Below are 43,537 nucleotides of genomic sequence, written 5' to 3'. Positions count from 1 at the left end.
AACGGCGGCGCCGCAGCCGACGGCTGAGCCGGCCCCAACCACGCCGCCGGCAGCGCAAAAGGGCGGGAAGCTGACGATCCTGTACTGGCAAGCGGTGACGACGCTCAACCCGCACTTAGCGACTGGCACCAAGGACTTCGACGGCGCAACCGTCATTCTGGAGCCGCTGGCTCGCTACAACGAGAAGGACGAGCTAGTGCCCTTCCTCGCCGCCGAAATTCCGACCATTGCGAATGGCGGCGTTGCGGCTGATGGCACGAGCGTGACGTGGAAGCTCAAGCCGGGAGTGAAGTGGTCGGATGGCACTGACTTCACGGCTGAGGACGTGATCTTCACGTGGCAGTATTGCGCCGATCCGGCGACAGCCTGCACGACGAAGGCAGTATTCGATCCAATCGACCGGATCGAGAAGATTGACGATACCACGATCAAGATCATCTGGAAGCAGCCGACGGCCTACCCCTATCTGCCATTCGTTGGCCCGAATGGCATGATCTTGCAGCAGAAGCAGTTTGGTAACTGCATTGGCGCGGCGGCTAGCACCAGCGCCGAATGTCAAGCGGCTAATCTGGCTCCGATCGGCACCAATGCATGGAAGCTGCGCGAGTTCCGGCCCGGCGATACGGTGATCTACGAGCGCAATCCGTTCTATCGCGATGCCGACAAAGTCTTCTTTGACGAGGTCGAGATCAAGGGCGGCGGTGATGCGACTTCGGCGGCGCGCGCCGTCTGCGAGACGGGTGAAGTTGACTTCGCGTGGAACTTGCAGATTCCGAAGGCCGTGCTCGAACCGATTTTGGCGAACGGCAAGTGCGACCCGATTGCCGGCGGTTCGTTCGGTGTCGAGCGGATTGTGGTCAACTTCGCCAACCCCGATCCGGCGTTGGGTGACAAGCGCAGCGAGCCGGATCAGCCGCATCCGTTCTTGACCGATCCGGCAGTGCGGCGCGCGATCTCGCTGGCAATCGATCGCAAGGCGATTGACGATCAGCTCTATGGTCCGACCGGTGAGCCGACATGCAACGTGCTGGTGGTGCCGTCAACAGTCAATTCACCCAATACCAAGTGTGATCGCGATGTGGCTGAAGCCAACCGCATTCTCGACGAGGCCGGCTGGGTGCGCAAAGGGCAGGTGCGCGAGAAGGATGGCGTCAAGCTGATTGTCAGCTTCCAAACCAGCATTAACACCCTGCGCCAGAGCGCGCAGGCGATTATTAAGTCGAACCTCGCCGAAATCGGGGTGCAGGTTAACCTGAAAGCGATTGATGCGTCGGTGTTCTTTGGCGGCGATCCGGGCAACCCAGATACGCTGAACAAGTTCTACGCCGACTTGCAGATGTACACTAACGGACCGAATTCAGCCGATCCGCAGCAATATTTGCAGGGTTGGATTTGCTCAGAGGTGAAATCGTCGGCGAATCAGTGGCGTGGCGGTAATGATGCTCGCTACTGTAATCCTGAGTATGATGCGCTCTTCGAGCAGCTTAAGGTCGAGCTGAATCCGGAGCGCCGCGCTGAGCTGGCGATTAAGATGAATGATCTACTAGTGAACGATGTGGTCGTGATTCCGCTCATCAATCGCCAGACGCCGAATGCCAAACTGAAGAACCTTGAAGGCCCGACCTTCAATACGTTCGACAGCAACCTCTGGAATATCGCAAGCTGGCGGCGCGCGCCCTAATACCTGACAGGGTATTGGCTGCCGGTTGATGGCAGGGACGCACGTCTGTGCGTCTCTGCCATGTGCGATCTAGGCCGGGTATTTGTTATTCGTCATCTGGGACAACACACCATGTTGCAATATATTATTCGGCGAATTCTGATCGCTATTCCTACGCTGTTGGTTATCAGTATTGTGATTTTTGCTATTCTAGCTTTGGCCCCCGGTGACCCTTTGGCCCAGCTCGCGCTCAACCCGGCCATTCCTGAGTCAACCCGTGAATTGATCCGGATCCAGTTTGGACTTGATCAGCCATGGCCGGTGCGTTATGTGCGCTGGCTTACGTCGCTGATGCGTGGCGATTGGGGATTTTCATTCAGTACGCGCGGGCCGGTGCTTGATCTGATTTGGCAGCGGTTGCCGCAAACGTTGACTGTCGTCGGTACCGCCTATCTGATCGCAGTGTTGCTGGCAATCCCGATTGGGATTATCTCTGCCGTCAAGCAGTATTCAATCTTTGATAACGTAGCGACCTTTTTTGCGTTTGTCGGTTTTTCGGTGCCCTCGTTTTTCACCGGTCTCGTCTTGATGCTGGTGTTTGCGATTAATCTGAAGTGGTTTCCGATCGTTTACAATACCACGTTGCAGATCGTAGACTGGGATACCTTTACCCAGCAAGTCCGGCAGATGACGCTGCCGGTTATGGTGCTGGTCGTGCAACAGACAGCGGCGCTGACCCGGTTTATGCGCTCGTCGGTGCTCGATAACCTGAACCTTGATTATGTGCGCACGGCGCGGGCCAAGGGTCTGAACGAACGGATGGTGGTGTTGCGCCATGTGCTGGTCAATAGTCTGATTCCGGTGGTGACGCTGATTGCGCTCGGTATTCCGACCATCTTCGCTGGCGCAATTATTACCGAGAACCTGTTTCGGGTGAATGGGTTGGGGGCGCTGTTGATTACCTCGATCAATAATTCTGATACGCCGGTAGTGATGGCTTTGACGTTCATCTTTGCGATTCTGACGGTGGTGTTTAATCTGATTGCCGATATTCTGTACGGCGTGCTCGATCCGCGGGTGCGCTATTCGTAACGCGCAACACTGCTATCGTCTAGGATCATCATCGGAAAGGGTGAGCGTTCGATGTCTGAAATAGAACTCAATGGCGCTGTCGGTCTCTCTGCTAGTGCTCGCGCCCAGCAGATGACCAGCCGGATGCCGGCCAAGCCGCGCACATTGCTTAGCGATGCGTGGCGGCGCTTCCGCAAGCACCGGCTGGCGATGATAGGGGTGGTCGTGTTGCTGACACTGGCGTTGATGTCGTTTATCGGCCCGTATTTCTATATTCCGCGCTTGGCCGCTGAACTGGCAGCAGTCGGGTCGCCGTTTTTGCAAGAGCAGGTTGATCTGCAAACCGCGATTGACCATCTCGACTTTATGAATATTCTGTCTGGCCCAACTCCTATTCATCCGTTTGGCACTGATGACCTTGGCCGTGATCTGTTGGCGCGTGCGCTCTATGGCGGTAGAGTGTCGTTGTTGGTTGGACTGACCGCAATGGCGATTGCGATTTCGTTGGGCACGATTATCGGCGCGACAGCAGGGTTTTTTGGCGGGGTTGTTGATCAGATTTTGATGCGGATTACCGATCTTTTCCTCTCGCTGCCGGTGGTTCCGCTCACCTTGCTGGTGGTCTATCTGTTCCGTGATCCGGTCATTCGGGCAATGGGGTCGCCTGAAGCCGGCATCTTTACGATTGTGGTGACGGTGATCGGCTGTCTGGCATGGATGAGCACGGCTCGGATTGTGCGCGCGTCGTTCCTCTCGCTGAAAGAGAAGGAATTTGTCGAGGCGGCGACGGCGCTGGGGGTGAGCCGTCCAGCCATTATGTTTCGCCATATTCTGCCGAATGCGATTGGCCCGATCATCGTCGCCGCTACGCTCGAAGTCGGCAGCGCGATTATTACTGAGTCGACCCTCTCCTTCCTCGGTGTTGGCTTTCCCCCTGACACACCAACGTGGGGCCGGCTGGTGACCGATGGCAGCCAGTATCTGCAAGCGGCGCCGTGGTTGGCGTTGTTCCCCGGCGGGTTGATCTTTTTGACGGTGCTGAGCATCAATTTTGTCGGTGACGGGTTGCGCGATGCCCTCGATCCGCGGTCGCGGTTGTGAGGTATAATGATGCCGGTACACAGGCGTTTTTGTCATCGGAACTTGAATATGACTCATCACCTGACGCCATGGCAACAGTTGGCGGTTGAGGCGATCCAAGAGGACGAACGGCTGACCGCTGGGTTAGATGATGCACAGGCCGGGGAATTGTTGCGCTGGGCCACGGCGCAGGCCGCTGAGCTTACCCGTGATGCGGCTGATGAAGCGGCTGCCGAAGCGGTGGCGCAGGCGATTCGCAGCGCCGTGCGAGCGGCAGCGCGGGCCGATGGCGCGGTGGCAACGGCTGAGCAGGCGTTGGCGAAGGAGTTGCCCACAGCGGCTCCCCCCTCGTTGACCGCTTCACTCACGCTTGGCGTTACTGAACCACCGGCGGCCTCACTCATCACCGGCGTGGAAAGCGCACCTGATACCTCATCAGATCTCTCTTACGATGCGTCAGAGGCTTCGCCATCCCCCTTCCGTCCACCTCGGTTGCCGCGCCGGTGGCCGGAATCGTTGCCGCTCAGCCTGTTGGCGCACCTTGGCCGGCGGTAGGATGGCGCAGCGCGTTCCTCCTGTCATTGCGAGCCGCGCTCTGCGCGGCGAAGCAATCCCCCGCGAGGAGGGGAGGGATGCGCTCAGGGGATGGCTTCCGCTGAAGGGGGAGATTGCTTCGGGGGCTGCACCCCCTCGCCATGACATAATGATGCAACATTATTGCTCACCTTCTTTGAGCCTTTGCCCGATCGTGAGGATCCTATGGCGCGAAAACCAGCTTCATCGCGCTCGCCGCAGCGCCTCAATCGCACTCAAATTATCTTACTCTTTCTAACCCTTGCGCTTGGCTTCCTAATTACTGCTGGGATTATCGATCTACGCCGGTTTGAGCTTGATCCATCGCTCCTTGGCATCGAAACGCCGCCGACTCCCACCGTCAGCGGGCAAATGGGGGGCATGACGGTCTACTTCACCACTCCCTCCTTGGTGTACCCCGATGTTCCGCGCAACCGGGTGACGCCGCCGCACCTGCGCGATATACTCAACGATATTGCCCAAGCCCGCCAAAGTATCGATATGGCGACCTTTGAGTACACCTTGCAGCCATTGGCGGAAGCATTGGTGGCAGCGCATCAGCGTGGCGTTAAGGTGCGGTTGGCGCTTGATCGCGAGAGTTTGGAAGACCCGGTTGACGCCAAATTTGCTGGAATTGTGGAAGACGCAGGTATTCCGGTGAGTTGGGAAGACTCACCGGCCTTTCTGCACAGCAAATTTATCATCATCGATAACAAGATTGTGTGGACTGGCTCGTGGAATGCGACCATCAACGATACCTATCGCAATAACAACAACCTGCTGCGCATCACTATACCCGAAATTGTCGAGAATTATCGGGTGGAGTTTGCAGAGATGGCTGCGGGCCGGTTTGGCAACAGCAAGCAGGCCAAAACGCCATTTTCCCGCATTGCCACTGCGCAAGCGACAATCGAGAACTACTTTACCCCGCGTGAACGGCCAGCCGCGCGGATAGTCGAGTTGATCAGCGGCGCGCGCCAGTCGGTGCTATTTATGGCCTTCGCCTTCACCAGCGACGAGATTGCCGGTGCGATGATTGCCCGTCAACAGGCGGGGGTGCCGGTGCGCGGCGTGTTTGAGCGGCGCAATGTTGGCGGTACGGGTTCAGACTTCGGGAGGTTGCGTGATGGCGGGGTCGAGGTGCTTGAAGACGGCAATTGCTACACGATGCACCACAAGGTGATCATTATTGATGGGCGGATTGTGATTACTGGCTCGTATAACTTCACGGCCCGCGCTGAACGCACCAACGATGAGAATCTGCTGATCATCGATGATCCGAAGCTAGCGGCTGAATATTTGGCCGAGTTTGAGCGGGTATTTGAACAGGCGCGCAACCCGCCCCGGTGCCAGTCGTAGTCTTGCGATCGAAGTGAAGTGGAAATCTTAGCAAAGAAGCTTGGCTAGTGATTGCAGACTGGCCTTTGTTGGATTATAATTAGAACAAATTATCTAATCAGGGTCTAGCTATGCTTTTGCGGCAAAGAGTGATTCTTACGCTCCTCCGGGAAGCGGGAGGAAAAGCCTCGCGCCTGCGTCTGATGAAGTTGGCATTCCTGCTTGCTCAGGAATCCGTGTTGCATGGCAACCAGACATACTATCGTTTTGTGCCTTATCTTTATGGCCCGTTTTCGGTTGCGCTTCAGCAAGAACTCAGCAAATTACAGCAAGCTCACGTGATAGCTGGCTCGCCAGACAACAAATCATGGCTACTACAACATTTTCCTGAGAATGATTGCTGCCTACCGGCTGCCATTGAAAAAGATATAGCTCGAATAGTAGCGAAGTACCGAACATTTTCTTCACAACAATTGCTTGAAAACGTTTACCAAAAGTATCCTTGGTTTACTTTGAATAGCAAAGACAAAAAAACAACGTAGACTTCGGCGACCAGAAGCAGTGATTGCTATTTATACAATTGGTTATGAGCAATTGTCTATTGGCGATTTTCTTAATCGTGTTTTAAAGAATGGGATTCGTCAGATTATCGATGTTCGTTATAATCCGGTTGCACGCAGATACGGATTTCATAAAAGCACGCTTGCTCGTTTGTGTAAGTCGTTAGACATTGAATATATCCATTTGCCAGAACTCGGCATTCCCGGTGAACAGCGTGAACATGTAGTTACGATGGCTGATTATCAGACGCTGTTCCAGCGTTATCGCGTATCGATATTACCGTGCCAAGCAACGGCGATGGCGACGGCAGCCCGTGCCCTTGCGACGCTACCCAGCGCATTCATGTGTATGGAAGCCGATCCGGCGCGATGTCATCGTAGTCAGTTAGCTGCGGTGCTAGCACAACAAACCGGTTTACCGGTGGTTTGAACATCGTTAGGCATTGTACGACCAACTAGAGTGCTCGATCTTATTATTGAACCAGATGAACCTGAGTGGAAGCCAAAATGGCAGGCGCATTTGAGCCAGTTTCGTTTATTTGGGCCACAACCAAAACCTTTACGAAAAACTCCTTATAAATTTAGTTATGTCTTTGAATGTGAAGATAGTACTAAGCCGCATCAGGCTAGTATTACCGATTGGGAACTAGGAGTATTGTGGTTGAAAGACGTCGATAGATTGGGTGATGAGTGGAAAGCCGCTGAAAGTGTCAAACAGAAATTTTTTTGATGAAATATGTAATCCTGAAAAAGACACTCGATTCTTTATGGGTACGGTTTTTCCATACAACACGTGGATTGTGCTTGGTGTGTTTTGGTCGCCGCGCACTCAGCAGCTCCCATTGTTTGAATTACTTTAAGCTTAGCGTGTTGCTCTAGATGTAAGATGGATATAACCAGAGTTCGTCCTTACGGCTGCAACGCGACGATAAAACTCGCTTCGCCAAACGGCTGTTCGAGCAAGGTAATGCGCAGAGTGCTGGCGTTGGCGGCGAGTTGGCGACGCACGACGGCTACGCCGCGCTGCCGACTGCCGGGCGGGGCGGTGATAGTCCCCGGACGTGAGTCGTCATTAGCGATGGGATAGTCATTGCCGAGCCCGTCGCTGATCTTGATGTTATCGTGGCGCAACGGCAAACTGACCGGGCGGGCCGTGTTGTTCTGCACGCTCCACGTCAGCTCGATCCGGTCGCCGCAGGCATCGATCTGTTCGAGCGCCACGATGATGTCGGGCGAAGCGCCGGTGGTGGCCTCGCCGGCGGCTACGTTCTGCCACGTTTGGTTGCGTGCATCCCACCGTTTGCCGACGAGTTGATAGCCATTCCACCGGCATTGGCTGATGATCGCATTGAAGCCGATGATCGAACCGTCGGCGGGAGTGCTGGCAGAGAGAACGGCGAGCGGTGCATCGGCGCGGGGAATGGGCGCTGGCGGGCGGAAAACGAGGAAGAGCAGCAAGACCAACGCGATCGCCGCGAAAGCCGCTGCCAGCCGGCCCGTGGTGGTCTGCAACGCGCGCCAGATCCGTTCGCGCCACGGCAGTGCCGGCGGCGGTGGTGGGGGAGCTTTGGCAGTCTTCTCCTCCTGCACCACTTCGTTCAACTCTGTCCACGGCGTGCAGTGGAGCAGCTTGGGGATGGCGAGCATCTCTTCTTCGGTCAGCTCGATCTCTGACGAGCGTTCGGTGATCATATACGCCGGCAACTCGTCAAGCCCGCGCACCTCCACCTTCCAATCCAAATCGAGCTGCGATCCTTCTTCGATGCGCGGCGCGATCACGATCAGCCGCTTGCAGGTGCGAAAGTCGATCGTGTTCGCCTTCTGCTCAGAGAGGAATTCGCGCCGGTGTTCGTTGAGGAAGTTGGTTAGAGCGTGAAAATAGGAAATAACCTGATTGTAGGGATTTTTGCGACCGGGGTTGAGCCGTTTCTGTTCGCCGTTACGGCCTTCCACAATCCACGGCCCGTTGACGCTGCCGATGACGCGGCCATCGCAGTGTTTCAGCTCGATGATGACAATGGCGTCGTGTTTGATGATGACCAGATCGATGCTGCGCCCGCCGACGCTGAAATTGGAGAGAATCAGGAACAAGCCCTCAAGTTTTTCGAGGGTTTGGGCCAGTGCCAGAATGGCGCGGCGCTCTTGGGGATGTTCCGGCTTCTCACCAATCCAGACTTGAACGGCCATGGGTTACTCGCTCGTTGCGTGGCGATCATCGCTCTAACCGCGTGAGAGCGGTCGAGCGCGTGTTATGCTTGCTTCGCCAACAACCCTCGCCTTAGCTCGTGTGCTCTACCTCGCTTAACGCCAACGTCTGGCGCAGTTCGATAATCTGGTCGCGCAGCGCCGCCGCTTTCTCAAAGGCCAGATCTTTGGCGGCCTGCTTCATCTGCTTCTCAAGGTCTTTGATCAGTTTCAGCACCTCATCACGCGGCAGGCTGATCGGCACCGCCGTGGTAGGAGTGGTCACGTACTCGCCGCGCTCTTCGGCCATCTTGCGGATGCGATCGGTGAGGTCGCGCACGCCTTTGGCGATGCCCTGCGGCGTGATGCCGTGGCGCAGGTTGTAGGCCATCTGAATGTCGCGGCGGCGCTGCGTCTCGCGGATGGCGGCTTCCATCGAGCGGGTGATGGTGTCGGCGTACATGATCACCTTGCCTTCGATATGGCGCGCCGCCCGCCCAATGATCTGGATGAGCGACGTTTCCGAGCGCAGATAGCCCTCTTTGTCAGCATCGAGGATCGCGACCAGACTGACTTCGGGCAAGTCAAGCCCTTCGCGCAGCAAATTGATTCCCACTACCACATCGTACACGCCGAGGCGCAGATCGCGCAGAATCTCTACCCGCTCGATCGTGTCGATGTCAGCGTGGAGGTACATCGTGCGCACCCCCATCTCTTTCAGATAGTCAGCCAAGTCTTCAGCCATACGCTTGGTCAAGGTCGTGACCAGCACGCGCTGCTTGCGTTCGACCCGGCGCCGGATCTTGCCGAGCAGGTCGTCGATTTGGCCTTTGGTCGGGCGCACCTCGATTTCGGGATCGAGCAGGCCGGTGGGACGGATGATCTGCTCGACGATCTGCTCGCTCTTTTCTCGCTCGTAAGGGCCGGGGGTGGCCGAGACGTAAATCACCTGATAGACATGTTGCTCAAACTCTTCAAACTTGAGCGGGCGGTTATCGAGAGCCGACGGCAGACGAAAGCCGTAATCCACCAGCGTCTGCTTGCGCTGGCGGTCGCCGTTGTACATGCCGCGCAACTGCGGAATGGTAATGTGGCTCTCGTCAATAAAGATCAGCAAATCGTCGGGAAAATAGTCAAGTAGCGTCCACGGCGTCTGGCCGGCAGCGCGCCCGTCAAGATGGCGCGAATAGTTCTCGATCCCGCTGCAATAGCCAACCTCGCTCAGCATTTCGAGGTCGTAAAGCGTGCGTTGCTTCAGCCGTTGCGCTTCAAGCAGCTTACCGGCGGCTTCGAGTTCGCGCACTCGTTCGTTCAGCTCGTCTTGGATTGCAATAATCGCCTGCTGCAACTTCTCTTTAGTGGTGACGAAGTGCTTGGCGGGATAGATCTCGACCGCAGTATGCTTGAGCAACACCTCGCCGGTGAGCGGGTCGATCTCAACAATCCGCTCAATCTCATCGCCCCAAAACTCAACCCGGATGGCGATTTCGGCGTTGGCAGGAATAATATCGAGCGTATCGCCACGAACGCGGAACGTGCCGCGTTGGAAATCCATATCCTTGCGCTCGAACTGGAGGTCGATCAACTGGCGCAACAGTTTATCGCGATTGCGCACCTCGCCGACGCGGAGCAAAATCTTCTCTTGACCGTAATCGTGCGGCGAACCAAGGCCATAGATCGCCGAGACCGACGCCACAATCAGCACATCGCGGCGGGTGAAGAGGGCCTGCGTCGCGGCGTGGCGCAGCCGGTCGATCTCCTCGTTGATGCTGGCCTCTTTCTCGATATAGAGGTCTTTCGAGGGCACGTAAGCTTCCGGCGTATACTCATCGTAATACGAGATAAACATCTCGACCGCTGCGTCAGGCAAAAACTCGCGGAACTCGGCCCACAACTGCGAGACGAGGGTTTTGTTGTGAGCGAGGACGAGGGTGGGGCGTTGGGTCTGGGCAAAGATATGGGCCATCACGAAGGTCTTGCCAGTGCCGGTGGCGCCAAGCAAGGTCTGATGGCGGTAGCCGGCGCGCAAACCGGCCACCAACTTCTCGATGGCTTGTGGTTGATCGCCGGTTGGCTGATACGGCGCTTCGATCCGGAACGGCATACGGTGCTCGCGAGTTCTGGCACTGAAGAGATAGCAACAGCGCGGGTTGCGCCGTCCGCGTCGAGGCGGGAGGGGCAACAACGCCGCGCTGCTGGTTGGGCTAGGGGTATTATACCAGAATGGCGACGGGAGAGGGGCGCAGCGCGCTGTGCCCTGCCGGGTGGTTCATAGGGCGGACAGATACAGATGATCATAGATGGGGTTGATAGCGTTGCGATGCGTTAGTTCGCCCTCACCCCCAGCCCTCTCCCACTGGCGCGGGAGAGGGAAGTGAAGTACCCAACGTTGAGGCATCGCAAAGCGATCAACGGTTGTGCTTGTTCAGATGTTCTGTCCGCCCCATACAAGTACTGTCCTTCCCTCAATGCCGAGCGTGGGGGCACAGCGCGCCGTGCCCCCACGTGAGACCGTTTACCGCAACTCGAAGGTGATTTGGACGGTGGCGCTGTAGGTTTGCTGGCCGGGTTGCACTGGCGGCGCCGAACGGGCGGCAGGTGCGCCGTAAGCGTCGGCCATCATCGGTACCGGGATGGGGCTAGCGCCAAAGTTCTCGGTGATGAACAGCACCCGGCCCAGCGACGTGCCGCTCGCGCGCGCCATCTGCTCAGCCCGCGCCCGCGCATTGGCGACCGCCGCCTCGCGCGCCTGCGCCATCACCGCTTCCGTGTCGCTCACGCCGAAGCTCACGCCGTACAGCCGGTTCGCGCCCACCTGCACCACTCGGTCGATCAGATCGCCAGCTTGCGCAATATTGCGGATGGTCACGTTGACCATATTGCTGACGGTGTAGCCGATAATGTTCTGGCCTTGCTCATCGTAGAACGGATAGATGTTAATGCCGGTGGTCTGAATGTCTTTCGCCTCGACTCCCATCTGGCGGATGCGCTCGATGATTGCCTGCGCCTGCGCGCTATTTTGGGCCAACGCCTCTTGGGTAGTCGGCGCTTTGGTCTCGACGCCGATCGTGACAATGGCGATGTCCGGTTCCACCTTCACTTCGCCGGTGCCGATGACCACAATCTGCGGCATATTGCTCACGCCGGGTTGGGCTGTAGCGGTTTGGGTTGGGCGGAGCAGACCGACGGCGGCCAAGGCCAATACGGCGATCAAGGCAGTAAAGGCGAGAATGGTAGTGAGAAGACGGTTTTCCATAGTGGTATCTCCTTAGGCAGTTGTTTTACGTCTCAGTAGAGAGACGGCCATGGCGGGATAATGGTTCCACGAAATGTAGCGCCGCACGCTGTGCGGCTGGACAGTTCAAGGGCGGACAGAACACTGAGCGTAGACGCGATTGATGGGGGTGAGATGCGCCATTTCGCCCTCACCCCCAGCTCCTCGCCCACTGGCGCGGGAGAGGGGCGCAGAGCTACGCTTTGCGGTATTGCCCGGCGATCAACGGTTGGATGCGACCACATGCTCTGTCCGCCCCGCAAGGCTGGACAGAGCACGTGGTGCGTTCAGCGGGTGAGAATTGTGATCTTCCGGCGCCACACCCGCCAGAACATGGCCGCCTCAAACGGGCCAACGATGAGGAAGGCGAGCCACACGCCCCACAACGCCGGCGCCCACCACGTCACAATCACTAGCGCTAGCGCGACACAGACCCAGATCGCAGTGCCGCTAATGGCGAGCGGCGAGAGGGTATCGCCCAACCCGCGCAGCGCGCCACCGATGGCAAAAGTTAAGGCCCATGCCGGTTGGGTAAGCGCGACCACGCGCACCGCCGCCGCGCCATCGGTGACCAACTGCGGATCGCGGTTGAAGATGCTGACCAGCCCTTCGGCAAAGATAAGGAACAACACACCGAGGCCGCCCATCCAGAGGATTGTCCAGCGCAATGCGATCATCGCCACCGCATTGGCTTCTGTGGGGCGCTGCGCGCCGATGGCTTGGCCGACTAGCGCCGTCGCCGCTAGCCCGAAGCCGATACCGGGCAAAAACGAGAGCGAGAGGATATTGATCGCGACCCGGTGAGCGGCCAACGGCACCGTGCCCAGCATCGCCACCACCGGCGTCAGCGAAGCGATCGCGCCGATCACCAACACCTCTTCGATCGCCGCCGGCATCCCGATGCGCAGCACATCGCGCAAGACGCCGATGCGAGGCCACCATCTACCGCCGCCGCCAGCGCGCACGCCGTTGCGCCCATACCAAAGCACCCCTACCAGCAGCGCCGCACCGATCAAGCGGGCAATGACCGATCCCCACGCACTACCCACTGCGCCGAGCGCCGGCAGGCCGAGCCAGCCGAAGATCAGCGCCGCGCTGGCAATCACATTGACCACATTAGTGAAGGCAGTGACCAGCATCGGCGTGCGTGAATCACCCACCCCGCGCAAGGCGCCGCTGATCAGATACATCATGGTCAGGGTGGTGATGGTGCTCATCGTCACCGCTAGATAATCGATCCCGACTTGGCTCACATCGGGCGCAAGTCCGAACAAGCTGATCAGGGCAGGGGTGAGCGGCAAGCCGATGGCGGTGAGTGGCAGGCCGATCAAGATGCTCCAGAGCAACCCTTGGCGGGCTACCGCGCTAGCATCGGCGAGCTTCCCGCCGCCGTAGGCTTGGGCAACCAGCACAGCTACCCCGACCGACAAGGCGCTGAGGGCGGCGGTGGTGACGAAGATGACCTGCAAAGCGGCGCCGACGCCGGCCAGCGCCACTGCGCCAAGCGACGCGACGAGGATGGTGTCAACTACACCGAGCATGGTTTGCAGCAAGTTTTCGCCGATCACCGGCCATGCCAGTCGCAACACCCGCTTTTTAAGCTGAGCGCGGGAAGGCGGCGGGGTGATTGTTTCAGCAGTGAGGGTGTCTGAGTGCATAAGGTATAAAGCGACGTATGGGTCGCGCTGATGGGTGTTGGTAGGGTGTATTCTAACCGAAGTTGGGGGAGGTGTGGGGGGAAACAGTAGTCAATCGTCTTGAGCGAGACTGCAACATGCTCAATAGGAGTACTTGCAAGAAAAACATGTTGCCACGAGCCAGTATGCTCAACTCGACGCGGTAATACTAATGCCACATTCTCCCCTGCCAGTATGTGCCGCATCACTTCAGCGCGAGGGCGTTCAATCATTGCTTCGTGGTAAAAGATAGAGCGCACATCAAATGGACGGTAGAGGTATCGAGGGTATGCGTTTCTAACCATTCGTATCTCTGTTCACGCAGGCTGTAGATGTCGGCGTGGTAGACCCCACCCCCTTGCCCCCTCCCCGTCAACGGGGAGGGTGCGTGCCCCTCCCCCGTTAACGGGGGAGGGGTTAGGGGTGGGGGTCCCCCGCAATCGCCTCACTAATCACTTGAATGACACCCTCGGCGTTTTCCAGCACATCATCATTGGTAAAGCGCAGCACGCGATAACCCAGATGTTCAAGCACAGACTGCCGCCACGCATCGTATTCCTGCTGCGTTTCGTGAATTGGGCCATCTACTTCAATAATGAGACGCGGCTCACGGGCGTAGAAATCGACGATGAAACGGTCAATGCAGTGCTGGCGACGAAATTTGACGCCCAATTGCCCATGGCGCAGACGCTGCCAGAGCGTATCTTCAGCAAGAGTGGGATTCTTGCGCAACTCGCGTGCGTTGGGGCCAGTGTGTCGCCATACCTCAGCCGGAGTTTGCCACTGATATTGTTGCTGGTTGGAAGGAGTACGGCGGTCGTATTTCACGAAGATACCGATAGCCACTCATTGCCGGATGTCGAAGACATTTTCATCGGGGCCGCCATCAGGTGCGGTTTCACGCTTCAGACTGTTGCTTTGTGGTTGCTTGCTACGGTCTGCGCGCGTTGATCGCGCCAAAAGAGTAGGTCTATACCATTCTGCAAGTGGAAACTTTTTCCGATGAAGACCAGATTCTTGTAGTGTTTTCTTGGATGTATCGCTAGTCGAGTAGCCGAAGATGCGTCACAAGCGTAGCACGAAGACCTCAACCTGTCAATGAGGAATGGTAAGTTCCATTCCACTACCAGCCTCTACTCACCCCGTCTCCCTACCGCTCAATTCAGCATTCCGGCGGATCGCATGTTTGGCCGCTTTCCCGTACAATACCCAGAAGACAGCGAATGGGTTGAGGAGGTTTGCATGGAGCATGTTGACACCCTGCTCACCGGTGGCACCGTCGTCACGATGGATGAGGAGTGGCGGATCTTTGCCGACGGGGCGGTCGCAATTCGCGATGGGGTAATTGTGGCGGTGGGGCCGAGCGCAGAGCTGGCTGCCCAGTATACCGCCACAGAGACGATCGATTGCCGTGATTGTGCGATTATTCCCGGCCTGATCAACGGTCACTCCCACGTGCCGATGAGTCTTTTGCGCGGGTTGGTGGCTGACCAGCAGCTTGATGTCTGGCTGTTTGGCTATATGTTTCCGGTGGAAAGCCAGTTCGTCGATCCCGAATTCAGCTATACCGGCACGCTGCTCAGTTGCGCCGAGATGATCCGTGGCGGCACGACGACCTTCGTCGATATGTACTATTTTGAGGAGGAAGTTGCGCGCGCGGCGGATGAGGCCGGGATGCGGGCGATTTGTGGGCAGACGGTGATGCGGTTGCCGACGCCCGATGCCGATTCGTTCGATGCCGGGATCGAGCGGGCGCGCCGGTTTATGGCCGAGTGGCGCGGCCACCCGCGGATTATTGCCACGGTGGCGCCCCACGCGCCGTACACCTGCACTGACGACATCTATCGCCAAGCCTCGGCGCTCTGCGCTGAGTTTGGCGCGCCGCTGATCACCCACTTGTCCGAGACGGCGCGGGAAGTGGAGGAGAGCATTCGCGACCGCGAAGTGACGCCGATCCGCTACGCCAAGCGGGTCGGCGCGTTCGATGTGCCCTGCATCGCTGCCCACTGCGTCCATGCCACCGAAGACGACATGCGGCTCTTGCGCGAAGCTCGCGCCGGCGCAGTGCCCTGCCCGACCAGCAACCTCAAACTGGCCAGCGGCGTCGCGCCTTTCCGCCGCATGATCGAGTCCGGGGTGCGGGTAGGGTTGGGCACTGATGGCCCGGCTAGCAACGACGATCAAGATATGTTTACCGAGATCCAGTTGGCGGCACTGCTGCCAAAAGGCTTGAGCGGCGACCCGACGGCGGTGCCGGCCCGCGAAGCCTTTGCGCTGGCGACTTGCTGGGGCGCACGCGCCATCCATCTCGATCATCTGATCGGTTCGCTGGCAGTGGGTAAACGGGCCGATATTGCCGTGGTCGAACTACATCGGCTGCACAGTGCACCGCGTTACACTTACGCTGCCGACGCAATCTATTCGCACCTTGTCTATAGCAGCCGGGCCGCTGATGTGCGCGATGTGCTGGTTGACGGTAAGCTGCTGCTGCGCAATCGTCACTTGCAGACGCTGGATGAAGCGGCGATCATTGCTCGCGCGCAAGCGATTGCCTCCCACATCAACGAGTTTCTCGCCACTCGCGAGCGCAACCTGCTGGCCAAGATTCTGGCGCTGGGAGGCGTGCAACAGGCCGAAATCTTCGAGATTCAGGTCAAAGCCCGCCTGCAACCGGCTGATGTCGAGCGGATTCTGGCCCTCTTGCGCAACCCGGCGATCACGATCACCAAGACCAGCGAACGCACCCAGTACGATACCTACTTTGTCTTCGCCAACGGCGAACGGATCCGTATTCGCGAAGATCACCGCACCGATCCGGGGGCGCGCCCGCAACCCAAGTATACGCTCACGCTGATGGCCGAAGCGCGGCGGGTCGATCATCCCAAGGCGATGATGCTCTCACGGGCGCGCTACACGGCTCCCGCCGACCACACCGTGCGCTTCTACCGTGAATACTTTCAGCCTGACCGGATTGAAGAGATCGAGAAGCGGCGGCGGCGCTGGCGCATTCTCTACAAAGACCACGACTTCGCGATCAACCTCGATACACTGGCTGGCCAGCCCAATCCCGGCCCCTTCCTCGAAATCAAGAGCCGGACGTGGAGCCGGCGCGATGCTGAGCGGCGCGCCGAGTTGATCAGCGAATTGCTCGAATTGGCCGGCATTTCCGATGAGGCGCTAGTGTTGCAAGAGTATGTGGAGCTGGCGGCATGAAACATCCCGGCATCTACTTGATCGGGCTGACCGGCGGCATTGCCTGTGGCAAGAGTACGGTGCTGGCGATGCTAGCGGCGCTGGGTGCGCGCACGATTGACGCCGACCGCGTGACTCACCGGTTGCAACAACCGGGCACGCCAGTCTATCAGGCGATTGTGAACACCTTCGGCTCGCAGATCGTGTCCACCCCCGGCGGCCCAATCGACCGGCGCAAACTCGGTGCGATTGTCTTCAACGATCCAGCGGCGCTCAAGCGGCTGGAAGCGATTGTCCATCCGGCAGTGCGGGCCGAAATCCGCCGGTTTCTCGACGAAGTGGCCGGGGCAGGCAAGTATGCCACGCGCCTGCGCCCGGTTGAACGCCCGATTGTGGTGATCGACGCGATTAAGCTGATCGAGTCGGGTTGGGCCGACCAGTGTGATCAGGTGTGGGTGGTGACGTGCTCGCCTGAACAACAGATTGAGCGGCTGATGACGACCCGGGGCATGTTGCTGGCCGAAGCCCAAGCCCGCGTGGCGGCCCAGCCGCCGCAAGAGAGCCGGTTTAGCCGGGCGCATGTGATCATCGACAACAGCGGTTCACAAGCGCAGACACGGGCGCAGGTCGAAGCGGCGTGGCAACAGGCGCTGATCGCTAGTCACGGCTCATAACGAATCCGGCGCCGCTCTTCGATCACGCCGCCGTCGGCCATGGTCACACGCAGGCGAATGGTGTAATCGCCTGCCGGCCAGCCGCCGGCATTCCACATCCCCAATAAGCCATCCTCGACCGGCTGGCTGCTCTGGCCGAGCACCTGCCAGCCGGTCGGGTCAGTTCCTTGGCCGATGTCGAGAATGAACGGGCCGCGCGCGGTGCCCTTGACGAAGAGCAACGTGTTCGTTACAACACTGCTCTCAGCGAGATCGAGCAGGGCGATCGCGCGATCCGGCTCGCGCGGCGGCGGGCAGTACTCGGTAGGCGCGGTTCGACCATTGCGTTTCGCCCATTCAGCTACCTCGGTCGGGTAAACCGGGAAGCTTACCGTCCGTACCTCTTCCGGCGGCGTATAGGGCGCGGCTAGACACGAACCATCACCGCCAACGCGATACGTTTCGTATGTCATCGCGCTCACCGGCCCAGTACCGGCCATAAATCGTTCGCTGATGACCTGCGGGCATTCCGGAGCCGGCGGCCCGCCCGTCTCAGCGCAAACCGGCAGCTCAACGATGCCTTGCGGCGGGGTAAAGGGTTGGGCCGGGCGGTTGGCGTGGTAGCGCAGCATCAACTCGCGCCAGATCAAGCCGGCCCCATTCGCGCCGGCGACCTCGGCCATTGGGCGGTTATCGTTATTGCCGACCCAGACGCCGATGACGACCGCATCGGTATAGCCAACCGCCCACGAATCGCGGTAATCGTTGCTGGTACCAGTCTTGACCGCTGCCGGAATATTGGGCAACTCCATCACATTATTGCGTCCGAACACCAGCCGGCGAGCGGCATTGTCGCTGAGGATGTCGGTAACGAGAAAGGCAACCTGCTCGCTCTGCGGGCCGAGCAACGGTTTGCCGGGTTGGGGCTGCCACGATTCAATCATCTCGCCACGACTATTAGTGACGCGCAAGATGGCCACCGGACGCACCTGCCTGCCGCCGGCACGCAAGCCGGCATACGCGCCGGTCAATTCGAGCAGGCGCACCTCGTTGCTGCCCAATGCCATCGCCAAACCATAGCGGTTGGGGTCGGTAAACGTCGTAATGCCAAACTCGCTCATCAGATTGACAAAGTTCTCAACCCCAACAAACTCCAGCGCTCTCACCGCTGGAATATTAAGTGAATTGGCCAGCGCCAAGCGCAACCGAACCGGCCCGCGAAAGCGGCCATCGTAATTGCGCGGCTGGTAGGTCGTGCCATTCACCTGCCAGCTTGATGGCACATCCCACAACATAGTCGCCGGCGTCCATCCGCGCTGCAAGGCCGCAACATAGACAAACGGCTTCAGCGCCGAACCGGGTTGGCGGGGAGCTACTGTCACGTTGACCTGACCATCGGGGGCGTTGTAATCAACACTGCCTACCATCGCCAAAATCCTGCCATCGGGCGACAACATCACCACGCCGGCGTTGCTCGCATCGCGCGCGCGCAGCTCGGCGATCTTGGCCTGCGCCACCTCCTCGGCTTGGGTCTGCCAGTACGGATCGAGGGTGGTAATCACCCGCAACCCGCCCCGGTTGACCATCTCCTCGCCGAACCGCTGCACCAACAAGTCATAGACATAAAAGGTAAAATGCGGCGCTCGAATGGTCGTCGCCGGCGGCACCAACCGGATCGGCTCGGCGAAGATCGAATCGGCTTCAGCGGCGCTGATAAAACCGGCGGCCACCATCTGATTGAGCACAATGCGTTGGCGGGCGCGAGCCAGCGGCAAATTCTCGAACGGATTGTAGTTAGAGGGCGATTGGGGCAAACCGGCCAATAACGTTGCCTCGCCGCGGGTCAGTTGCCAGACATGCTTGCCGAAATACCGCTGCGCCGCCGCTTCCACCCCATACGCCTGCGCGCCGTAGTAGACCTCGTTGAGGTAGAGAGACAAAATCTGATCTTTGCTATACTCCTGCCCAACCCGAATCGCCAAAATCGCCTCGCGAATCTTACGCTCGATCGACTGCTGCTGCGCTTCTGCGGGAGTGAGCAAAATGGCCCGCACCAACTGCATCGTGATCGTACTCGCGCCAGAAACAGTCTGACCAGCGGTGACATTCTGCCAAAACGCACGGGCAATACTCGGCAAATCAACGCCGGGGTTGGTATAGAAATTCGCATCTTCCACCGCCACCGTCGCATCGCGTAAGATTTGGGGAATGCGGTTAAGCGCCACCGGCACGCGCACACCGGGGCCAATCACCTCGTAGAGCAGGGTGCTGCCGTCGCGGGCATAGATGCGCGTATTCTCGAAGCTGCGGTGCTGGTCGATCAACTCAGGCGGCGGCAGATCGCGGCCATAGTAGAGGTAGAGCGCGATCACACCGGCAACTCCTAACACGATCAGCACGAGTAGACTGAATACCAGCCGGTTCAGCCAGCGCCACAGCGCCGATAGGCGACGGCGCGGCGGCGGTGGCGGCGGTGCGGGGCGGCGAAAACGAGGCAATGGCGGGCGTGGACGGCGGGACATAGGCGATGGATGATGTAAGCGCCAAAAGAGTAACGTGTTCGTTGCTATACATACTATAGCGCGTTTTAGGGCGGGATGGATATCACAAAATTGTTGTAAAACGGTTGATATTGCGTCCGTGCGCGGCAAAACCGGTCACGTGCCCAGCGGGCGGGATTATTGCGAATATACGCCATAATCCGTTGATAGGCCACATCATGGCGAATAATGTGGTCGTGAAATCGGGGTTGCCAAACGGGAACGCCGGGGGTCTGTCGGTAGGCGTTAATGCGGGTGGTGGTGGCCGATTTGAAACCGGCCACGAACGATGAAACGGATTTGGGCGGGCGGGTTCCGGTGGAATTACCATTCGGCGGCGATACACGGCCGTGCGTCTCTACGGGTTCGATAATGCGTACGATGGCGTGGATGTGGTTCGGCATAATGATGTACACGTCACACGCCAATTCGGCGCGGATGGCAAACGATCGTTCCCATTCTGCGCGGGCAATTTCGCCTAGCGGCGACAAGCGCATCTGGCCGTGCTGCACACACCCGAACAGATGCTGGCGTTGTGCCGTGCAGACGGTGATGAAATAGCTCCCCGGCGCGGCGTAATCCCACCACTCGGCGCGGGCTGATGGGATGCGGTAACGGTTTTGGTAAAGAGAGGTGGCTTGCGCTGGCATGTTTTGTGGTTTGATCGAAAACGAGTCCTCTATTGATCAAACCGGTTGACCAGCGCAAAAGATGCACATCTTTTCAATTTCTAAATCGATATTGTAATCTCTCGTAAGCTGTTCTCCTGTTCCTCACCCCATCTCCCTGATCGCCGCCATCACCGCCGGCCATGCCGCGCTATGCGGCGTGGTCAGCTCAAAGTGGCCGCATTGCGGCAGGATGGTCAGATGGGCAGGGTCGCCAGCTTGCCGGGCCGCGGCCACGAAGGAGGCGACGTAGGTCGTCGGTACGATCAGATCGTCACTCCCCACGAGATGATAGTGGGGAACGCCGAGCGGCAAGCGCATGTGCGGCGAAGCTTCGGCGTAGCGGCGTGGATCGTGATCGACCAGTTCGGCGCAGGCCGTGCCGCAGGCGGTGGCGGTTACGCCTTGGGCGAGATCGGCGACGGCGGCGAGCGCAACCACGCTGTGGATTGGGAGCGGATTGGCAGTGGCGAGGGGACTGGTAGTCGGTAACGTGGGTCGCGCTGCAAGCCAGAGCGCGAGATGGCCGCCAGCGGAATGGCCAACTGCGATCACCCGCGCGAGGTTCAGGGGGTATGTGTTGGCCAACACTCGCAGATGATTGACCCCGGCGGCGACATCGTGAAACGTCTGCGGCCAGCCGCCGCCATTGCCCAACCGGCGATACTCAAGGCTCCACACGGCATAGCCGGCGGCGCGTAAGGCGGCGCAGCACTCGCCGAGCGGTGCAAGGTCGTAGGCAGCTTGCCAGCAGCCGCCGTGGATCAGCACAATCACCGGCGCCGGGTGCGGTGCGTAAGGCAGATAGAGATCGCCAAATTGGTCGGGGTGGCTGCCATAAGCGAGGCGCGCGTCGGGCGGTACGGCAGGTTGTTCAAGATAGTCGGTAACGGTGAGCATAGGGTCGTCTCTCATGATGATAATGATACGAGTAAATCTCGGTCAGGCGTCGCTCGCCGGTTGTCATCGCGAACCGCCGCTTTCCCCATGTCATTGCGAGCCGAGCGGAGCGAGGCGAAGCAATCCCCCGCGAGCGTGGAAGATGGCCGCTCAGCCTTTGACCTCGCGAAAGGGGGAGATTGCTTCGGGGGCTGCGCCCCTCGCAATGACAGGTAGAGTACGCCCCGCGCAGTGACCGGATCATCCAACCGCGTTTAGAGAAACTGCCCTAGAAACCCTTCCAGCGAGCCGTTGTAGTAGACATGCACCACCTGATTGAAGGTGATCCGGCTTACCGCATCCCACACCTCGTCGGGATCGCTGCTGTAGGCGACGAGCATAGCCTGTTCGGGCCGCTCTTCGTCTTCGCCGGGAGGGATGACGAGCGCGAGCCATTGGTTGGGGTAGCGCTGTTCGATCAGCGCTACCGGTTCCACCTTGCCGCGCTCGACCATGCCGGTGTAGGGGCAACCGCAGCCGCAATCTGGCCCGCAACTGCTGTGGTCGCCGGCGCCGCAACTGGGGCTAGTTCCGCCGTGAAGCGCGCTGGTGAGGTTAATAACGACTGGCATAGCGTCTTGCGCTTATCCTTACGGCCCGATCCGTTCCATGCCTCCCATGTACGGGCGCAGCACTTCGGGAATCACAATACTGCCGTCTTCCTGCTGGTAGTTTTCCATAATCGCGATGATGGTGCGCGGCAAGCCGAGGCCCGATCCGTTCAGGGTATGGAGGAACTCTGGCTTGGCTCCCGGTTCGGGCCGGTAGCGCAGGTTGGCGCGACGGGCCTGAAACGCCTCGACGTTCGAGCACGAGCTGACTTCGAGCCATTCACCCACTCCCGGCGCCCACACCTCGATGTCGTAGGTTTTGGTCGAACCGAAGCCGAGATCGGCGGTGCAGAGCAGTTTGGTGCGGAACGGCAAGCCCAACAGGCGCGCGCACTCTTCGGCGTCGCGGCGCAGCTTTTCGAGCGCCTGATAGCTCTCTTCGGGCTTGACGAACATATACATCTCGACCTTATCGAACTGGTGGCCGCGCTTGATCCCGCGCACATCACGCCCGGCGCTGAGCTGTTCCTTGCGGAAACAGGGGGTGTAGGCGGCGTGATAGATTGGTAACTGGCTCGCTTCGAGAATCTCGTCGACGTAGAGGCTGGTAATTGGTACTTCTGCCGTCGGCACCAGCCACAAGCCCGACTCTTCATCGCGGTAGAGGTTGTCGCGGAATTTGGGCAATTGGCCGGAGGCCCACAACACCGATTCTTTGACCACAAATGGCGTGTAGACCTCTTGGTAGCCTTGTTGCAGATGGAGATCGAGCAACCACTGGATGACGGCCCGTTGCAGGCGCGCGCCGGCGCCGCGCATGACATAAAAGCGCGAACCGGCCAGCTTGACGCCGCGCTCGAAGTCGAGAATGCCCAGCGCCTCACCCAGTTCCCAGTGCGGGCGGGCGGGGAAGGGCAATTGCCGCGCTTCACCCTCTTGGTAGATGACCACGTTATCGTTTTCATCAACCCCATCGGGCACATCAGGGTGCGGCAGATTGCGAATCTCGAGCATCGCGGCCCGCTGTTGCTCTTCGACCTCGGCCAGTTGGCGATCAAGCGCCGCGATTTCATCGCCTAGCTGGCGCATCGCCTCGATCTTAGCCTGCCGCTCGGCAGCATCTTTCATAGCGCCGATCTGCTTCGAGACTGCGTTGCGTTCGGCTTTGCGCGTCTCAACCTCGTAGATCAAACGGCGGCGCTGCTCGTCGAAGGCCAGCACCTGATCGATGATTGCGCCATCAACGCCGCAGCGGGCCAGTTGGCGCTTCACTTCGTCGGGCTGCTCGCGGATGAGTTTAATGTCAAGCATAGTTTTCTGCCGGTATGCAATGCGCCAGTGCGCGGCGGTTCGTGCTGTAGTGGCAATTATACCACGGTGTGAGCGGCTGTATCCCCTTGAAGCGGGGTGTTTACGGCAGACTGAGGGGACGCGGAAGTAACCGACTATCCTTTCTGCGCTCTCTGTAGACAAGGTTGGTCGTTAGCGGCGTAGGGAGGACGGGAGCGTTGGCTGTCTCCCGCCTCCCCGCCTGCCTAATCCCGTTATCCCCTAAGCCGGCTATAGCGCCAATCAACCGGCTGGCCGTTGGCGTAGGGCATCACGCCGTGGAATGGGCGCAGGTCGTTGTCGAAGACGAGTGGCAAAAAGAAGCGGTCGCCGGGCCAGAGCGGCAGTTCCATCACCCGCGCAATCGGCACCCATTCGAGCGTGCCTTCGGCGTTGGCCACCGGTGGTGTGCCGCTGAAGCGGGTGATCAAGAAGATAAACGCAAACCAGTCTTCGCCGTTTTTACCGAACCCTGGCCAGCTCACCGTGCCGCGCAACGTTAACTCGAGCGCAGTGATGCCGGCCTCTTCGCGCAACTCACGTTGCATGCCGGCGACGATCTCTTCGTCGCGTTCGAGTTTGCCGCCGAGTCCGTTGTATTTGCCCAGATGCTGATCGCCGGGGCGGGCGTTGCGATGCACCATCAGCACTGCTTGGCGGTCGGGTGACAGTACATAACCGAGGGTAGCGAGGATAGGTGTATAGGGCATAGCTGACCTCAATGACATGTTGACGCAAAGACGCGAAGGTTTTTAACGCAAAGGCACGAAGGTTTTTAACGCAAAGACGCGAAGGACGCCAAGAACGCAGAGATTTGTTAGAGGTTGTTTACCTACCGTGCTTGTACCCCTACCCCAAAAACCCTTGCGACCTCTGCGGAGCCGGACAGCCGTCCGGCTCTACAGCGTTACCATGCGCGATAGAGATTGCGCTCACCGCGCTGCACTTCGGCGATCCGGCGCGCGCTGCCAGCGTCAATCCCGGTTGGCAGACGGTCGGGGTAGAAAAATTGGGCATCACAGATTTCGATGTCGCCGCGAGGCGGCGCCGGCGGGCCATCAGCCACCGCGGTAAAGACGATCACATAATCGCTGAGCCCATGAGCCACGTAGTGAAACACCCCGTGCAGACCGGTCACCGTCACCGGGCAGCCGCTCTCCTCGAGCGCCTCGCGGCGAGCCGCTTCCGCCGGAGCTTCACCGTGATCGATCGCGCCGCCGGGCAATCCCCACGGTTTGGCGCCGCCACGGTGACGAACCAGCAATAACTCATCGCCACGCTGCACGATCACCCGCACCCCGATTGCGCGCGGGCGGAAGAGAACATGCTGCGCCAACCGCAAGCGGATGAAGAGATTATACGCTCCGGTGAGGATGATTTCGCGCAAGGGGTGGATCATAGCCGCTGTTAACCCTGTCGCCTCAGCCGGTGGGTCGTTCCACCGTTAGCAAGCGCATCATAGCACGGGCATACCTTGGCCGCAAATCGGCGTCACGATGGCTGTCGCGGCGCGATCGGCCGGGACAATGAGCTGCCCAAACCTGTTCGCAAGCGTTTCTCTAGGCAAGAGCTTCATTAGATAATGCTTTGCAATGAGGAAAATATCCCCATCCGCATCCCTGTCAAAATACACAAGACAAACAAGGTATAGATGTGATTTGATGAGCGAAGGTATCAATACACTACGTCTTGGAAGGAGCAACCATGACCTTTGCCTACAACCAACAGCAATGGAATGCTTTAGGCCAGCTTGATCCGTTCTGGGCGATGACTGGTTTAAGCAACTGGAACCTTCATGAATTTTTCCAGACCGGCCGGCATCAAGTAGCACAGTTGCATGAAGAGATGCAACGTCTCGGTTATCCGCGCCGGTTTCAACGCGTGCTTGATTTTGGCTGCGGAATCGGGCGGGTGGCGCCGGCGCTGCGCGAGCATTTCACCGAGTATATCGGTCTCGATGTCGCCGAAAGTCTCATTCTCAAGGCACGTGAGCTGCATCGCGATTTGCCCAATGCCCAGTTTCTGGTCAATACGGCCAGCCGGCTCGATCTCCCCGATAATAGCATTGACCTGATCTTTTCCTTTGGCGTCTTCCAGCATATTCCCGATCAGCAAGCGATTCTGCGCCTATTCGGCGAATTTGCGCGGGTGTTAGCGCCGGGAGGGTTAATCTTTACCGATATCTGCCACCATATTCGCTGGCTGTATCGTTTGCAATTACGCCGTCGCGCCTATATGGCGCTGAAGCGTTTAGGGTTGCCTGATCACGCGCTTTATTACCGCTTGAAGCTGTACCCGCAGTCGGTTCACTCAATTCCGCTTCACCTGCTGTATGCGCATCTCAAAACACTGCCATTGACGATACGCATGATGCGTCCAAAGTCTCCAGCCAATGCTCCGCATCAGTTATGGGAATATGCGCTGACCAAGGAGGAGATTTCATAGAGAACACTAACACACCGCTAATCTTCTTCTAATCATTGCCGTCTATCTTCCCGAAAGTGAGTGGATCTCCGCGGCAGATTATGCAGTTGCCATCACAACGGGAGGTAGTCGATGCGTGCGTTTCGCATCATCAGCTTGCTCGTGATATTGGCGCTGATCGCCGTCGTGGGCGCAGCGCCGGCGCTGGCCCAAGAAAACCAGCGTGATCTCTTCTTCTACACCCGTTACCCGGCCCAAGAAGCGACTGTTGGCGATGTTGTCACTGTTAAACTCACCCTTGGCACCGATACCACGCCGCAGATTGTGCGTCTTGGCATGCGCGAAGCGCCAAGCGGCTGGAATGTAACCTTCCGCGGCGATGGGCGCGTGATCCAAGCGGCCTACGTTGAGCCGAATAACAACGCGACCTTTGATCTGCGGATCGAGCCGCCGTCAGATGTGAAAGCCGGTTCGTACCGGATGGTAGCGGTGGCGACTGGCGTGAATCAAGAGGTGGTGTTGCCGATCGAGTTGACGCTGAAGGCTAAGACGGTGAACCCTGCTGGTCTTGCCTTCAAAGTCGATCTGCCGACGTTGCGCGGTTCGCCCTCGACCACCTTCCGCTACAACGTGACCCTCAAGAACGAGAGCAGTGAAGAGGTGTCGGTGAGCTTGCTGGCCGAAGCGCCGCGCGGCTTCCAAGTCGATTTCAAGCTGTCGGGCCAGAGCATTACCAGCGTGCCGTTTGGCCCCAACGAGTCGAAGAACCTCAGCGTGGAAGTGCGCGCGCTCAATACGGATGTGCCTGCCGGTACGTATGAAATTGGCATTTTGGCCCGTGGCGGTGACTTGCAAGCGACCACTCGCCTTGTGGCCGATATTACCGGCCAACCGCAGTTGTTGCTGACCACGCCTAATGGCCGGCTTTCGGGCGAAGCGCGGATCGGCGAAAAGACTGACGTGAAGTTGATCGTGCGCAATACCGGCAGCGCGCCAGCCCGCAACATCGAACTGAGCGCCTCGCCGCCGGTTGGGTGGACGGTTGAGTTTGAGCCGAAGCAGATTCCTGAGCTAGCCAATGGCCAACTGGTCGAAGTCACTGCGAAGGTACAGCCGTCGAATCAGGCTATCGCCGGCGACTATCTCGTCACCTTCACTGCCCGCCCGGCTGAGGCAGCGGTTGCCACTAGCGAATTCCGGTTTACGGTATTGACCTCGACGATTTGGGGGTTGGTTGGGATTGCCCTGATTGCGGTGGCGGTGGTAGGCGTCGGTGTGGCGGTGATGCGGTTTGGCCGCCGATAATGTAAAGCCGCACGGAGGTGCGGCTCTACAAAATAACGGGGAAATGATTATGACCGACGTGGTGATTGAATGCCGTGATTTGACCAAACAATACGGCGCGTTTACCGCCGTCGATCACCTCAACCTGACCGTGCGCAAGGGCGAGATTTTCGGTCTGTTAGGGCCAAATGGCGCCGGCAAGACGACCACGATTCTGATGCTGCTAGGCCTGACCGAGCCAACCAGCGGCAGTGTGAAGGTGTTGGGTCTTGATCCGGCCCGCCAGCCGCTCAGCGTCAAGGCGCGGGTTGGCTATCTGCCCGATCAGGTCGGTTTTTACGATCACCTGACCGCGCGCGAGAACCTGCATTACATCGCTAAGCTCAATGGCATCCGCGAGCCAGAGATGAGCAAGCGCATCAACGCGGCGCTCGATCAGGTCAGGTTGAGCAACGTGGCCGACCGGCGGGTCAAGACCTTCTCGCGCGGCATGCGCCAGCGGTTGGGAGTGGCCGAGATTTTGATCAAGCAGCCGCAACTGATCATCATGGACGAGCCGACGCTGGCGCTTGACCCGGAAGCGGTGCGCGAATTTCTCGATCTCATCCGCCAGCTCAAGGCGAGCGGCATCACCATCTTGCTCTCGTCGCACCTGCTGCAACAGGTGCAGGCGGTCTGTGATCGGGTTGGTCTCTTCCACCAAGGGCGCATGGTGTTGGAAGGCACGGTCGGCGAGCTGGCCCAGCGCGTACTCGGCAGCGCTTACCGCATCCACGTTGAAGCCGAGGGAGGCGATGCGGTGGCGGCGGCGTTGCGCGCCTTGCCCGACGTGGTACAAGTGTCGGCCAACGGCTCCCGGTACAATGTCGAGGCGCGCGCCGATCTGCGGGCCGAGATTGCTCGCAAGGTGATCGAGGCGGGTGGCAAGTTGCTCGGCCTGAGCGTAGACACCCCCAGCCTCGATGAGGTGTATGCACGCTACTTCCAGAAAGGAGCGGCCTATGCAGCACGCGCGTAGTCTAGCACCCGCGCGCCAGCGCGAAGGGTCGCCGTGGACGGGGTTGTGGGCAGTGGTGGCCAAAGAGATGGCCGATTATCTGACCAGCGCCCGCATGATGATCCTTGAGGCGCTGATCTTGCTCACCGCCTTTGGCACTGTCTACGCCGCGTCGCAGAATCTGCGCGCCGGAGCTGGCGCTAGCGATGATTTCCTCTTCTTGCGCCTCTTTACCACGGCCCGCGAGCCACTGCCGGCCTTTGTCGGCTTCCTTGGCTTGCTGGTGCCGTTGCTCGCGATTGCGCTGGCGTTCGACTCGATCAACGGCGAGTTCAACCAGCGCACGCTCTCGAAGGTATTGGCGCAGCCGATCTACCGCGATGCCCTGCTGTTGGGCAAATTCTTGGCCGGTTTGGGGACGTTGGCTTTGGCTCTGACCGCGATCTGGCTGCTGATCATTGGGATGGGGCTGCTACAATTGGGCGTGCCGCCAAGCGGTGAAGAGACGGTGCGTATGCTCTGGTTCTTGCTAATTACCATCTTCTACGGCGGAATCTGGTTGGCGTTAGCGATGCTCTTCTCGATCATCTTTCGCCAACCGGCCACCGCGGCGCTGGCCGCGATTGCGGTCTGGCTCTTCTTCACCGTCTTCTGGGGCATCATTGCCAGCCTGCTAGCCCGCACGTTGCAACCGGCGCCGCTAGGTGATCCGCAGGCGCTGATCAACCAGATTCAACTGGAACTGCTGCTCACCCGGTTGTCGCCGAACACCCTCTTCTCAGAGGTGGCGCTGGCGATGCTCAACCCGGCGGTGCGTGCCTTGGGCATCGTGCTGCCCATCCAGTTGCACAACGCCATTCCCGGCACGCCACTGCCGGCTGGGCAAAGCATCTTGCTGACGTGGCCGCACGCTACCGGCCTGATCGCGGCGACGATCGTGCTGTTCGCCATTGGTTATATCCTCTTCCAACGCCAAGAGGTGCGGGCGTAACGGGTTGCTGGGGTGAACAAACCTTCGCCCCAGCATTCCACCTCCAGTCCTATCCCACAATCTCCCCAATCGTCGTACAATACAGATAGCTATCGTCGGGTTCTGCCTTGCACGAGGAGAGATAGGCAACGATGAACAACGTATTGGCGATTGCGCTGGGGGCGGCGATTGGCGCCAACCTCCGCTACGGCATTGGGTTGTGGGCGGCCCAACGCTTCGGCACGTCATGGCCATACGGCACCTTCATCATCAACCTGCTGGGTTGTCTGCTAATTGGCGTGTTGCTGACCCTCGCCGCCAACCGGTTGACGCTCAGCGAACCGGTGCGATTGATGTTGGTGACTGGCTTGCTTGGCGGGTTCACCACCTTCTCGACGTTTGGCTACGAGAGCTTTACCCTCCTTAACGCCGGCAACTGGCTGGCGGCGGCGGGGTATGTCGGCGGGAGCGTGGTGGGCGGCCTGATTGCCGTGGTGATTGGAGTCGGGCTTGGGCGCTGGATTGGCGGGTAACGAGTTTGGCGCAGGATAGTAGGTGAGGGCGACGCTAGGCGTCGCCCTTGCCGCCTTGAGAGGAGGTCTCCAATGGAGCAGGCCGTGACACAGCAGCTCTGGATCTATATCGATGAGGGTGATAGCCAGCAGGGGCGTACCATTGCCTCGCGGATTGTTGATACCCTCCGGGCCGCCGGTGCGCCGGGAGTGACCGTTTTGCGCGGGGTGGGGGGCTATGGCACCCACGGCGTCTTTCATAGCGATCTGCTGGTTGATATTCCGAGCCGGTTGCCGCTGATCGTCACTTGTATCGACCGCAGCGATCGTTTGCAACGGGTGCTGCCCAAACTGAGCGAGATTGTGCAAGAGGGCTTGATCGTGCTGTCGCCGGTGCAAGTCGTGAAAGTGGGCCGGCGCGCCGGCGGGATTTTTCCCTCTCACCTGACTGTTGCCGATGTGATGAACCGCGAAGTGGTTTCGGTGACGGTTGATACGCCGGTCAGCGAGTTGGTGCGGCTGCTGCTCGAACGCGGTTTGCGGGCGATGCCGGTCGTGGATGGGCAGCGCAAGGTGGTAGGGATTGTCACCGATGCCGATTTGTTGCAGCGTGGCGTCAGCCAATTGCCATTGCACTTGCAACAGTTGCTGCCGGGTGATGAGCGAGCGGCGCAATTGGCGGCGATGGCAGCGCGCCCGGAAAAGGCTGGTGATGTGATGACGCTGAATCCGCGCACCATTCCGGCGACGGCTTCGTTGGCGCAAGCGGCGTTGGTGATGGCCGAGCACGATCACAAGCGGTTGCCGGTTGTTGATGGCGAAGGCCGGCTGGTGGGGATGCTCAGCCGGTCGGACGTGTTGCAGACGGTGGCGAATAACTTTGCCACTAGCGCTGAAGTATTGCCGAGAACGGGTCTCGGATCGGCCAAGACGGTTGGCGAGGTGATGGTGCGTGACGTGCCAACCGTCACCCCTGAGACGCCCTTGGTCGAGACGCTCGATCGGATTTTATCGACCCCGCGCCGGCGCGCAGTGGTGATCGGTAAAGACAGGCGTGTGATTGGCATCATCAGCGATGGCGATATTCTGCGCCGGGCAATGCGACCGGTGGCGCCGGGCTTGTTGCAACGCTTCGCAATCTGGATCGGCGGCGGCGCCCGCCCGCCTGAGTTAGAGCTGGCGCTCAAGAATCAGACAGCCGCTAATGTGATGACGAGTCCGGTGATTACGGTGACGCCAGATACCCCGATTGTAGCCGCAGTTGAGCAGACGATCGCGCACCGGATCAAACGCTTGCCGGTGGTTGATAATGAAGGGCGGTTGGTAGGGATTGTCGGGCGAGCTGCATTGTTGGGGGCGTTGTTAGGCAGCGGGCGGTAGGGACAAGGAAAGGGGCACAGCATCGCTGCGCCCCTCCTGTTGCTTTTAGCGTTGCCCCTACGCCAAGGCAGGGCTTTCTTCCACCTTCTCTTGGTCAATTTCGCGCTGTGAGCGCAACCGCAGTTGATCCTCGTGTGTATCGACGATTACCGTATCGCCATCTTGGAACTGCCCAGAGAGCAACCCTTCGGCTAACGGGTCTTCGATCAGGTTAGTGATCACCCGGCGGAGCGGTCGCGCGCCGAAGGCCGGGTCATAGCCGCGACGGGCAAGGAATTCAAGCGCGTCGGGCTGCACGACCAGCTTGATCTGGTGCTCATCGAGCTGCATTTTCACCCGCTTGAGCATCAGTTGGGTGATCGACTGGATCTCCTCGCTAGTCAGCGGATGGAAGATGATCGTTGCGTCAATGCGGTTGAGGAACTCAGGCCGAAAGAGCATTCTGAGCGCCTCATCAACCTTGCGCCGCATATCAGTCTGATCAATCTCGTTGGCGTTGCCGCCGAAGCCGATCCGTGACGCGCGGCGGATGTGCTCGGTGCCGACGTTGCTGGTCATGATGATGATGGTGTTGCGGAAGTCAACCCGCCGGCCCTTGCCATCGGTCAGATGACCATCTTCGAGCACTTGCAGCAAGAGATTGAAGGCATCGGGGTGCGCCTTCTCGATCTCGTCGAACAGCACCACGCTGTAGGGCTTACGGCGGACGGCGTCGGTCAGTTGGCCGCCTTCGCCATAGCCGATATAGCCGGGCGGCGAGCCGACCAGCCGTGAGGTGGTGTGGCGCTCTTGGAACTCAGACATATCGATCTTGATCAGCGCCTCTTCGGTGCCGAACATAAACTCGGCCAGCGCCTTGGCCAGCTCGGTCTTGCCGACGCCGGTGGGGCCAAGGAAGATAAAGCTCCCGATTGGGCGCTTGGGGTCTTTCAGGCCGGCGCGCGCGCGGCGTACTGCCTTCGAGATAGTGACAATCGCCTCGTGCTGGCCGACGATCCGGCTGTGGAGGAACTCCTCCATCTGCATGAGGCGCTGGGTCTCGTTGCCGGTCAAACGTGTCACCGGCACACCCGTCCACATCCCGACCACTTCCGCGATATCCTCTTCGGTCACGTAAGGCCGGTCGTAGCGCTCATCGCTGCGGGTGCCGAGTTCGGCCTCAATCTCTTGGATGCGCTGAAGCATGCGCTCTTCGCGCTCGCGCAGATTGTCGGCCAACTCAAGCTGCTGATCTTCCAGCGCCGCCTCGCGCTCTTTGCGCAGGGCTTCAAGGCCGCGCAGGGCATCGCGCAGGCGCGGCGGGGTCGCCGAGCGATACATGCGCACGCGTGAAGCCGCTTCGTCGATCAAGTCGATCGCCTTATCCGGCAACTGGCGGTCGGGCACATAGCGGGCCGACAGCATTGCCGCAGCGCGGATCGCCTCGTCGCTGATCTGCAACTGGTGGAAATCCTCGTAACGCGACTTGATCCCGCGCAGGATCTGGATCGTATCTTCGATCGAGGGCTCATCGACCATAACCGGCTGGAAGCGCCGTTCGAGGGCGGCGTCGCGCTCGATATATTTGCGATACTCATCGAGCGTGGTCGCGCCGATCGTCTGCAACTCACCGCGCGAGAGGGCCGGCTTGAGGATATTGGCCGCATCGAGCGTCCCTTCGGCGCCACCAGCGCCGATAATAGTGTGGAACTCGTCGATAAAGAGGATGCAGCGCGACTCTTTGATCTCGTCGATCACGCGCTTGAGCCGCTCTTCAAACTGGCCGCGATACTTGGTGCCGGCGACCAACGCGCCCATATCGAGCGTGACCACCCGCTTGCCCTTGATGCTATCGGGCACATCGCCTTGGACAATGCGCTGAGCCAAGCCCTCGACGATCGCCGTCTTGCCGACGCCGGGTTCGCCGATCAGGGCCGGATTATTCTTGGTGCGGCGCGAGAGAATTTGAATCACGCGCTCGATCTCGTGCTGGCGGCCAATGATCGGATCGAGCCGGCCCTGTTCGGCCATCTCGGTCAGATCGGTGCCGAGCGCATCGAGGTACGGCGTCTTCGATTGGCGTTGGGACGGCGGCGTGCCGGGGGTAGCCGCAGCGCGCGTTTCGCTGCTGGCGCCGGCAGTGCCGTGGCGCAGCGTGCGCATCACCTGATTGCGCACCTGCTCGAGCGACACACCCAGAATATCGAGCACGCCGGTGGCGACGCCTTCGCCATTACGTACCAACCCTAGCAACAGGTGTTCGGTACCGATATAGTGATGATTGAGGCGATTAGCCTCTTCAATTGCGTACTTAATCACCTTCTGGGCGCGGGCCGTTAGTTCTTGGTCAGTGACCATCGTGCTCTCGCCGGGGCCAACGATAAACTCAACCGCACTGCGCGCCTGCGGCAGCTTCACCCCCAGCTCATCGAGCACGCGGGCCGCGATCCCTTCGCTCTCGCGGATCAGCCCCAGCAAAATATGCTCGGTGCCGATGTATGGATGGTTAAACGCGCGCGCCTCTTCGGCGGCTAATTGCAACACCTGCTTGGCGCGCTTGGTAAATTTGCTGTACAGATCAGACATACTCTTCTCCACCTGCTAGACTGGAGGAAACGACTATTGGGCCTGACAGACCGGGGAATACGAATATTGCCCTCCCGCGCCGTTGCGCTTGGTTGAGAGCGCCATCTCGACCAAGCAACGGCAGGGGCTAGCCATCATCCTCCGCTGCTGCGCCGCTCTCGGACGGCTCGTGTTGGAGCCGCAGACTCAATCCCATCCGCTTCCGCGCCGGATCGATCCGGATAATCCGGGCCTGCACCACTTGCCCTTCGCTCAATACCTCACGGGGGTGCTGGATTCGCTCATCACCCATCTCCGAAATGTGGATGAGACCCTCTACCCCATCCTCGATCCGGGCAAATGCGCCGAACGAGGTGAGTTGCGTGATCGTCCCTTCGACGATCTGGCCCAACTGGTACCGTTCAGCCACCTTCGTCCATGGCTCGCTCTGGGTGCGCTTGATCGACAACGCGATCCGCTTGCGCTCGTGATCGATGCTCAGGATCGACACTTTCACCTTGCTTCCGACCTTAAGCACCTCGGCAGGATGTTTCACCCGCGACCACGAAATCTCGGAGAGGTGAACGAGGCCATCGGCGCCGCCAATATCGACAAAGGCGCCAAAATCGCACACCGACGAAACGATGCCTTCGCGCACATCACCTTCGCGTAGCGACGACAGCAACTCGTCTTTCTTCGACTCGCGGGTTTCAGCGAGCGCCTGCCGTTCCGACAAGATCAGGCGGTTGCGGTTACGATTAATCTCGATGACCTTCAACGGCAATTCGACATTAACCAGCCGGGCCATTTCGGATTGCTTCTGCGTTTCCGAGCTGCGGCTGATGCTCGACACTTGTGACGCAGGCACAAACCCGCGCACGCCGTTGAGATCGACCAGCAGGCCGCCCTTGTTGTAGTTCTTGACGCGGGCGTAGATAATCTCGCCCCGCTCGTAACATTCTTGCAGTGCGCGCCAGCTCTTCTCTTGCCGAGCCTTGTCAATTGACAGGATTGCGCGGCCTTCCTTGTCTTCGGATTGGACGACGAAGACAAGGACTGGATCACCCACCTTCAATGCAGCGCGATCCTCTTCACTGAGCGTCTGCATCTCGCGGCTGGGGATGACGCCTTCGGCTTTTGCGCCAATATCGACGAGGATTTCGTCGCGGTCGATCCGCATGATCCGCCCGTCAACCGTATCGCCGTGCTTGAGGTTGCGATACGCATGAGCAGGATCGCGCAGAATCTCCTCCATCAGCGCCTGATCGCCGCGATCGAGCAGATCGTTCAGATCAGATTGGCGAACTTCGTCGTGCTCGTTTGAATTATTGCCGGCATGATTCAACTCTTCCATGAAAGATCCCTGCGCAGAAGCGGCGGCGCGCCATTCGACGGGGCTTGGTCGGAGCGATACGTAGCAATATTATACGCCGGGCAGATTTAAAGCGCAAGGATCATGATACTATTCCGCTTTCTGATGCAGGCAGGTGTCGCCGAGCGCGAGGGCGTAACTACGCGCTGGCGTGGTAAAGCGCACCGCACTGAGGGGGAGTAGGCCGGCGCTGCGGAGGGAAAAATAGGCCTCTTCGGCGCAGGTGAGGTCTCCGGGTGCGGTTTGGTGGATGAGGTTCGCGGCTTGCTCAAGCGGTTCGCCGATGGTATGCAGCCCGATCAGCGGTACAACTGCTACTCGCCCATGACCGCTGCTCAGGGCCATCGGCGGTAGGGACAAGCCGGCGGCTTCAGCGCAAGCAATGATGTTGGTTGCCGCCGCCACGGCGCTCCGTATCGGATCGGCTTCACTGGCAAGAGCGCCAAAGATGAGCAGAACAGAGTTGTCGCGCCACTGGAGCAAGGCCTGTTGGCGTTCGACCGGTTCGCTGATCAGATGGGTTCGGGCCCGCATTTCGTCGAGTTCGTTGGCAAGATGAAGCTGGCCGACTGCCAAGACGGCGATGGGAGTGATGCGGCCATCGACCGGCGGATGGAGGTTTAGTGGATTGATCTGGCGCAGCGCCGGTTGGGCCGGCTGTAGTCGTTGCAGGTGCTGCTCGGTGCGCCATCGTTGCAACAGCCGGTTGACGGCATGGCAAACTTCACCCCACGCTCCAGAACCAACTTCGAGTTTAGTGTCGAGAGGAGTGTGGTGGAGACGATGGGCCAAAGCGTGCATTGCGCGCGCGAGCCGGTAGCGTTCCCAGAGCAGCGCGAGCACGCAGCCGGCTAAGGCGATGATAGCGAGTGCAGGCGCAACAAACGCGCTGGCTAACGCGAATATGCTGAGTATCAAGATAAGCGATACGGTTGGCGCATACATCCAGCGGCCCATCATTTACCCCATCTTGCCCGCCTTGACTAACGTTGCTTGCAGAGTACCATAGGGGCTGAGGTATGCAGATTGTGCGTAGATTACAGATTGGCGAAAGCGCGCTCCCCCTTACTGTTATTGCGAGCCGCCGGAGGCGGCGAAGCAAGCTCCTGCGTGTACGGCAGATGCCCGCTCAGGCAGTTGTACCGCTGAAGGGGAGATTGCTGCGGTCGGGCGGCTCCAGCGTGGCTGGGTAGCGCCGCTCCCTCGCAATGACAAGTGGGATGCGCCGCACTGTGCCGGTGTTAAGCCGTATACCGCACCAGCGTATCGTCCTCGTGGCGCGTAATCAGGCCATCAGCCACTAGCAATTCGAGGTGGGCAATCGTTTCGGCAATCGCAAACCGCGCCTCGTGGGGGGTGAAACGCTCGACGGCAAAGACTCGCTGCGCGACGGCAAAGGCCGTTTCTGTGCCGTTGCGCACCGCTTCCAGCATCGCGGCCAACCGCTCGTGGTGATGCGCTTGCAATTCGGTCACCCGCTCGGCCCACGCTGTGATGGTCTTGCCGTGGCCGGGCAGCGCCAGCTCGACATCAAGCGTCGCCAATTCGCTCAGCGAGGCGAGATATTTACGCAACGGATCCGGCTCGCTTTCCGGCCAGATGCCGATATGGGGCGTGATCTTGAGCAACACTTGATCGCCAACCAGCGCCAGCCGGTCATCTGGGGCGTAAAATACTAATTGGCCGTCGCTGTGGCCGGGGGCATGGATCGCGAGAAAGCGCCGCTTTCCCATCGTGAGCCAAGTGCCCGCTGGTAGCGGTGTGAGCGGCGGATGCGGCCGGGTAGCGGCCCGTAAGGCTGCGATTGCGCCGACGACCTGTTGTACGAGATCGGCGGGCATGCCGTGACGGAGAAAATGGCGTAAACTAGGATCATCATGGTCGGCGCGGTGCATCCACACCTCTTCGGCCAGTTCGATCTCGCGCGGCGCCAGCAGCACGCGCGCCCCCGAACGCTCGTGCAGCCAGCCGGCCATGCCGAAATGGTCGGGGTGAAAATGGGTGAGGACGATGGTGTGAATCTGGCGCGGTTCGATGCCGAGCTCGGCGAAGGCCGCTTGCCAACCGGCTTCACCGGCAGGGGTGTGCAAACCGGTATCGACTACCGTCCAGCCCTGCGCATCGCGTAGCAAATAGACGTTAACATGGTTGAGGGCGAAGGGGAGCGGTAAGCGTAATTGGTACAGATGAGGGAGCAGCGCGGTAATCATAAGGCAGTTCCTGTGAGTGAGCGCAATGCGCTGGCGAACAGCTATCTGCATTATAATACCGCGAGGATGTAGACAATACCACATTTGATGTATGGAACATTTTGAACCAACTCATACCAACCAACCGCCGGCATGGCGCTTGCCGGCGATCGTCGGCGGCATTGTGCTGTTGGCCGGTGTGTTCGCCTTTGTTATCACCGGAACCGGCGCGCCGGCGCCGGCTGCTGCGCCGGCGGTTGCGCCAACCGTTGAGGCGGCGGCTGGCCACGGCGACTTCAGCAACAGTCCGCCCGCGCCGGCGATTTCGGTCGCCGATGCGCAACAGCGCTGGCAAGCTGGCCAAGTGATTTTTGTCGATATGCGTTCGGGCGATGCCTACAAAGCTGCGCATTTGCCCGGCGCGCTCAGTTTGGCCTCGCCCGATCTCAACCAGCGACTGGCGGCTTTGCCTCCCGGCTGGGTTATCATCACCTACGGCGATGCTAGCCGGCCAGAGGCGGGCCAGCGCGGAGCGCAGATCTTCCGTGATCTTGGCTACGGGCCGGTCGCTGCGCTCGAAGGCGGGATTGAAGCGTGGCAGGCGGCCAACCTGCCGGTGGAGCGACCATGATCGATTTGCATATCCATACCAACGCTACCCCCCACCATGCGACGTGGACACCGGTGGCGTTGGCGGTGGCGGCGGCGGCGCGCGGTTTGACGATGATTGCGGTGACTGATCACAATACGACGGCGAATGTGATTACCACCGCGATGGCTGGGATGCACTACGGGGTGCAGGTGGTCAGCGGGGTAGAGATTGATAGCGCGTTTAACGGCAAGCTCTGGCATACGCTGGTGTATGGGGTTGACCCTGAAGCGCCGGCCCTGCTCGATCTATGCGCTGAGGTCGTCAGTCGCAATGCTTCTAATGCGGCGCAATTAATGCGCGATCTGCCCGCCGCCGGCTTTCGGCTGCCCGGCCTCGGCGACCGTGACCGCCCGCCCACGGTGGCCGATGTCGCGCTGGCGTTGGCGCGCCACAATGACTTGCCCGGACGGGTGGCCGGCGAGGGTGACGAAGAGGCCGGGATGCGCTTCATCCTCACCCATTTCGCCGCGGCATACCGGCCGTTGAGTGTTGACGAGATCATCAGCGTTGCCCACGATCTCGGCGGGTTGGCGGTGTTGGCCCATCCGGGCCGTGACAAAGGCATCTATGCCATCCCGGCCACTGATGATGATATTGCTGCTTTGGCGGCGGCAGGGCTTGATGGGATCGAGGTCTATTACCCAACCCATGACGCCGCTACCCGCGCGCGGTTGCTGGCGGCGGCGCAGCGGCATAACCTGCTCGTTTCCGGCGGCAGTGACTCGCACCATCCCCAGCAGGATTTGGCCACGTGGCCGGCCAAGGATCTGACCATTGTGGCCCGGTTGCGACGGTGATCTTATTGCAAAGAGATGGCGGTGGCTCATGGGGATGCAGCAGCGCTGCATCCCTAGGCGCTGCATATCCTTGCGATCACAAGTATGCGTGCCGCTGGCGAAGGACGAAGCCTGCTGAGTGATGGATTCCGCCAAAGTGGGAGATTGCTTCGGGTGCGGTGCACCCTCGCAATGACAACCGACCGCGCCGCCTTCGTGTCCTTGTGGTCTTTACGCCGCATTAGAAATCTTATGTCCCTTTACCGTACCTCCTAACATACGCTCAGAGCAGGATATTGCTGAGGTAGCAGATGATGAACATTCAGTCGATTGTTGCCCACCTGCCAGTTCACCACCGAGCTGAAGCGGCTGAACTGGCCGTCCGGTATGGCATGCCGCGCCATCGCCACGTCGTGCTGGCCGATGGCGTCTTCGATCCGCTGATCAAGACCGATCGGGTCGGTGAAGTCGGGATGGTCGTGCGCCGGCGCGACGGTGGCATCTTGGTCGCGCGCAAAACGTATTATCCACCGGCGATTTTCCGGCTGTTGACCGGTGGCGTTGGGCCGGTGGAAGGCATCGCCAGCGCGCTCGCACGGGAAGTCGCCGAGGAGACGAGCCTCACAGTGCAGATCAGCCGGTTTTTGAGCGTTATCACCTACGCAACGCCGGATCTCATGTCGCGCCGGTTTGTGAGTTACGTGTTTCTGCTCGATGAAGTAGGCGGCGCCTTGCACGTCGCCGACCCGGCAGAACAGGTAGCCGAGATGCGCACGGTGTTGCCGTCCGAGTTGCCGGTGCTGGCTGCCCGCTTGCGGCAACTGTCTGACCGGACTGATCCGGCGATTAGCGGCAAATGGGCCAGTTGGGGCCAATTTCGCGCCGTGATGCACGAAGAAGTGGGTGCGTTATTGAAGGCCGGATAAGAAAGGGTCGATAGATGCCTTAACCCTCTCCTACCCGTCCTCTTCGCACTTGACATGCCGGCCTTTCCATGTAATACTGCACACAATTGTTAAGATTTGTGTAGATTTATGAGGGATGGTATGCTGCAAACAAGTGGTCTCTGGTTGGCGCTGGCAACATTTCTCAGCATCTGGTGGGGGCATATCGGGGTGCGTTGGCTTGAGGCCAAGAGCGCCGACATTCGCCCGCCAATGGTTGCATTGATCATCGCCGGTCTCATCCTCAACGTTGCTGCCCTCTTCGCGCCGAATGTCACCATCGGCGGCGTGTGCAGCGTGGTTGGGATCGCGCTGTGGTGGGATGCGTTTGAGCTAGTGCGGCAAGACCGGCGAGTGCGCCACGGCCATGCGCCGGCTAACCCCAACAACCCCCGCCATGCCCGTTATCTGGCTGAGGGCAAGGCGACACTGCACGACCCGCTTGATCGCGAGCCGAGCGATCCGGTGGTTGATGCGCAGCCAACGGCGCACCGCAAACCCGAAATCGCCTCGTAGCACTGCATGGATAAGCAGCACATACCCCTGAGGTCATCGCTATGATGTGGGAAGGTCTGGCAATCGGTCTCTTTAGCCTTGGCATTATTGGCTTTGGCTTCTTCTGGGTCATTCGCATGGAGTACCATCTCGGCTACCTGTGGTGGCCGTACCCCTTACTCGTTGGGATTGCGATCATCGTGCTCTCGCTGTTCGTGGCGGATGCGGGTTGGTCGGCGTTGCTCGGCGTGACCGGCGCTTCGTTTATCTGGGGGGCAACCGAGTTGAAAGAGCAAGCCGTGCGGGCTGATTTGGGGTGGTTCCCGCGCAATCCGAAGCCCAAGCCGTTGCCGCCGTTTGCAAACATCATTCGCAAAATCAAAGCGCCGCACCTGTAATGTAGAGCCGGACGGTTGTCAGGCTCTAGACGCAGAGGGGGCAAAGGCGCAAAGACGCTCAACGCAAAGGCGCAGAGAACGCGAAGGGCGCAAAGGGTTTGGGGTGGTTTGATTCTCTGCGCCCTCTGCGTTTTCTGTGGTACAATTGTTCAATGGAGCGCGTATCAGCGAAGACATGACCGAGCTTGCCGCCCAGAAAGCTGCTTTGCGGGCCGCAATGATGGCGCGCCGCGATGCGCTGCCCGATCGTGATCGGCGCAGCGCACAGATTTGCGCCTTGGCGCAACAACTGCCGGCATTTCTGGCGGCGACAGCTATTCATTGCTATGTGCCGATGCGATCCGAGGTTGATACGAGACCGCTGATCGCGGCGGCGTTAGCTGCCGGCAAAGCGGTGGCTGTACCGGTGGTGGCCGGTCAGCGCCGGCTAGAGCATAGCTGGATCGACAGCCTTGCTGAAACCGAATGGGTGCGCGGCCGGTTTGGTACGCTCCAGCCGCGTCAGATCCGTCCGGCCCGACCCGGCGCGTGGTCGTTGACCATCGTACCGCTGCTGGCGTTTGATCACGATCTGTACCGGCTTGGGTATGGCGGAGGTTTTTACGATGCGTTGCTGGCCACCGCACCCACTATCGCGGTTGGCGTCGCTTTTGCCGTGCAGGAAGTGGTTCGCTTGCCGCGCGAGCCGCATGATATCCAGCTTGATCTGGTTGTCTGCGAGGATGGGATCAGAGGGGCCGAGCAGGGGAGCGCGCGTTCTGGCTCTGCTGGCCGGTAGCGGATTCTTATCTGGCGCCGATCCCTGCTCTGCGGTATGATATGAGGAAGAGGGTCAAGGTTCCGTTTGCATCGCTTGTTCGCCAACCCCGATGGCATTCCACGGAAATCTTCATATTGCCCTGCTCGTCTCTCGCAGCGATTTTGATCGACTGCCGTTTGTAATGTCTAAGGAGTCTTGAACCATGCGCGCCACTGATTTGCCGATGATTATTCAGGGTGGCATGGGCGCCGCCGTTTCCGATTGGCGACTGGCGCGAGCTGTAGCAGCTTGCGGCCAGCTCGGCGTTGTTTCCGGCACCGGTATCGATACGATCCTGATCCGGCGCCTGCAAGATGGCGACCCTGATGGCGCAATGCGGCGGGCCATGGCGCATTTTCCCGTCCCCGGCGTAGCCGAGCGTGTGCTGGAAGCCTATTTCCGGCCTGAAGGCCGCGCGCCTGATGAGCCGTATACGTTGTTGCCGATGTATAACCTGAAGGTGAGTAAAGAGCGGCAACAGGTGGCGATGCTGGCAGCATTTGTTGAGGTGTGGCTGGCCAAAGAGGGACATGATCGCCCGATTGGCATGAATTTGCTGACCAAGATTCAGTTGCCCAATTTGGCCCTGCTCTATGGGGCGCTGCTGGCCGGGGTGGATGTGATCATTATGGGGGCCGGCATTCCGCGTGAAATCCCGGCGGCGCTCGATGCGTTGGCGGCTAACCAGCCGGCGCGCCTGACGGCAGAGATTGAGGGTGACGATGGCGCGCCGCCGGTGTACATTACCTTCGAGCCGGCGGAGCATTGGCCGGGTGAGCCGCCGGCGTTGCGCCGGCCACTGTTTTTGCCGATTGTGGCCAGTGTGACGTTGGCGACAATGTTTGCGCGCAAGATTGCCGGCGTTGATGGTTTGGTGATCGAGGGGCCGACCGCTGGCGGGCACAATGCGCCGCCGCGGGGTGAGTTGCAGCTCAACGAGCGCGGCGAGCCGATCTATGGGCCGCGCGATCTGATTGATCCCGCCAAGATCGCCGCGCTTGGTCTGCCGTTTTGGCTGGCTGGCGGCACGGCCTCGCCGGAAGGGTTGGCGGCGGCCCGCGCTGCTGGCGCCATGGGCATTCAGGTGGGCACGCTCTTTGCCTTCTGTACTGACTCAGGCTTGGCTGACCCGCTGCGCCGTTCGGTGCTCGAAGCAGCGGCCCGTGATGCGGTGGATGTCTTTACCGACCCGCGCGCCTCGCCGACCGGCTATCCGTTCAAGGTGGTACGCTGGGATACCGATCCGGCGCAAGGGGTGCCGCGCCGGCGGATCTGCGATCTTGGGTATTTGCGCACGATGTATCGCACCCCGAAGGGAACGATCGGCTACCGTTGCGCGAGCGAACCGGTGGCGACCTTCGTCAAGAAGGGCGGCGATCTGGCCGAGACGGAAGGCCGGCGCTGTTTGTGCAATGCACTGATGGCCAATATTGGGGTGGGGCAGGCGCGCGCCGATATTGGCGCTGAGCCGCCGCTGCTGACGAGCGGCAATGATCTGGTGCGGCTGCGCACGATCTTCGACCTGACTCAGGGCTATTCAGCGGCTGATGTGATCGCCTATCTGCTCGGCGAACGTCCGGTGATGCTCTCCTTCCCGGCGTCGCAACTGGCCGAGCCGGTTACGGCGCCCACGACAAGCCCGCATCGGCGTTGATCGTGAAATTGGTTGAAATGCGGCGTGGCGGCTCTATTTGAAAGCCTTCATCGGTGGCCGTCACGCCGGCCAGATAGAGGTCGAACCCGCGCCCGCCCGGCGGAATGGCGAGAAAGGCCAGCATTGCGCCGTCGGGTGAAAAGACCGGCGCGCGCGCCGTGCCGAGATCGGTCAAGCGCACCGCCGATCCACCAGTGACCGGCATAGCATAGAGATCACTTCCCCCGTTGATGCCAACTGCAAATACCAGCCAGCGCCCGTCAGGGCTCAGGGCCGGATCGTAGGCTGGAACCGGCGCTCCCAGCAAGGGGGCAGCTTGGCCGCCGGTAATCCGGTACAGTTGTTGTTGCCCGTCACTGCCGAGCGGGGTGCGCACCGCGATCAGATCGCCTGATGGTAAGACGGCGATACGACCAAGCTGCGCATTCGGGTCGGCGAAGGCGGGTTGGCGCTGGCCGGTTAGGTCATAGCGGAAGATGGCCAGCGGCGCATCGGCTGGCGGATCACCTGCCGGCGGCGCGGCTTGGGCCGCGGCGAGCACCCCGCTGCCATCGGGCAACCACGTTGGGTACAGCGCCCACATAGCGGCATAGACTCGATCAAGGCTGCCGGGAGGCGCCGCCGGATCGTTGCGGGTAAGTTGGGCAATAGTCGCGCCTGCGCTATCGGCAACGAGCACATCACTGGCCCCGGCTCGCGGCACAACGTAGGCGATCCGTTCGCCAGCCGGATCAAACACCGCTTGCGTCGCCGGCGGCGCAATCACTTGGCGGGCCGTGCGTCCTTCCCACAACCAAATACCGCCGCTGTGACTAAACAAGAGCCGTCCGGGCAGTTCGTCGCCGCGCAGGGTGGCCGG

Annotated in this window: 41 protein-coding genes; 23 read left to right on the top strand and 18 right to left on the bottom strand. The window is 59.9% G+C overall.

All coding sequences use genetic code 11. The features are described from left to right. The 8 genes from U9R81_RS02650 to U9R81_RS02615 all read left to right on the top strand — a co-directional run. Positions 1-1,681 (top strand): peptide ABC transporter substrate-binding protein (locus U9R81_RS02650; protein ID WP_322493984.1); only part of this gene is annotated, 1,681 nt, incomplete at its 5' end. Between the two features lie 111 nt (positions 1,682-1,792). Continuing rightward, positions 1,793-2,752, top strand: coding sequence for an ABC transporter permease (locus U9R81_RS02645; RefSeq protein ID WP_322493983.1), 960 nt, complete (start codon positions 1,793-1,795; stop codon positions 2,750-2,752). A gap of 51 nt (positions 2,753-2,803) precedes the next feature. Next, positions 2,804-3,832 (top strand): ABC transporter permease, encoded by a 1,029-nt coding sequence (locus U9R81_RS02640; RefSeq protein WP_322493982.1) that lies wholly within the window; start codon positions 2,804-2,806, stop codon positions 3,830-3,832. Between the two features lie 48 nt (positions 3,833-3,880). Then, a complete protein-coding gene (locus U9R81_RS02635; protein ID WP_322493981.1) occupies positions 3,881-4,366 on the top strand; it encodes a hypothetical protein in 486 nt (161 codons plus the stop codon). A gap of 204 nt (positions 4,367-4,570) precedes the next feature. Beyond that, on the top strand, positions 4,571-5,743 hold the full coding sequence (locus U9R81_RS02630) for a phospholipase D-like domain-containing protein (RefSeq protein ID WP_322493980.1): 1,173 nt from the start codon (positions 4,571-4,573) through the stop codon (positions 5,741-5,743). 110 nt (positions 5,744-5,853) lie between these two features. Next, positions 5,854-6,264, top strand: coding sequence for a hypothetical protein (locus U9R81_RS02625; RefSeq protein WP_322493979.1), 411 nt, complete (start codon positions 5,854-5,856; stop codon positions 6,262-6,264). Between the two features lie 19 nt (positions 6,265-6,283). Further along, entirely contained in the window at positions 6,284-6,712 is a 429-nt protein-coding gene (locus U9R81_RS02620) for a DUF488 domain-containing protein (protein WP_322493978.1), read from the top strand. Positions 6,713-6,742: 30 nt separating this feature from the next. Further along, complete coding sequence (locus U9R81_RS02615; RefSeq protein WP_322493977.1) at positions 6,743-7,012, top strand: hypothetical protein; 270 nt, start codon at positions 6,743-6,745, stop codon at positions 7,010-7,012. A 179-nt stretch (positions 7,013-7,191) separates the two neighbouring features. Here the strand turns inward: U9R81_RS02615 and U9R81_RS02610 are convergent, their stop codons facing one another. From U9R81_RS02610 to U9R81_RS02590, 6 genes are all read right to left on the bottom strand, one after another. After that, positions 7,192-8,469, bottom strand: coding sequence for a nuclease-related domain-containing protein (locus U9R81_RS02610; protein ID WP_322493976.1), 1,278 nt, complete (start codon positions 8,467-8,469; stop codon positions 7,192-7,194). A 91-nt stretch (positions 8,470-8,560) separates the two neighbouring features. Next, positions 8,561-10,570: an excinuclease ABC subunit UvrB gene (gene uvrB / locus U9R81_RS02605; protein WP_322493975.1), complete on the bottom strand. Its 2,010-nt coding sequence runs from the start codon at positions 10,568-10,570 to the stop codon at positions 8,561-8,563. A 411-nt stretch (positions 10,571-10,981) separates the two neighbouring features. Then, on the bottom strand, positions 10,982-11,722 hold the full coding sequence (locus U9R81_RS02600; protein WP_322493974.1) for an SIMPL domain-containing protein: 741 nt from the start codon (positions 11,720-11,722) through the stop codon (positions 10,982-10,984). Positions 11,723-12,027: 305 nt separating this feature from the next. Next, on the bottom strand, positions 12,028-13,398 hold the full coding sequence (locus U9R81_RS02595; protein ID WP_322493973.1) for an MATE family efflux transporter: 1,371 nt from the start codon (positions 13,396-13,398) through the stop codon (positions 12,028-12,030). Next, positions 13,305-13,721 carry a type ISP restriction/modification enzyme gene (locus U9R81_RS19995; RefSeq protein ID WP_416180929.1) on the bottom strand — a complete coding sequence of 139 codons (417 nt, stop codon included), beginning with the start codon at positions 13,719-13,721 and terminating at the stop codon, positions 13,305-13,307. Before U9R81_RS19995 ends, U9R81_RS02595 begins: the two co-directional genes overlap by 94 nt. 112 nt (positions 13,722-13,833) lie before the next feature. Further along, on the bottom strand, positions 13,834-14,262 hold the full coding sequence (locus U9R81_RS02590) for an endonuclease domain-containing protein (RefSeq protein ID WP_322493972.1): 429 nt from the start codon (positions 14,260-14,262) through the stop codon (positions 13,834-13,836). 396 nt (positions 14,263-14,658) lie between these two features. On the opposite strand from U9R81_RS02590, the gene U9R81_RS02585 reads away from it, so the two are divergent. Further along, the gene (locus U9R81_RS02585; RefSeq protein WP_322493971.1) at positions 14,659-16,629 is read left to right on the top strand and encodes an amidohydrolase family protein; all 1,971 of its coding nucleotides are present in this window, start codon (positions 14,659-14,661) and stop codon (positions 16,627-16,629) included. Next, positions 16,626-17,282: a dephospho-CoA kinase gene (gene coaE, locus U9R81_RS02580; protein WP_322493970.1), complete on the top strand. Its 657-nt coding sequence runs from the start codon at positions 16,626-16,628 to the stop codon at positions 17,280-17,282. The genes U9R81_RS02585 and coaE overlap by 4 nt, the downstream gene beginning before the upstream one ends. Here coaE and U9R81_RS02575 read toward each other — a convergent pair. The 7 genes from U9R81_RS02575 to U9R81_RS02545 all read right to left on the bottom strand — a co-directional run bounded on the left by U9R81_RS02575 (position 17,270) and on the right by U9R81_RS02545 (position 24,687). After that, positions 17,270-19,783 carry a PBP1A family penicillin-binding protein gene (locus tag U9R81_RS02575; protein ID WP_322493969.1) on the bottom strand — a complete coding sequence of 838 codons (2,514 nt, stop codon included), beginning with the start codon at positions 19,781-19,783 and terminating at the stop codon, positions 17,270-17,272. The genes coaE and U9R81_RS02575 overlap by 13 nt on opposite strands. 65 nt (positions 19,784-19,848) lie before the next feature. Continuing rightward, complete coding sequence (locus U9R81_RS02570; RefSeq protein ID WP_322493968.1) at positions 19,849-20,451, bottom strand: transposase; 603 nt, start codon at positions 20,449-20,451, stop codon at positions 19,849-19,851. A 123-nt stretch (positions 20,452-20,574) separates the two neighbouring features. Then, positions 20,575-21,369 (bottom strand): alpha/beta hydrolase, encoded by a 795-nt coding sequence (locus tag U9R81_RS02565; protein WP_322493967.1) that lies wholly within the window; start codon positions 21,367-21,369, stop codon positions 20,575-20,577. A gap of 254 nt (positions 21,370-21,623) precedes the next feature. Further along, entirely contained in the window at positions 21,624-21,980 is a 357-nt protein-coding gene (locus U9R81_RS02560; RefSeq protein WP_322493966.1) for a hypothetical protein, read from the bottom strand. A gap of 18 nt (positions 21,981-21,998) precedes the next feature. Next, positions 21,999-23,270 carry a serine--tRNA ligase gene (gene serS / locus U9R81_RS02555; protein ID WP_322493965.1) on the bottom strand — a complete coding sequence of 424 codons (1,272 nt, stop codon included), beginning with the start codon at positions 23,268-23,270 and terminating at the stop codon, positions 21,999-22,001. 233 nt (positions 23,271-23,503) lie between these two features. Further along, on the bottom strand, positions 23,504-23,998 hold the full coding sequence (locus U9R81_RS02550; protein WP_322493964.1) for an 8-oxo-dGTP diphosphatase: 495 nt from the start codon (positions 23,996-23,998) through the stop codon (positions 23,504-23,506). Positions 23,999-24,195: 197 nt separating this feature from the next. Then, complete coding sequence (locus U9R81_RS02545) at positions 24,196-24,687, bottom strand: NUDIX domain-containing protein (protein ID WP_322493963.1); 492 nt, start codon at positions 24,685-24,687, stop codon at positions 24,196-24,198. 305 nt (positions 24,688-24,992) lie between these two features. Between U9R81_RS02545 and U9R81_RS02540 the strand changes: the two genes are divergently transcribed. The 6 genes from U9R81_RS02540 (at position 24,993) to U9R81_RS02515 (ending at position 30,855) form a co-directional block, all read left to right on the top strand. Beyond that, positions 24,993-25,733, top strand: a complete 741-nt coding sequence (locus U9R81_RS02540) for a class I SAM-dependent methyltransferase (RefSeq protein WP_322493962.1) — start codon at positions 24,993-24,995, stop codon at positions 25,731-25,733. Positions 25,734-25,844: 111 nt separating this feature from the next. Next, positions 25,845-27,017 carry an NEW3 domain-containing protein gene (locus tag U9R81_RS02535; RefSeq protein WP_322493961.1) on the top strand — a complete coding sequence of 391 codons (1,173 nt, stop codon included), beginning with the start codon at positions 25,845-25,847 and terminating at the stop codon, positions 27,015-27,017. A gap of 49 nt (positions 27,018-27,066) precedes the next feature. Further along, positions 27,067-28,014 (top strand): ABC transporter ATP-binding protein, encoded by a 948-nt coding sequence (locus U9R81_RS02530; protein WP_322493960.1) that lies wholly within the window; start codon positions 27,067-27,069, stop codon positions 28,012-28,014. After that, on the top strand, positions 27,998-28,984 hold the full coding sequence (locus U9R81_RS02525) for an ABC transporter permease (RefSeq protein WP_322493959.1): 987 nt from the start codon (positions 27,998-28,000) through the stop codon (positions 28,982-28,984). The genes U9R81_RS02530 and U9R81_RS02525 overlap by 17 nt, the downstream gene beginning before the upstream one ends. A gap of 131 nt (positions 28,985-29,115) precedes the next feature. Next, on the top strand, positions 29,116-29,496 hold the full coding sequence (crcB, locus tag U9R81_RS02520; protein WP_322493958.1) for a fluoride efflux transporter CrcB: 381 nt from the start codon (positions 29,116-29,118) through the stop codon (positions 29,494-29,496). A 72-nt stretch (positions 29,497-29,568) separates the two neighbouring features. Continuing rightward, a complete protein-coding gene (locus tag U9R81_RS02515; protein ID WP_322493957.1) occupies positions 29,569-30,855 on the top strand; it encodes a DUF190 domain-containing protein in 1,287 nt (428 codons plus the stop codon). Between the two features lie 57 nt (positions 30,856-30,912). On the opposite strand, the gene U9R81_RS02510 is transcribed toward U9R81_RS02515, so the two are convergent. The 4 genes from U9R81_RS02510 to U9R81_RS02495 form a co-directional block, all read right to left on the bottom strand. Further along, positions 30,913-33,420, bottom strand: coding sequence for an ATP-dependent Clp protease ATP-binding subunit (locus tag U9R81_RS02510; RefSeq protein ID WP_322493956.1), 2,508 nt, complete (start codon positions 33,418-33,420; stop codon positions 30,913-30,915). A 127-nt stretch (positions 33,421-33,547) separates the two neighbouring features. Then, complete coding sequence (gene rpsA, locus U9R81_RS02505) at positions 33,548-34,753, bottom strand: 30S ribosomal protein S1 (protein WP_322493955.1); 1,206 nt, start codon at positions 34,751-34,753, stop codon at positions 33,548-33,550. A gap of 108 nt (positions 34,754-34,861) precedes the next feature. Next, positions 34,862-35,731 (bottom strand): phosphate regulon sensor protein PhoR, encoded by an 870-nt coding sequence (locus U9R81_RS02500; protein ID WP_322493954.1) that lies wholly within the window; start codon positions 35,729-35,731, stop codon positions 34,862-34,864. Positions 35,732-36,012: 281 nt separating this feature from the next. Next, a complete protein-coding gene (locus U9R81_RS02495) occupies positions 36,013-36,981 on the bottom strand; it encodes an MBL fold metallo-hydrolase (protein ID WP_322493953.1) in 969 nt (322 codons plus the stop codon). A gap of 91 nt (positions 36,982-37,072) precedes the next feature. Between U9R81_RS02495 and U9R81_RS02490 the strand changes: the two genes are divergently transcribed. The 7 genes from U9R81_RS02490 to U9R81_RS02460 all read left to right on the top strand — a co-directional run bounded on the left by U9R81_RS02490 (position 37,073) and on the right by U9R81_RS02460 (position 42,678). Next, entirely contained in the window at positions 37,073-37,591 is a 519-nt protein-coding gene (locus U9R81_RS02490; RefSeq protein WP_322493952.1) for a rhodanese-like domain-containing protein, read from the top strand. Then, on the top strand, positions 37,588-38,409 hold the full coding sequence (locus U9R81_RS02485; RefSeq protein WP_322493951.1) for a PHP domain-containing protein: 822 nt from the start codon (positions 37,588-37,590) through the stop codon (positions 38,407-38,409). Before U9R81_RS02490 ends, U9R81_RS02485 begins: the two co-directional genes overlap by 4 nt. Positions 38,410-38,699: 290 nt before the next feature. Continuing rightward, positions 38,700-39,314 carry an NUDIX hydrolase gene (locus tag U9R81_RS02480; RefSeq protein WP_322493950.1) on the top strand — a complete coding sequence of 205 codons (615 nt, stop codon included), beginning with the start codon at positions 38,700-38,702 and terminating at the stop codon, positions 39,312-39,314. 120 nt (positions 39,315-39,434) lie between these two features. Continuing rightward, complete coding sequence (locus U9R81_RS02475; RefSeq protein WP_322493949.1) at positions 39,435-39,848, top strand: DUF4491 family protein; 414 nt, start codon at positions 39,435-39,437, stop codon at positions 39,846-39,848. Between the two features lie 41 nt (positions 39,849-39,889). Beyond that, complete coding sequence (locus U9R81_RS02470) at positions 39,890-40,225, top strand: DUF4491 family protein (RefSeq protein ID WP_322493948.1); 336 nt, start codon at positions 39,890-39,892, stop codon at positions 40,223-40,225. Between the two features lie 175 nt (positions 40,226-40,400). Beyond that, positions 40,401-41,003 (top strand): 5-formyltetrahydrofolate cyclo-ligase, encoded by a 603-nt coding sequence (locus tag U9R81_RS02465; RefSeq protein ID WP_322493947.1) that lies wholly within the window; start codon positions 40,401-40,403, stop codon positions 41,001-41,003. A 184-nt stretch (positions 41,004-41,187) separates the two neighbouring features. Next, complete coding sequence (locus U9R81_RS02460) at positions 41,188-42,678, top strand: nitronate monooxygenase (protein ID WP_322493946.1); 1,491 nt, start codon at positions 41,188-41,190, stop codon at positions 42,676-42,678. Here the strand turns inward: U9R81_RS02460 and U9R81_RS02455 are convergent. Further along, a partial coding sequence (locus tag U9R81_RS02455; protein ID WP_322493945.1) for a hypothetical protein occupies positions 42,644-43,537 on the bottom strand: 894 nt, incomplete at its 5' end. The genes U9R81_RS02460 and U9R81_RS02455 overlap by 35 nt on opposite strands.

Source organism: Chloroflexus sp. (assembly GCF_034435895.1).
In the GTDB taxonomy this organism is placed as follows: domain Bacteria; phylum Chloroflexota; class Chloroflexia; order Chloroflexales; family Chloroflexaceae; genus Chloroflexus.
Note: the sequence above shows the minus strand (reverse complement) of the source record. Positions and strands in the feature narration are given on the sequence as shown.

Coding starts and splice junctions, on each gene's coding strand:
- U9R81_RS02465 (WP_322493947.1), top strand. CDS start 40,401: ATGACCGAGCTTGCCGCCCAGAAAGCTGCTTTGCGGGCCGCAATGATG.
- U9R81_RS02470 (WP_322493948.1), top strand. CDS start 39,890: ATGATGTGGGAAGGTCTGGCAATCGGTCTCTTTAGCCTTGGCATTATT.
- U9R81_RS02475 (WP_322493949.1), top strand. CDS start 39,435: ATGCTGCAAACAAGTGGTCTCTGGTTGGCGCTGGCAACATTTCTCAGC.
- crcB (WP_322493958.1), top strand. CDS start 29,116: ATGAACAACGTATTGGCGATTGCGCTGGGGGCGGCGATTGGCGCCAAC.
- U9R81_RS02530 (WP_322493960.1), top strand. CDS start 27,067: ATGACCGACGTGGTGATTGAATGCCGTGATTTGACCAAACAATACGGC.
- U9R81_RS02560 (WP_322493966.1), bottom strand. CDS start 21,980: ATGCCAGTCGTTATTAACCTCACCAGCGCGCTTCACGGCGGAACTAGC.
- coaE (WP_322493970.1), top strand. CDS start 16,626: ATGAAACATCCCGGCATCTACTTGATCGGGCTGACCGGCGGCATTGCC.
- serS (WP_322493965.1), bottom strand. CDS start 23,270: ATGCTTGACATTAAACTCATCCGCGAGCAGCCCGACGAAGTGAAGCGC.
- U9R81_RS02640 (WP_322493982.1), top strand. CDS start 2,804: ATGTCTGAAATAGAACTCAATGGCGCTGTCGGTCTCTCTGCTAGTGCT.
- U9R81_RS02630 (WP_322493980.1), top strand. CDS start 4,571: ATGGCGCGAAAACCAGCTTCATCGCGCTCGCCGCAGCGCCTCAATCGC.
- U9R81_RS02565 (WP_322493967.1), bottom strand. CDS start 21,369: ATGCTCACCGTTACCGACTATCTTGAACAACCTGCCGTACCGCCCGAC.
- U9R81_RS19995 (WP_416180929.1), bottom strand. CDS start 13,721: ATGGTTAGAAACGCATACCCTCGATACCTCTACCGTCCATTTGATGTG.
- U9R81_RS02645 (WP_322493983.1), top strand. CDS start 1,793: ATGTTGCAATATATTATTCGGCGAATTCTGATCGCTATTCCTACGCTG.
- uvrB (WP_322493975.1), bottom strand. CDS start 10,570: ATGCCGTTCCGGATCGAAGCGCCGTATCAGCCAACCGGCGATCAACCA.
- U9R81_RS02585 (WP_322493971.1), top strand. CDS start 14,659: ATGGAGCATGTTGACACCCTGCTCACCGGTGGCACCGTCGTCACGATG.
- U9R81_RS02595 (WP_322493973.1), bottom strand. CDS start 13,398: ATGCACTCAGACACCCTCACTGCTGAAACAATCACCCCGCCGCCTTCC.
- U9R81_RS02610 (WP_322493976.1), bottom strand. CDS start 8,469: ATGGCCGTTCAAGTCTGGATTGGTGAGAAGCCGGAACATCCCCAAGAG.
- U9R81_RS02490 (WP_322493952.1), top strand. CDS start 37,073: ATGGAACATTTTGAACCAACTCATACCAACCAACCGCCGGCATGGCGC.
- U9R81_RS02525 (WP_322493959.1), top strand. CDS start 27,998: ATGCAGCACGCGCGTAGTCTAGCACCCGCGCGCCAGCGCGAAGGGTCG.
- U9R81_RS02575 (WP_322493969.1), bottom strand. CDS start 19,783: ATGTCCCGCCGTCCACGCCCGCCATTGCCTCGTTTTCGCCGCCCCGCA.
- U9R81_RS02495 (WP_322493953.1), bottom strand. CDS start 36,981: ATGATTACCGCGCTGCTCCCTCATCTGTACCAATTACGCTTACCGCTC.
- U9R81_RS02480 (WP_322493950.1), top strand. CDS start 38,700: ATGATGAACATTCAGTCGATTGTTGCCCACCTGCCAGTTCACCACCGA.
- U9R81_RS02535 (WP_322493961.1), top strand. CDS start 25,845: ATGCGTGCGTTTCGCATCATCAGCTTGCTCGTGATATTGGCGCTGATC.
- U9R81_RS02550 (WP_322493964.1), bottom strand. CDS start 23,998: ATGCCCTATACACCTATCCTCGCTACCCTCGGTTATGTACTGTCACCC.
- rpsA (WP_322493955.1), bottom strand. CDS start 34,753: ATGGAAGAGTTGAATCATGCCGGCAATAATTCAAACGAGCACGACGAA.
- U9R81_RS02600 (WP_322493974.1), bottom strand. CDS start 11,722: ATGGAAAACCGTCTTCTCACTACCATTCTCGCCTTTACTGCCTTGATC.
- U9R81_RS02460 (WP_322493946.1), top strand. CDS start 41,188: ATGCGCGCCACTGATTTGCCGATGATTATTCAGGGTGGCATGGGCGCC.
- U9R81_RS02545 (WP_322493963.1), bottom strand. CDS start 24,687: ATGATCCACCCCTTGCGCGAAATCATCCTCACCGGAGCGTATAATCTC.
- U9R81_RS02510 (WP_322493956.1), bottom strand. CDS start 33,420: ATGTCTGATCTGTACAGCAAATTTACCAAGCGCGCCAAGCAGGTGTTG.
- U9R81_RS02635 (WP_322493981.1), top strand. CDS start 3,881: ATGACTCATCACCTGACGCCATGGCAACAGTTGGCGGTTGAGGCGATC.
- U9R81_RS02515 (WP_322493957.1), top strand. CDS start 29,569: ATGGAGCAGGCCGTGACACAGCAGCTCTGGATCTATATCGATGAGGGT.
- U9R81_RS02500 (WP_322493954.1), bottom strand. CDS start 35,731: ATGATGGGCCGCTGGATGTATGCGCCAACCGTATCGCTTATCTTGATA.
- U9R81_RS02485 (WP_322493951.1), top strand. CDS start 37,588: ATGATCGATTTGCATATCCATACCAACGCTACCCCCCACCATGCGACG.
- U9R81_RS02570 (WP_322493968.1), bottom strand. CDS start 20,451: ATGCCAGCGCAAGCCACCTCTCTTTACCAAAACCGTTACCGCATCCCA.
- U9R81_RS02540 (WP_322493962.1), top strand. CDS start 24,993: ATGACCTTTGCCTACAACCAACAGCAATGGAATGCTTTAGGCCAGCTT.
- U9R81_RS02625 (WP_322493979.1), top strand. CDS start 5,854: ATGCTTTTGCGGCAAAGAGTGATTCTTACGCTCCTCCGGGAAGCGGGA.